The sequence below is a fragment of the Paenibacillus sp. FSL R5-0475 genome (genome assembly GCF_038004585.1).
Taxonomy (GTDB): domain Bacteria; phylum Bacillota; class Bacilli; order Paenibacillales; family Paenibacillaceae; genus Paenibacillus_AQ.
The window spans coordinates 2,708,705-2,766,375 of the sequence record NZ_JBBORK010000001.1 but is presented as its reverse complement, the minus strand read 5'-3'; the positions used below and the strand labels follow the sequence as shown (position 1 = coordinate 2,766,375).

Sequence of the window (57,671 nt, the reverse complement as noted above, 5' to 3'; positions counted from 1 at the left end):
CATCACGGAATGTTTCCTTGCTGGAAGAAGCAGCAGCCTTTCTGGTGGGAAATGCCTTCCGGTGATCGCTTGCTGACCTGGAGTGGGGAGCATTATGTATTCGGTAATGATCTGGGGCTTGTACCTGGTATGGGCGGGAAATATACGATCAAAGATGAATTTGATATGAGTCATGGCGCTACATTCGAGATTGCTGAACAGCGTATACTTCGCTACATTGAGCGTTTGCAAGAGGATGGCTATGCCTTTAACTTCTTCCCGGCTATGTTCTCAGGGCTACCAACGGATAACAATCCACCGAATGCGGAAACGATGACCTTCATTCGTCAATGGAATGCGAAGCACGGCGAAAATATTGAGATTCAGATGGCAACTTTAGATGATTTCTTCGATGAAGTTCGTGCTCATGCACAGCAGCATGCGGAAGATATTCCTGTGTATCGTGGAGATTGGCCAGACTGGTGGACGGATGGCGTAGGTTCAACACCGAAGCATGTACAAGTATTCCGTGAAGCACAACGTGTATATCAAAAGGTTAGAAGGCTGGATCCGAACTGTGAAATCGTTACATCGGAGACGATGAAGGAGATGGAATATCAGTTAACGATGTTTGCTGAGCATACATGGGGCTATCATTCATCCATTTCCGAGCCTTGGAATCCGTTCGTTCAGGAATTAGGCTTGCGGAAAGAAGCTTTTGCTGCCAATGCAAGTACGATTGCGCATCGTGCGTTGTATGACATTCTTGAGGCGAAGGGCGATGCATTACTTGCTCCTGGGCGCCCTATGAAGTTTAAAATTCATAATCCATATCATTTCGTACAAGAAGATTATGCGCATCTCATTCTCGAAGGATGGTATCACGATGAGATCAAGAATGGCTTCGAGGTGCGTGATATTACGACGAATGAGGTCATTCCAGCACAGCTTCGTCTGGCATCTCGAGGTGTGATCGTAACGATTCCGGTAACATTGCAGCCAAGTGAAGAGAGAGTACTTCAGATCTTCGCCGTGAAACCAAGTATCGGAACCGCTTTTATGAACGATTATTTAGCATCCGATCGCGTGATGGATCTGGATGTTACGCATGATGTGAAGAATTTCCGCATGACATCTTCCTATGTAGAAACTCCATTTGTACACATCACGTGGAAAAAGGGCGAAGGGATCACCTCGTGGGTCGATAAAACGACAGGAAAAGAGCTACTTCGAGCTGATCGCCAGCACGCAGCTTTTACGCCAGTCTATGATGTTACACCTGCAACGAAGGTTGGAGAAATGACCGAGGTGCGTCGTCTGATGGGCCGTAATCGGAAGGGACCGGATGCGATCGTTTCAACGGGCGAGTTAATTAGTGCGGAGCTCATTACGCAAGGTCCGGTGTATGGCATTATTCAATTGACCTATAAGGTGGATGGCTGTGAGCATTATTCCTTGTTCTTAACAGTATACGCGGATCGTCCACGTGTGGATGTGGCCGTACGTATGCATAAAGAGAGCGTATGGAAGCCTGAAAACTTATATGTTTCACTTCCTTTTGGTGGCTCATTATCAACGGATAAGTATGACTTATGGGTGGATAAGATGGATGCGTTGACACGGATGCGGAAGGATCAACTACCAGGCAGCTTAGCAGATTACACAGCGGTTGGAGAAGGAGCTGTATATGTTTCCGAATCGCAAGGCGTTGTGATCGCGATGCCAGATACGCCATTAATTCAGCTAGGTTCGCTAGAACATGGGTATCGATTGCTTAACGGTGATGAGAAGCTAGAGCAGGATCCAGCTCATTTGTACGCTTGGGTGATGAATAACTATTGGGAAACTAATTTCTCTGCGACATTGGGTGGTTTCTATGAATTTAGATATTTCATCACTTGGGGCGAGAACTATAGCAAACCGGATGCTTCCATGGATGCATGCCGTGGAATGAATGCTGGCATTCTAGCTTGGCGTCAACACTAGCTCAACAAAACTGGAGGTATATATCGAATGAAATATAAAAACCCTTCGTTATCTATTGCTGAGCGTGTTGCAGATTTGTTGGCCGAAATGACGCTGGAGGAGAAGCTTGGACAGCTTCTCCAGCCTTTTGGCTGGAAGACATATGTAAAAGGCGACGGAGATGTTCAGCTCACGGATACATTTAAAGACGCAATTGCGAATGGTGGAGTCGGTTCACTATATGGTGTGCTTCGAGCAGATCCATGGACAGAGGTTACACTTGAAACAGGCTTGTCCCTGCGTGAAGGGGCCGAGGTTACTAATCTTATTCAGCGATATGCAATGGAGCATACGCGACTGGGCATTCCAATTCTATTTGGTGAGGAATGCTCCCATGGACATATGGCCATAGGGAACACGGTGTTCCCTGTACCACTGACCATAGGAAGTAGCTGGAATACAGAGTTGTTCCGACAGGTTTGTCAAGCTGTAGCGGTAGAGACTCGTGCACAAGGGGGAGCAGCTACCTATTCTCCTGTATTGGACGTGACACGTGATCCGCGATGGGGGCGGACAGAGGAATGCTTTGGTGAAGATCCTTATTTGATTAGTGAAATGGCAATAGCTGCGGTGAAAGGGTTGCAAGGGGATTCGTTAAATACGGATCATACCATTCTTGCAACCTTGAAGCATTTTGTAGCTTATGGTAGTCCAGATGGTGGGCGTAATGCGGATACCGTACGTATGGGCATGCGTGAGCTGATGGAGAAGGATTTACTTCCTTTTCAGCGTGCGGTTGCGGCAGGAGCCAAATCCATTATGACGGCCTATAACGAAATTGATGGGGTACCTTGTACGTCTAGTAAAGAGCTGTTGACGCATATTTTACGTGACAAGTGGGGCTTTGACGGCTTCGTCATCACGGATTGTGGAGCGATGAGCCAGCTCAGACATGGTCATCAAATCTGTGAGACGGAAGAGGAAGCGGCCAGCCTAGCATTGAAAGCGGGCGTAGATATGGAGATGTCCGGTGAGACCTTTGGCCAATATCTACAATCTGCTCTTGATCAGCAATTGATCGCGGTGTCAGATCTAGATCTTGCGGTGGAGCGAATCTTGCGCTTGAAATTTGAATTAGGATTATTCGAACGTCCTTATGTGAATCCAGCGTTGGCAGAGCAGGTTATTGGTCAATCCTCTCATCGAGAATTGGCTCGGCAAGCTGCACGCGAAGGCATTGTGTTACTGAAGAATAAGGAACAGGCATTACCGTTATCTCCATCCCGTGGCAAGATCGCCGTGATTGGACCGAACGCGAACAATATGTATAACCAGTTAGGCGATTATACGTCACCGCAGGAGCGGGAGCAGATTGTTACCGTGTTGGATGGCGTTCGCGCGAAGTGTTCAGGCTTTAGTGAGGTTGTGTATGCACCAGGCTGTCGAGTGAAGGACCCATCTCGGGAAGGATTCGAAGCGGCGATCGCAGCTGCGGCTTCAGCAGAGACAATTATTGCTGTTGTAGGCGGATCGAGTGCACGTGATTTTGGAGAAGGTACGATTGATTTGAAGACTGGGGCTGCGGTCATTACCGATACGTTTATGCTAAGTGATATGGATTGTGGAGAAGGCTTTGATCGTGCCCAACTGAATTTATGTGGAGTACAGCTCGAGCTGTTGCAGGAGCTTCACAGTTTAGGCAAGAAGCTGATTGTTGTGTATATCAATGGTCGCCCAATTGTTGAGCCATGGATTGATGAGCATGCTGATGCGATTGTGGAGGCATGGTACCCAGGGCAAGAGGGCGGTCATGCGATTGCGGATATCCTGTTTGGTGACTACAACCCATCAGGAAGATTAACGCTATCCATTCCGAAGCATCTGGGACAATTACCTGTGTACTATAATAAGAAGCGTTCGCGTGGGCATCGATATTTAGAGACGGATTTCCATCCGCAGTATGTATTTGGGTATGGGCTTAGCTACACGAGCTTTCACTATGACAATATACAATTGAATCAACCAAGTATTTCTGTTGATGGTACGTGTACGGTTTCAGTGGATGTGATGAATACGGGTGATATGGCTGGACACGAGGTCGTGCAATTGTACATCAAGGACTGTGTTAGTTCGATATCACGCCCGGATAAGGAGCTGAAGGGCTTTTGTAAAATTTATTTGGAGCCTGGGGAGAAGCGTACCGTTCACTTTACTATTTCATCACAGGAGCTGCAATTTGTCTCAGCAGATTTAACGTGGATCGTCGAGCCGGGTCGATTTGAACTTTATACGGGCTCGAATGTAGAGCAAACATTGTCCATCGATTTACAGGTTGTACAATGAGTGCGATGAAGCGGACGAACGATCAGGGGGATTATTAATGATTAGAATACAACGGTTCATTCGAGAGTTATCTGAACGACAGTGGCTCGAATCGATCCCCATTAAAGACTGGGATGTACAATCAACAGAATATATTTTACCGGGTAAATATTCGGAGGAACGCGCTTTTGTAGGAAGCGAAGCCTTTGATTTATTCCCAAGCAAACAAGGTACAACGTATATGCTGCGTACGACGTTATCCATTCCGAACGAATGGGCTGATGACGCAGTAGGGTTATATTTTACCTCTGGATCAGGTGGGGAAGGGCTGCTTCGTATTAACGGACAGTCCTTTCAAGGGTTGGATCGAAATCACCCATTTGTAAAATTACCTGATCGGGTTGGCAAACAAATCGAAGTGGAGATTGAACTGTTTGATGCTGTACCGGAGCCTGTGGATCCCTTAAATCAGCAAGCAACCATTCATGCACCCATTCGCAAGATTCATAGCACGCTAGTCTATGTGAACACAACAGTGCAGTCGTTGATGTATTCTGTGAGCGTCATTATGAATGCTGCGGAATTGCTACCAGCGTCAGATTTTCGTCGTACTCGCGTGATGGAAGCTCTATATACAGCTATGGATGCATTTACTTTGCTATCACAAGAGAAGATTGCAGGCGGTGCCGCAGCTTCAATTGAACACCACCTTGTCGAACAAATAAGACAGATCGGTGGCAATAGCGAAGGTGTCATCCATATGGTAGGACAATCTCATATTGATATTGCATGGCTGTGGCCATGTCGTGAGACAGTGCGTAAGACGAGTCGGACGTTCTCAACTGTAAATGCTTTAATGGATGAATTTCCTGAATATCGGTATGCACAGAGTCAGCCGTTGCTCTTCGAGTATTTGAAGTTGAATGATCCAGTGTTATATGAGCGTGTAAAAGAACGAATAAGTGAAGGCCGCTGGGAGCTTGTCGGTGGCATGTGGGTGGAGCCGGATCTCAATATACCAAGTGGTGAATCATTGATGCGGCAAATGCTCTACGGTCAACGATTTTATCAGCAGGAATTTGGAAAGCGATCCTTTATAGAATGGTTACCGGATACCTTTGGCTACTGTGCATCATTACCGCAAATTTTGAAGCATGGTGGCATGCGTTACTTCATGACGACGAAGCTGAATTGGAATGATACGAACCCATTTCCGTATGACTTGTTTTATTGGGTAGGCATTGATGGAACGCCAATGCTATCGTATTGCAACCATGGGGTAAACGAGGATACGCAGCCGAAGGATGTTCATGAACATTGGCAATCTTATAAAGAGAAAGTTAAGCATCCGGAACAAATGTTATTGTATGGGCATGGGGATGGCGGTGGTGGTGTCACGCGTGAGATGCTCGAATATATTCATCGCTCGGATCTCATGATCGGTCAGCCCTCATCTCAATTTAGTAGCGCGGAGGCATTCTTCACGGGTATTTCCGAAGCAAATCCAAATTTACCGAGCTGGCACGGTGACCTGTATCTTGAACTACATCGAGGTACGTATACGACACATGGGCGTAACAAACGTAATAATCGGAAGGCTGAGGTTCTGTATCGTGAAGCAGAGTTATGGTCTACGTTGGCCCGATCATCGCTGAGCTCAGAACAAGCAAAGACGTTACAGCATGATTTACATGAGGGATGGAAGTTGATTTTATTAAATCAGTTCCACGACATTATTCCGGGTTCTGCCATTACAGAAACGTATGAGACATCGATGAGAGAGTATGAGGAAGTATTCCAGCGCGGGAAGACAAGCTTAGAGATCGGGATGGCAGCCATTGCATCTCATGTTCAGATCGAAGGGACGATGGAAGGAACACCGTTCCTTGTATTGAATAGTATGGGCTGGAGCCGTGATTGTGTATTAGAGCTGACTACCCAGGATCTTATCGATCAAGGTGTTACGAATATTGAATGGAATCGCTTAACGATCGTGACTACGGATGGTGAATCATTGGATTATGAAGTTAGTAGCCATGGAACGACCAAGATCCTTCGAATTCGCGTACCGAATGTTCCAGCAATGGGCTACAATACGATTCTAGTACGTGAAAATGAAGTAGCTGTAGTGCCAGAATCGCCGAAAGTATTACCAAAGCTACTTGATGAGTGGGAGACAGCCTACTATCGTATACGCTTCAATGAACAAGGAGAAATCATAAGCTTATACGATAAACAAGCGAATCGTGAAATCGTGAAGGCGGGAGAGCGGGCGAATCAGTTCCATTTCTTCCATGATCGTCCGACGCTATGGGATGCGTGGGACATTGATCCGCGCTATGAGCAACAGTCTGCTGGAAAGGCATTTCTGTTAGAGAAGAAGCTAATCAGTTCAGGAGCTGTTGCTGATGTTATAGGCTTCCGTTGGCGTATAGGACAATCCACGATTGAGCAGGAGATGGTCCTATATCATCATCATGCTCGCATTGAGTTTAGAACAAAGGTGGATTGGCAGGAAGCTCATAAGCTGCTGAAGGTGGGCTTCCCACTCGATGTTGTAACAAGTCGAGCCACTTATGAAATACCGTTCGGTGCTTTAGAGCGGAATACACATCGCAATACAAGCTGGGATCAAGCGCAATATGAAGTATGTGGTCATCGCTTCGCTGATGTGTCTGAGCATAGCTATGGTGTCAGTGTGCTGAATGATTGTAAGTATGGTTATGATACCCAAGGAAGTACGATTCGTCTTTCCTTGCTACGTGCGCCAAGATGGCCGGATATATCGGCAGATCAGGGATATCATGAGTTCACCTATGCACTGTATCCACATGCCGGCGATTGGCGTCAAGGACACACACTTCGAGCAGCAGCAGAGCTGAATCATCCACCTGCTTATATTGCAGTATCCACCGTAGATGCTACAGAGCTACAGAGCACGAATGTATGGGATCGATGTTGTTCATTGCTTCCTTTTACAAGTGAGCATGTTGTCTTGGAGACGGTCAAATGGGCTGAGGATGACGATGGCATCATTCTTCGTATGTACGAATCCGCTGGAGGTCGTGAGACGATCGATCTTAAGTGGCCGTATCCACATCAAGCGGTGTATGTATCGAATGCCTTGGAAGAAGAAGTCCTGTTAATGGACAGCTGGCAACTGACCTTTACGCCTTATGAAATAAAAACGATCAAAATTAAGATTGGATAGACGTCAAAATTGGACGAATCCTGCATCTGAAAGACATAGGAAGACGACTGCGGTTCGTTCTCTTCCTATGTCCATTTTGGAATGATATTGACGCTAGGCATCCATCAATCTATGCTCGGAGGTTGAATTAGCATGATCATGGCAACATCAGTACTAAACAATTCGACAGCATGGAAAAGACCTACAATAATTACGAAGCCTACCTATACTTCGGGCACGAAAGATCCGGTGATATGTCTCAATACATGTCTTGAGAATCAATGGTATTTCAGTATGAATCCACTCTCAACTGAACATATTGAGGCACAAAACCTCGATTCTTATGATTGGCATGAAATCATTGTTCCTGGTGAAGTTGCTATGCAAGGCTATAATATCGAAAATGACACACCATACTACTACACAACTTCTTTTATGATTCCAGAAGATTATGATGGAAAGCATGTAATCCTAAGGTTCCATGGTATATATTCCAAAGCTAAGGTATGGATAAACGGTTTGTATAACCGTGATCATCAGGGTGGATTTACGACATGGGATTGTGATATTACGGATCAGATCCGCGCTGGGCAAGCTACTACTATCGTCGTTGAATTCATCGATGACAAATGGGACCCTTCAATTGGTAGCAAATACGCTCATCATAATATTGGTGGGATTCTAAGATCGATAGAGCTTATTGCAGTACCTAAGACGCATCTTACTAGATTTCATTATGACATTGAATTTGACGCCGCTTACAATAATGCGTTTTTGCAGGTATCACTAGGTGCCGCACTCCATCAAGCTAAAGCTGTTTATGTTCAACTTGAGCTAACAGACCAACAACAAGCCCTCGTACCACTTGAAGAGCATTCTATCGTTTTTGAGCCTGAGCAACAACACCTCGATATATCCTTCAACATTCAACACCCAAAGAAATGGAATGCTGAGCAGCCCTATCTATACACCCTACATGCCAAGTTATTTGACGATGAGCATCAATTGATCGAGCAAGCTGAAGTACAGGTTGGATTCCGACAAATCTGCTTCGCAGGAAAGAACGGGACAGATCCGAAAGAAATCTACATTAATGGAGAACGAATTAAATTAAGAGGCACATGCCGCCATAGTATCCATCCAAAGCTCGGAAGAACAACAACACCAGAAATGGATATACAGGATGTCATATTGCTACGAGAGCAAAATGTTAACTACGTACGAACCTCCCACTATCCACCATCGGAGGAGTTTCTTGCGGCGTGCGATGAGCTTGGCATGTATGTAGAGGAAGAAACAGCCGTTAACTTCCAGTATGCAAATGGACCTGGACCATGGCGGGATGACGAACCATGGTATATGAATCAATTAGCAGAAATGATAGAACGTGATCGTTCTTATCCTAGCGTCATAATATGGTCATTAGCTAATGAGAGTGGCTGGCGCGCTAATGAGGAAGGGGATAAATTCAGAAGACAGCTGCAGTACGTTCAGCAAGAGGAGACGACTCGGCCAACTAAATTCAGTTATCCGTTCTTAGTTGAGGATGGCAGTACAACCGATATTTACAGCGCACATTATATTGATTATACAAATGATATGGATTACCACTTAGTTACTTATGGGGTGTCTGAGAAAGATATCGTAATTAACTATTCTTCTCCTGTTATTCACGATGAATATGCACATATCGCTTGCTATAACATCGAGGAACTTGAACGAGACAATAACGTACGCAACTTCTGGGGAGAGAGTGTATATAAGATATGGGAGAAGATTGTCAATACGCATGGTGCGCTTGGTGGTGCATTGTGGGCTAATATTGATGATATATTCTTCCTGCCTGATGGTGTCCCCGAACGACATCAACAGCATTCAATTGGTACTGCCGCAGGATACGGAGAATGGGGGAATATGAGTGATGTCTGGCGCAGACATAAGCCTGAATATTGGATGACTAAGAAAGCCTACTCCCCAATTCGGATTAAGGAAGGCACCGTTGGGAATCCAGGATATGCCCCACTCATCATCTCAATTAGTAACTGGTTCAATCACACTAACCTGAATGAAGTGAACATTTGCTACAGCATTCACGTGGATGGGCAAATTATTGCCCAACCGTCTTTCTATGGACCTGATATTAAGCCATACTCAAGTGGGCAACTCGAACTCCCAGCACGAGATTGGAGCGATCGAGAGCGCATACATTTACAGTTTCAAACATCGGATGGGATAGTCGTAGATGAATATCTGCTCCCAATTGCAACAAGAAAGTTCATATTCTGTGATGCCCAGTATGAAGCATTAAAGGTCGAAGAAACGGATGAGCAATATCTCATTCGTAACAACATGGTTTCTTTCACATATTGCAAAGAATCAGCGATGCTCTCTCAAGCAACTTTCCAAAACCGAGTCATACTTACAGGTGGCCCGCATTTGAATTTGACTGGTGTCGAGCTTGGTAATTGGATTCCAGGTTCCATTCATGTAGAAACTTGCGATAATGACCAGCAGATTGTAGTCACAACTACTGGTCATTACACACTAGGCATAAAAGTTTTATTTGTTCAGAAGCTGTTCGCAAGTGGTAAATTTGAAATTCGCTATACGGTGGACAATGTTGAACTTGAGCTTGAGATACAAGAACTTGGTCTAGCAATCGATATGCCTGAGCACATCGATTATGTGGAATGGCAGAAATCAGGACGATTCAGTGTTTATCCTGAGAATCATATAGGGAGACTTACCGGCCGTGCCAACCGGGTTCGTAAAGCTAGTGATGAACAACCAGATGTTTACGGAGAGCAACCTGCGTGGGAATGGAAAGACGATATGCGCAACTATTATTTGGAACGTAAAGACGATTCTACTAAAGGAATAGTTACTAATGATTTCCAAACGATGCGAGAGTATATTCACTTCTATGCTGTTGGCCTAGCAGATACGGACGCCACTCTACGCGTAGAATCCAACGGAAACGAGGCTGCTCGAATAGCTTATATGTATCAACCGCCTACATTAGTTAGTTATGCGGATACCGATTCATTAACCTATAAGGGTGAATGGCAGCACCTACAAGATTCAAAAGCTATCATAGGTATGGTGTGGCATTCGAATACTCCGGGATCTACCATTGAATTCTCATTTTACGGTACAGGCGTTCAGTTCATGTATAAGAAACATAAAACTGGTGGAACGATGCATGTTCACGTAGATGATCAGCCCAAGCATATCATTGGTACACATAGTGATATTGGTATGCCACTGTACCAACAACGATTTACTTGCAGAGAACTTCCACTCGCGTACCATAAGATTACCATTGGAGTCCCCTTCGATTACGAGGGAGCGGAAGTTGTCATCGAGGCATTCGAAATTCTGAATGATACCATTCCTGCAAAAATCATAGCACAGCTTATTATCAATCAAGCCTGGTATTACCCAGCGTTAGGCTGGGGGAACTATTGCGGAGAACCAATCCGTATTGAATCAGGTTATTCGCAAATGACTACGTTCAGAATGACTAATAATCCTCAAATGATTATAGAGTACGGTAAATAACGTATGATAGTATGGAAGGTCGGCTACTCAAATAATGGGTAGCCGACCTTCCATTTTTTATGAGAATAATTGATCAATACCTTTGAACGTATTCTCTATAACATGCTCAGATGTATAAATAGATAGATGATGTGGTAGTAGTCCCTGTTCGAGCGCAGGTCTAAATACATCAAAACTTTTCGCGATTTGTCCGCCAAGCACGAGTCGCTGTGCTCCAAAGCCCACGATATAGGGATCAAGCATCTCAGCTAGACACGAACCAAATTCTTCGAATACTTGTTGATAGGCGAGGTTTCCCTGTCTTGCCAGATCAGCGAGCTCCTTCACATCCATGCCTTCTATCCAAAATCCACGTTCCTGTGCGGCATGTAGAATACCAGGACGGGAGAACACTTCATCGATCATTGTATGGCGATAAGGCTTATCATAGAGCTCTCCATTACGAGGAACTCCCTCACCCTCAATTCGGATTTTTCCTTGATCAATGAAAGCAGAGCCCAGCCCTGTGCCGAGTGTTAAAGAGATAAAACGTTCTTGTGGAAATAAGGTACTGATCCCTAGCGCGAAAAGCTTAGCATCATTCTCGAAACGAATAGGTGCATGAACGAGTGCTGCTGCCCATGGCTGATCATTATTTGCTTCCAACAAGCTACGAATAATCTTCTTGAGATTCATACGTAAAGCGATTCAAACTTGCATAAACCTTGGATATAGGAGATTCCTTGCTCATAATCAAATGGCCCGGGAAATGCAATTCCGATATGCCACACTGCAGCAGATAAATCGTTCGATAATGTTGTTCCAAACATATATTGGTATTGCATGATCGTCATGAATTGCTGGAGCGTAGTGCTGGCATCCTCACTTTGCAAGCGAAAGGACTTGGAATTGAGAAGCTTGAATGGAGCAGCCATTCATGACGAGACTGGACTTGATAAAGGTCCCGCCAACGTCGAGTGCGATAACGAATTTAGTCTTCAAGGAAGCTCACATCTCAAGATTTGGATACCCCAGTTTTTATGAGCGTACAAGGCTGGCTACCTAAATTCCCAACTCGATAGGCACCGAATGCAGCAGGCAGGATATAGGACTCCGCATACCGGAATTCGACTGAGACGGATTCATTGTCGCAGGATATAATTCTCACCTTCTCACCTTCTACGAGATTGAACATGACCATTTGGTGATCCGTATGATCTTCCCATTTATCAGTTGAATGTAATCGGTGTACATAGAAAAGTAGATCCTCTCGTTGACCAAGTTCCACCATTTCGTTGCGACCTTGGGATTGTAATAGTACGGGCTTAGCGATTAAATTCTCCTGCACCCACGCTGTTTTCTTATAGAAATCAATATTCGGAAAGGCGTGATCAATATTAATCGGACGAGGTTTACCATCCATTCCTTTGCGCAAGAAATCATAGATTTTAAACGTAAACCACCATGTTGTTGATGAAATCTCGAGGACAAGATTATTTTTTCCTGATGCATGCATTGTACCTGTTGGAATGAGGAATAGGTCGCCTTTTTCAGCTTCAAACTCGTTTACATAGTCTTTTAATGGGATAGGAATAGCCGTTTCCTGCGCTGTCTTCACCGCTTGATAGAAATTTTCTTCGGTGCAAGTATCCGTTAATCCCAAATAGACATGGGATGTTCCTTGCTGCTCCATAAATTCATTAAATTCACTTCGAATATACGATTGCTTAGGATGGACTTGGCAAGATAAATTGTCACCCTCTATCGTATCCAATTAGTCGAAGCGAATCGGGAAGTAATCTCCGAATAATTGAACGTTGCGTTCGCCGAGAATGGCAAGATACTCATAATGCATCACAATAAGGAAGGGGATTTCGATGTACTCACCTTGATATTCCAGAATAATAGAGTTCTTCGGTGCGATCGCTACATATATAGTAACATGCCTGTTGTTTAACCATTCTTAAAGCTTTCAATAAACTTGGAAGCTAATGATGATAAGTATTTATCTTTGATCCAGACGGCGGCGACCCGCGTGCGAAGCGACTCACTACTGATTTCTTTATAGATCAAATTACGATTGCTCGTTAATTCGAAAGCGGATTTGGGGATAATTCCGATGCCGAGACCAGCATTTGCCCAGAGCAGTGTTGTTCGCGCATCATCATTCATACAGAAAATTAGCGGATCAAAACCATTCTCAAGACAGGTTTCCCGGATAAGCTGCTCAAAACGGCGGTAGATAATGAGCGGCTTATCTTTTAACTCACCGATCTCAACGAAGTTTTCATCTGTTTTCCAGTCATACTCTGGAGTCATTACGGCAATCATAGGCTCAGCTTGTGTGTAAAGACATTCTAAATTTGTAGCATTAAAGGGTGTCCGGACAATGCCAATCTCGACAATGCCCTTGTTCAAAAGGTCGATGATTCTGAAGGTATTCCCTTCATGGATTTCAAATTTAACGCCTTGATACGTTTTGTGAAACTCACATAGTCGATCTTGGAGCAGGGTCGCTCCTGAGGAAGAGACAGTGCCAATGGCAAGAGTTCCTTTTAAGCCTTTGACAAAATCATTGAGCTCCCGGGCAGTGGAATCAGCCAGCTCCAGAATTTGTTGAGCCCGGTCACGCAAAATGGCTCCTGCTTCGGTAAGTTGTACACTGCGCGGACCTCGATCTACAAGCTTGACGCCTAGTTCTTCCTCAAGCAGCTTAAGCTGCTGACTGAGCGGAGGCTGAGCCATTTGCAGCTTTCTGGCTGCAGAAGTAATCTGCCCTTCCTCAGCGATAGCCATAAAATATTTAAGCTGTCTAATATCCATAAAAAAAATCCTCCGAACTTGGGATATGTTAATCGTATGGGAGCGATACGAATCAAATATTATTAATATGTGAGTAGATATGCCATAATCATAACTGTTATTATACATATTTCAAGTGCTTAAATACTTCTTATGTTGGGTGTGGATGACGTTGTTTAAAATTGCAGTCTATTTAAAACCGTACAAAAAAGAAGCCATCATCGGTCCAATCTTCAAGCTGATGGAAGCGATTCTGGAGCTGATTTTGCCTACCATTGTCGCGTTAATCATCAATAACGGGGTAGGAAATCATGACAGTGCTTATGTATACCGTATGGGTGGCCTGATGGTGCTGATGTCTCTGCTTGGCTTCGGTTGCTCCATGGTGTGCCAATACTATGCAGCACGAGCATCTCAGGGATTCGGCACGACGCTTCGTAATAAAATGTTCAAACATATTACATCTTTATCGTACGCTGAGCTGGATACGTTCGGTACGCCTACGCTGATTAACAGAATTACCAATGACGTAAACCAGCTGCAGATTGCAGTGGCTATGCTGATTCGCCTGGTTATTCGTGCGCCGTTTATCTGCATCGGGGCTATCATAATGTCCATGATTTTGGATTTTAGATTATCGCTGATTTTAATAGCGGCAACGCCGATTTTTGGCATTATATTATATTTTATTATCACTCGAAGTGCACCTTTGTATCGAAAATACCAGCAGAAGCTGGATGCCCTTGCGCTCGTTCTTAGTGAGAATTTGTCGGGGATACGAGTCATTCGTGCTTTTGCGAAGAGACGTACGGAAAAAGAACGTTTTGATGCCTCATCTGAGGATTTAACCACTACAGCGATCCGGGTCTCGCGGATTTCCGCTTTACTTGGACCTATGACGACACTTGTAGTAAACGCGGCGATCATAGCTATTTTATGGGTAGGTGGAATTCACATTGATGGGGGGCGATTGTCTCAAGGTGAGATCATTGCCTTTATCAATTACGTCACTCAAATCTTGCTGGCACTTATAGTGGTCTCCAACTTGGTCATTATTTTTACAAAAGCCTCATCTTCTGCCAATCGTGTGAATGAAGTGCTGAGTGTCAAAGCATCCGTGTCCGAGGACGGGAATGTTGTGATGACTGAACCTAATCATACCGCTCCTGCCATATCATTCGATCATGTATCGTTTGGTTATAATACAACAGGAGAATTGGCATTAGAGGATATTTCGGTAGTCATTAACCGCGGAGAAACTGTAGGGCTGATTGGCAGTACGGGTTCTGGTAAATCTACTTTCGTGAACTTAATTCCACGTTTTTATGATGCAGTGCAAGGTGAAGTTAAAGTGGATGGAGTGAATGTCAGAGATTATAAGCTGCATCAGCTTCGTGAGAAAATAGGGATTGTGCCGCAAAAAGCAGTGTTGTTTACTGGAACAATCGCTGAGAATATTCGTTGGGGTAAGGAAGACGCAAACGAGGAAGAAATCATGCAAGCAGCCTTTGTTGCTCAGGCGGAAGAGTTTATTCGTAAATTGCCAGAAGGATTGAATACGCAGGTATCACGTGGCGGACTTAATTTATCCGGGGGGCAAAAGCAGCGCTTGACGATAGCTCGCGCAGTGGTAGGTAAGCCGTCGATTCTAATTCTGGATGACTCCTCCAGTGCGCTGGATTTCGCTACTGATGCGGCTCTACGTAAAGCGCTCAATGAGAGCAGCCAGCAAATGACCGTCCTCGTTGTCTCGCAGAGGGTGAGCACTGTAAGGCAAGCGGATAAAATTATGGTATTTGAGGAAGGGCGGATCGCCGGTGTCGGAACCCATGAGGAGCTGATGCGTGGTTGTGAAGTGTACAAAGAAATCTGCCTGTCCCAGCTATCGAGTGAGGAGTCGGGCCAATGAACAAAAACAACATTTGGAAAAGACTAATTGTATATACAGGACATTATAGAAAAATTGCTATTGGGGCAGTTATATGCGCGTTACTCAGTGTGATCGCCAGTCTAATCGGACCACTACTTATCGGTAAAGCCATTGATTTTATGATCGGACCGGGAGAGGTGGATTTTGACGCCGTACTTAGACTGCTTTTGATTCTGGCAGCGGTATATATTGTCGGCAGCTTTTTCGGATGGCTCCTTACCTATCTGACGAATCGAATCGCCTACCGGACTGTGTATGACTTACGGCGGGAGCTTTTTGATAAATTAAATATTTTGCCTTTAAAATTTCACGACAACCACCCGCAAGGTGACAGTATCAGCCGGTTTGTTAACGATATGGATGCCGTCTCTGATGGACTGCTGCAAGGTTTCTCCACACTGCTTACAGGGATCATCACCATTGTTGGGGCAATTGTGCTTATGTTGTACATCAGTCCTCTGATGACCTTAGTAGTTCTTCTGTCAGCACCCGCCACCTTTTTTGTGGCCAGATTTATTACGATGCGATCTCAAAAGATGTTTAAAGAGCAGGCGAAGATTCTCGGTGGTCTCAATGGCTATGTGGAGGAAATGATCGGCGGGCAAAAAGTAGTCACCGCTTATCATTATGAAGAACGTGCAATGTCTCAGTTTGAAGAACAAAATGAGACATTATATCAGACCGGTGTGAAGTCACAATTTTATGGCTCCTTATCCAATCCGACAACGCGGCTAGTAAATAACGTTACGTTCTCAGTTATAGCTATGATCGGTAGTGTTATGGTAATTCGGGGTCATTTCACGGTAGGGGATCTGTCCAGTTTCTTGATCTTCTCCAACTTGTTCGCTAAGCCGTTTAATGAAATAACAGGTGTGATTACACAGCTTCAATCGGCAACTGCCTCTGCGCAGCGGATCTTCGCCATTCTCGATCTAACACCAGAACCCGCTGATTCTAAGGGCGCCAAAATCATGAGTACAAGTCAAGGAACCATTACCTTCGAAAAAGTATCCTTTGCATATAATCCAGAACGTCCCTTGATTAACGATTTCAGCCTTGAAGTGAAGCCCGGTACCCGAGTTGCGATTGTAGGTCAGACTGGAGCAGGGAAGACGACGCTGGTAAACCTGCTCATGCGTTTCTACGATGTGGACCGTGGGTCCATCAAGATTGATGGTGTGGATATTAAGACCATTACGCGTGACAGTCTGCGACGTAATTTTGGGATGGTGCTGCAGGATACTTGGCTCTTTGGGGGCACGATCAGAGATAATATTGCTTACGGAAAACCTAGGGCTACAGAGGAGGAAATCATCGCTGCTGCTAAAGCTGCTAATGCTCATAGCTTCATTAAACGTCTGCCAGAAGGGTATGATACGAAGATCAGTGGCTCAGGGGATAATCTCTCCCAAGGACAGAAGCAGCTACTTACCATTGCACGAGTAATGCTTGTAGATCCGCCTATGCTCATCTTAGACGAGGCTACAAGCAGTATTGATACCTTAACTGAGGTACGGATTCAGAAGGCTTTTCTGACTATGATCGCTGGTCGGACCAGCTTTGTGATTGCCCACCGATTGTCAACGATTCGGGAGTCGGATCTCATTCTTTTCATGAAGGATGGAGACATTGTGGAGAGTGGTACGCATGATCAACTCCTAGCCAGCGGTGGATATTACGCCAGATTATATAACAGTCAGTTCGCCTCAGCGTAGACTTTGTGAAGAAAGAGAAGTATTCAACCCTATTTGGGGTGAGGATGCTTCTTTTTTGTCAGTAGCATGGCATTTACTGTCCCGTAAATGAAACCTCAGGTGGTTCCCTTCGTATCCTTAAATATGCAAATATTAGGGAGGGAATTCATTACAATGTCAATGTTTAAACGAATGCTCGCGAGTGCCGGAATTGGAGCGGCTAAAGTAGATCTCATGCTCCATCAAGATTTCGTGAACGCAGGTGATACGATCAGTGGTACCGTTCGAATTCAAGGTGGCCGAGTGGATCAGGAGGTCGATGACGTCTACGCATTCGTTAAGACGCGTTACTTGAAAGAGCTGAACGATAAGAAGATGGAAGTGGAAGCGACGGTATCCAAATTCCTGTTAGCAAGTAAATTTAAAGTAGTGGCGGAGCAGGTCTATGAATTTCCTGTCTCATTCCAGCTTCCGGCGATAACGCCAGTGACGTTAGGTAGATCGCCGGTTTGGATTCAAACCGGACTTGATATTAAAGAGGCAATTGATCCGAAGGATCAGGATTATCTTCAAGTAGGCCCTCATCCATATTGTGCTATTATTTTGGATGCGATGAATCAGCTCGGGTTCCATATTCGTGAAGTGACTTGTGAATATGCACCGCGTTACGGTAGGATCAATGGGTTAGATTTTGTTCAAGAATTTGAATTCGTTCCCCCCTCACAGTTCCGGAATCAACTAGACGAATTAGAAATCGTTTTCTTTCCAAATGAGGATGGCATTGAGTTGCTCCTACAGATTGATCGTAAGGCGCGTGGTTTAGCTGGTTTGTTCGCCGATGCGCTTGATACAGATGAGAGCTTTGTGAAAATACGCTTTGATCACAATCAACTTGCTTACGGAGTTGACTATGTAGCTGATCAACTGCTCGCAACGATCCATAAATACGTATAAACAGGATTATAAAAGAGAGGGGAGAACCCCTCTCTTTTTTCGTTTTTATAAAGAAAAATTTATTTATATGAAGGAATGAACTAAATGGACAGGATAAACGTACTATAGTAAAACTATCCTAACAACTTATGAAACGGTAGGCATTGATTGCATGATGAAAGTTACTAATACGAATACGAACGGAGAGGGAGTGCCAAGATGTTGACAATAAAGCATTTTACCAAGAGCTATAAGGGCGGTAAGAAGGCAGTGAATGACTTGAACTTAGTGGTCGAGAAAGGTGATATTTATGGCTTTATCGGTCATAACGGCGCGGGGAAAACAACGACGATTCGGGCAGTAGTAGGTGTTCTTGATTTTGAAGAGGGGGATATCGAAATAGGTGGACATTCCATCAAAAAAGATCCTTTAGCCTGCAAAGCGATCACTGCGTATATTCCAGATAATCCAGATCTATATGATCATCTGACCGGCATTCAATACTTGAATTTTATTGGTGATCTTTTTAGTGTATCGAAAGCTGATCGGGAGTTGTTGATTAAGAAATATGGCGATGAATTTGAGATTACATCTCATTTGGGGGATTTAATCTCCTCGTATTCTCATGGTATGAAGCAGAAGCTCGCGATCATCTCAGCACTGATACATAAACCGAAGCTGTTAGTTCTGGATGAGCCCTTTGTGGGACTTGATCCAAAAGCGGCACACACGCTTAAAAAAATCATGACGGAGATTTGCAGTCAGGGAAGTGCGATCTTTTTTTCAACGCATGTACTGGATGTAGCGGAGAAGCTCTGTAATAAGATTGCCATTATCAAAGCGGGAGAATTGATTACGCATGGGAAAACAGAAGAGGTGAAGGGTGACAGCAGCCTTGAAGATGTATTTTTGGAGTTGATTAAGCATGATTAATATCTGGAGATTGACGAAGATTCAGCTGATCTCTTCCTTTGGGTTAAATAAAGCTTTGCACACACGTGATGTGAAAGAAAGACAAAAAATGCTGTGGCTGACCATCGGGATCCTAATTGGAATTGTTATGATGGCTGTGGTTTCATTTGGTTATAGCTATATGATAGCAGAGACCCTTGAACAGATTGGTCGGCCAGAGCTGCTCCTTGCGATAATGATGGCAGTTACTTGCTTAATCGGATTTTTTACAACGATCTATAAGGCTAGTGGTGTATTATTTGGCTCCAAAGACTACGATCTCGTAATGTCGCTGCCAATCAAAACGAGTCATATTGTAGCAAGTCGGGTGGCTCAGCTTTATGTGTTAAACCTATTCTTCTCTTTGATGGTGATGGTACCTGCAGGCATTGTTTATGCTATAAAGGTGAATCCCGGCGTACTATATTATTTGTATTTTTTGATGACACTGTTGTTTATTCCATTAGTGCCGATCATAGCTGCAACGATTATAGGTGCTCTGATCAGCTGGGTTTCCTCAAGATTTAAAGGAAGTCGTATAATAACGCTCATCCTAACTTTTGTTGTAATTATTGCTATAATTGTTGGTTCAGGTCAAATAAATGGTAACAATCCACAATTACTTGCGGATATGAGCGCTCAAATTGCTGATCAAATATACAACTTGTATCCTTTGACGCTTATGTATGTAAATGCGGTTTGCTCGTTTCAGTTTGATTCCTTAGTATTGTTTATTGGGTTTTCGCTGATTTCTTTTATGCTGTTTACCATCGTGCTTGGTAGCAAATATAAAGCGATCCACACAGGTCTTACGACTTCTTTTTCAAAAAATAAATATCAAATGAAATCACTTGCAGTATCCTCACCGCTTTATACATTGTATAAAAAAGAGCTGCGTCGCTATTTTAGTTCTTCTATCTATGTACTTAACACGAGTATAGGCATGGTAATGTTACTTGTATTGGCGATCGCCTTACTGTTCGTTAGTGCAGAGCAACTAGGACAACTCGTTGAGATACCAGAGCTTTCAAATTATCTGAATCGAATGGCTCCACTGTTTGTTTCCGTTTTTGTAACTTTAAGCTGTACGACATCCAGTTCTATTTCGCTCGAAGGTAATAATATTTGGATTTTAAAAAGCGCACCTGTGCCGACAATAACGATATTGCTAAGTAAAATTGCAGTGAATCTTACGATTACTGTGCCGATTGCGGCTGTAAGTAGTGTGCTCCTTATGATATCCCTAGGTACGGGATGGGTGGAAAGCTTGCTATTATTGGTTATTCCGGTCCTTTATGCTTGTCTTACTGCAATGACTGGTGTACTCGTTAATTTGAAGTTACCTAAACTGGAGTGGACAAATGAAGTATCGGTAGTCAAACAAAGCGCATCCGTCTTAGTGGCGATGTTGATAGGGTTTATAAGTTTACTGATTCCTTTTGGTATGAGTCTGCTGCTATCTGATCTGAATGGCAATCTCGTATTGTTAGGGATTGGATTACTAATAATAGTGGTTTGTGGTGCGATGTATCGATATATTCAATCCAAAGGGGAGCTTTTATTTCGGGCTCTTTAAATCATAGGGGGATCCTAAAAGTCGTAACGGCTAGTGGGATGCCCTATTTTTTTGCGCTCTACCAATATTTTAGCAGTGTTTATAGCTTCTATCCTTGGTATAATTCGAAGATTATATCCGAGGAGGATCATCTCGTGAACAATAGATTTGGTAGATTTGTAATTACGATACTTGTAGTAGTGCTTGTAGCTGGAGTATTTATTCAACATATATCGGCTGATGATGAGGCGCCTTTTAAGGATATAGATACTAGTTATGCTAAAAATGAAATTATAGATTTGTATCACCGCAACATATTAACCGGCACAACGGCGACAAGCTTCTCACCTACTAAATCGATTACTAGAGCGGAATTCATTACGGTTCTTGACCGTCTGCTAAAGCTTGATCCGGCAGTCAGTCCAGTATCTCCTTATACAGATGTAGCTAAAAAAGCTTGGTATTACGGCTGGATACAGGCAGCTGTTCAGCTTGAGCTGGCTAACGGCACATCGGCAACTACTTTCACGCCAGCAAAAGCAGTTACCAGGCAGGAAGCGGCTGTATGGATGGCCAAAGCTTTAAAGCAAACAAACCATACTCATGCTCTAACTTCGTTCAATGATCGAAATGAAATTGCTAGCTGGGCAAGATCAGCTGTTGCTACTGTAAATGATCTAGGTTTGATGAAGGGGGATAATCGCAAGAATTTCCGCCCCTCTGATCCTATAACTAGACAGGAAACGGCCGTCCTCATTGACCGAGTGCTGCAAAATGAGAGTTGGGCAGCAGAACTCGATGATGAGCCGGAGGATCGAATCGTTATAGGCTGGCAATATGGGCAGACGACAGCACAATATGAGAATACGGTTCTGAAATCCAACGTTAACACCTTATCACCACGGTGGTATTATGTAGGAAAAACAGGTGCAGTAACGGATTCAACGGATGCTTCGCTGATCACATGGGCAAAGAAGAATAATAAGAAAATATGGGCGATGGTAGGCAATCGATCGGATCAAGAAGTGACCCATCAAATGTTGTCGAGTGTAACCTCAAGGAATACGGCAGTAAATCAATTAGTAGCTTTAGTGAGCAAATATAGATTAGATGGACTAAACATTGATTTTGAAAATGTAGCGCCTGACGATCGTGAGTATTTGACCTCGTTCATTACATTATTAGCTGAGAAAATGCATGCTCTTAACGCGAAGCTATCAATAGACGTCTCTCCTGATCTTGGAACAGATTGGACAGATGCTTTTGACTACGCTGCACTAGGTAAGCAAGTGAACTATATGGTGATGATGGGTTATGACGAACATTATGACGGGAGTAAGCTTCCAGGGTCCAATGCTTCTATTCCTTTTGATCAACATGCAGTGGATACTGTACTAAAGGACGTACCCAGCCATAAGGTTATATTGGCACTGCCTTTATATAATCGGGACTGGACATTGAATCAGAATGGTACGGTTTCATCTTCAAAGTATATCTCGCTTCCGGAGCAAAATCAGATTATTAGTAGCTATGGAATGAAACCTGTATGGAATGAGACTTTAGGACAATATGTTGCCAACTATTCGAAGCAGTCCATAAAGCACACGATCTGGATTGAGGATGGCCGTTCTTTAATAGCGAAATACGATTTAAGCGTTAAGAACAATCTAGCCGGAATCGCTTATTGGTATATAGGTGGGGAAAGCGCAGATATATGGTCTAGCGTAAGTAATGCAGAGAAATTTTACGATTATACCTTTTAAAAAGAAAGACTGGATGCATATAGCTATCTTGCTATGGCATTCAGTCTTTTTATTTAGTTATCACAGCGCAACGACCGCGCGTTACGGTGAAAGCTCTTGGCACGCAACATATACACTAAATATATATATTTGAGGAATTATAAGTCATAATCATCCATATAAAAGTTACATTTTTCACTAGTATGAAATAATTAATAAATGCTATATTCTTCTTGAGCAATTATACATATGGAGGAATTCAAAGGATGCCATCAATTACAGAAACAATTCAACTGATCGAATCAAAAGAATTTCAAAGAACATTAGAAAGTCTGTATGGTGATGTTCCATCTATCATTAACGATCAAAAGCAAAGATATAAGACCTTGGTTCAGGAATATGTAAAAAAATTTGCAGAGGGCGAAGTGTTTCTCTTTAGCTCACCAGGGCGCAGTGAAATTAGTGGCAATCATACAGATCATAATCTAGGTAAAGTAATTGCTGCCAGTATAAACATGGATTGTATTGGAGCGGCTGCGAAAAATGATCAAAATATTATTCGTATAAAAAGCATTACCTATAACGAAGACTTCAATATTGATTTGAATTCGAGTGGGAATAGCCTTAACCTTTCAGGAACATATACCTTAGTTAAAGGGATTTTGGACGGTTTTGAACGTTACGGTTATAAATTAGGCGGTTTTGATGTTTGTATCACAAGTGATGTCATAAGTGCAGCAGGTGTAAGCTCATCAGCTTCTTTTGAGATGTTGATATGTTCTATTATTAATTTCTTCTACAACAATAACGAGATGGATGTCGTTACCTGTGCCAAGATAGGCCAATATGCAGAGAATTCAGAGTGGAACAAACAATCGGGTTTGCTCGACCAAATTGCTTGTGGATATGGGGGACTAATTTCGATTGATTTTAAAAACATCGAGGCTCCGCTGATCACTACATTAAATTTTTCATCCATTGACAAAGCTTATGAGTTATTTATTGTCCCCACAGGTGCAAACCATGCAGATTTAAGTGAAGAATACTCCTCAATTCCAACAGAAATGAAGGCTGTTGCCCGAGAACTTGGGAAAAATGTGCTTCGTGATTTAGAAAAGCAAGATATATTGGACAACCTGGACAAACTTAGAGAGAGTGTTGGAGATAGAGCTGTATTGAGAGCACTGCATTTCTATGAGGAAAACATTCGAGTTGATCAACAAGTAGAAGCTTTGACAGACGATAATGCAAACAGCTTCATAAGACTCGTAAATGAATCTGGAAACTCATCCTGGAAATGGCTGCAAAATTGCTATTCTAACTCTACTCCTACTGAACAGGGTGTGACACTATATTTGGCATTAACTGAGCTGTTTATCAAGGAGAAGGGGGCAGGAGCCTGCAGGGTACATGGAGGCGGTTTTGCAGGAGTTATAATGGCTTTATTGCCAAAAGAATATACGGATTCCTATAAAGCATATATGCACTCATTTGGTGTTGAGCAGATTTATCCTGTCCGCATTCGTAAGCATGGTGCTATTAATTTAAATCTATTATAGGCGTTTATCAGTCGGCACCTAGTTAGCGTATATCTATATACTTGGTGCCGATTTTTTTTCTGATGATGTTCTAGTTTACGAAATATGAGAATATTAACTGAGTGTTTTAGTCATTATAAAATCTATTTGTTCTTCATCACCCATATAAAAAGAGTGAGTCCCTGTTTGAACGAAATTCATTTTTTCATAGAATTTAATTGCATTCTCATTTTTTTCCCAAACGCCTAACCAAATCTTCTCTTTATTCTGATCTTTTGCTATGTCTAAAGCCTTATTCATCAGGTATTTACCTAGTCCCCGTTTATGAAATTTCCCCCTGATATAAATCCTCTCGATTTCAAGCGAATCATTACCCATTTTTTCTGATTGGGCATCATTAAAGTTTAGCTTTAAATACCCAGCAACTTCCTTATTCAAAAAAATAAAATAGAATTCCGAACAATTATTTAATAATTCTTTTCCTAATTGTTTCAAATTAAAAGCACGATCTAAGTAAGCTTTCATAATTGCAGGTGAGTTTTGATTCTGAAATGTATCGTTAAATGTTTCAACACTGATTTCTTGGAGCAACCCTAAATCTTCAAACGTACACTTTTTTATATTTATGGTCATTTTTATTTGTCCTCCGTTTACTAAGTCAATAATCTCTTTTGTTTCCTTTTTTGACTAACTCCCAGTCTTTTTCTACATTTTTTCTGACTCTCTGCAGCAAAGTAAACATAGTTTCTACTTCACTCTCAGAGAATCCAGATAATGCGACCTTATTGGAATAATCGTTTTCCCTTTTTATGTATGGGTACAAAGTAACCCCTTTCTCCGTTGGAAATAGTTTTTTTATTTTTTTATTTTGATTGTCTTCTTTCTTTTCAATAAATCCATTAATTTCTAATTTCTTAATTGCACGTGAAGCTGTTGTTCGATCTACTTTTATCATCTCAGCTAACTTTTCTTGAATTATTCCTGGGTTTTCACATATTCGAACAAGGTACAAATATTGCCCTTTTGTAAGGTCATGTTCTGCAAATTCTATATTGCTTATTGAATCTAATGCCCTAGCTATCATTCCAATTTCACGTAGGATTTCCTTCATAAATAACTCCTTAGCGCGTGTTTTGTTGTAAATGCAATAAATAATATATATTAATTTATCTCATAATTGTTGCATTTGCAATAAAAAATAAATAAATAAAATAGCGAGGTGAGTAAAGTGAAGCGTGACTTCTATGTATTAGAAATTAATAAAACTAACTCTTGGTATTTTACGATTTGAAGCCCTTATAAAAAGACTGGATAGCAAGATGGTTATGTTGCCATCCAGTCTTTTTATTGGGTTATTACCGCACAAATGGTAGTCTCTCGTTATTGAACAGTGTCCGGTAACATCAGCAAATAACTCGATCTGGCCAAAGTCTGCATTTCGTATTTCATTAATTCAGTTTCGAGTGACGTATTTTTTGAAGTTTTTTACTTTAATAACTTTAACACTTTTTGATAAAAGCTTCTTGTCGCTGACGATCCAGGTGTGATCTTTGGAGTTTTTTCTACGAATTGCAGCGAAGTTATACTTATTACCTGCGTAAATCTTAAAGCCACGAGCTGCGCAATCAGCACAAAATTTAACGCATTCACCTCTGTTCCGATTTGGAAAAGAAATCTGATCGAACACCTTGCGTTTAATGAGTAGGGTCGCACCTTGAACATTGGTTACATATTTATTCTCCATTCGGAGGTAACGAAGCAAAAGTAACTTCTTATCATTCAAATACATATAGTGAGCCCGTTTTCCAACGATATCTGCTTTAGTCTTATGGAGTATTTGCATGCTATCAGTTAAATAGTTGGAAGCGTAATAATCGTCATCATCAAATTTTGCAATATAACTATAATTCGCTAATTGCACACCAAAATTCAAACAATAACCGAGAGAATGATGTTCCGGTACTTTAAAAACCCACACATTCTTATGTTTTTTTGCAGCAGCTGTATAGTCATCTATCTTCAAACTATCATTATTTATGATTACGATAAGTTCTTTAAGATTAAAATTTTGTCGTCGATAGTTATCAAACAGTGTATTTATACAGTCAGCTCGTTTCGTACAGGTCAGAATAGATACAGCAGATATAGTGGAATCTGTAGCCCGTTTCATAATTTGATCTTTGGACTGCGTCCAACAAATGCTTTGTAATTTTTAATATTACGGATGATCTTATGGTTTGCTATTAATGTGCTATCACTGATGATCCATGTGTGCTTTAAAGAGTTTTTTCTACGGATGGCTACGAAGTTATTCTTACTCGCAGAATAAACCTTATAACCTTTCTTTCTGCTTCTGCTGCAAAAAAGATCATCTTCACCCACGTTTTTATTAGGGAATTTCACATGATCGAATACTTTACGTTTGAAGACGAGTGTAGCGCCTGGGAGATGGGTAACTGTTCGATGTTCGTCATGCGCGAAACGAAGGATTAAAGTCTTTGAACCACTTAAATACATATAATGAGCCCGCTTTCCAAGAATATCAGCATTTGTTCTATTTAATGTCTGAATACTTTCTGTCAAATAATGAGGGGCATAATAATCGTCGTCATCGAATTTGGCGATGGTATGATATTTGCATTTTGTGACGGCATAGTTTAAGCATGAACCCAGAGTTTGATGTTCTGGCTTACGAAATATCTTTATGTTTTTGTATTTTTTAGCTAAGTGTTGGTAGGGGGAAAGTGGAATTGCATTGTTATTGATAATAATGATGAGTTCTTTTTGGGCATATCGTTGTCTGTTGAAATTTTGGAGTAGGTTGTTTAAATAATTTTGACGATTTGTACAGGTAATAATAGAAACACCTTTCATCTAACCAACCCCTCAGATGCTTTTTTTGGAAAAAGTCTCATAATACGATATGTCCAAGTTAGAATAGAGTAACGGCATATTAACCTCAGGGATGCAAAAATGGATTTTTATAAAGAACACAAGATCACAGTCATGACTGTGTTATCGAGATCTAGCTCAGCTTGAAGCAACAATACAGTATCTCTCCCTAGTAAAGGCCATTTCCAAAATTCAGGTGAAAAGTAGGAAGACTCAGGACAAATGATCACTATAATGGAAATAAGAGACATACTTAGATACAATCTATAGGATATAAATAAGAATCAGTCTGAATAAGAAAGCGATTAGAGGAGGCCATCTCGTGGGAAGATCATTCGCAAATTTGCATATCAAGTCGAACAACCTTGATAAGACTGTCGAAGCATTAAGAGAGCTAAGCGAAGGGCATGCCACAGTATTAGGCAAGCCAAATACTGTGGCTCAAAAGTTCAATGTTGTCATGTACGTAAGCAAAAGCAACGAGTACTGGATCAGCGTGCTCCATGATTATTTTGTATGGGGTACGGTGAAGGAGATCGGCAAAACGCTGTCTCGGCTTATCGAGGAGCCAGTGATGACCGCCGGATATATAAATGAGGAAATATTCGAGTTGTCTTTGTTCGAGAATGGAGATATTGAGGCCGAAAGAATCTTTTGTGAACAGTGGACGAGGGATGAATATGAACAACTTAAAGAAGAGCGTCTTAACGATGACTATTTGCAGAAAGCGTTGGATATCCGCAATGAGGATTTTGACGACTTCATTAGCATTACGAGTCCGGCACAAGCCGTAGATAAGCTGTCAGAACTCGTAAGAATGTCATTATGGAGCGATTGGGAGTGGATCCCGCACGAAGAAACTCTCAAAGAACGATTTGCGAAATATGAATTTTGAAAATACATGAGCAAATGGCTAAGGTCATCTGAGATGACACTTTAGAACATGGCGGTGAGAGAAAAGAAATGGATAGATTAAAGAACAGCGGATTTTATAAACTTAGATTCTTCATAAGGCCGGAAGAGTTTGAAAGCGTTTTGAAGCTTTTTGAACATAAGCAAGCGCAATTTTATCTAACCAATTATGCCCAGACAGAGCATGACCAGAATCAGGTGTATGAGGCGTATCAGTCATTTTATCATTATTTTACGGCAGAGGAAAAAAGGAATGATGGTCACCCATTCTTTGTTTATTCCATTTCTGTTGCGTCTGATAATGAAGGCTCCGGATTTTTTGCGAGAAATGAAGGTGTCCATTTTCCCTATTACGGACAATGGGCAGAGGATGAATTGCCGTGTATCTTGCTTTCATTTCCTAAAGGCTTTCAAATGGATTTGGAAGATGAAAACGGGAAGTATTATATCTATGAGGATATCAGGGATCATAAGCCGTTAACATATAAGTTTTTCGATGAAATAAAAGACTCTATTAATAAAATGACAAAGCCGCTTCGCTTCTCGACGCATGACGCAGATGCTATGAAGGAGCAAAAGCCTTCTGTGCGTATAAGCCATGGTGCGATTCAAGATTTGAGCAAATCGTGGATTTTCAATAAATATGGACTTGTGATGGGTGGCAAATAGGAGGATTCAGCAATGCGGAAAATATGGAAAAAAAGGATTCTGATCAATAATCCTGCCCTGCTGGACCGGGATCTGATCGAGCGGGATTTGCAAGACGGTAACCAAGTGATTATTCAATTTTCTCACCCGGATTTTTATGGCTCCATATTGGAAGAAGTGGATGAGCTTTGCGCGCGCTGGAATGAGGATTTCGGAGTACGTTTCTACGCCCACTATTCGCTGTCTTTTGATTGTCATACTCTCTTGCGGATTCCTCATGTGAAAATGCTGCACCTCGATAGTCTCACCCAGGCACATAACACTGAAGCATTGGCGAAGCTGGATCACCTGCGCAGTTTGAGCATAGGCATATACGAGCTGGAGAATTCGGAAATTCTGGGGATTGATACGTTGCACTCTCTAAATAAATTAAACATTATCTCGGATAAAAAGACTCTCAACCTGCAATATTTTAGAGAGTTCTCTGATCTGGAGGAATTGCATGTAGGGGGTAAGGTTAAAAACCTTGATGCTATAGGTTATCTGGAGAACTTGAATTATCTCGCGCTGCATTCGATCAGCAAACTGCCGTTACATTGTATTAACCGGCTGAGGAAGCTGGAGCACCTTCGCATTTTGCTTGGAGGCCGGGAGCACATTCATGAAATTGAAGAGAATACAATCGAGAACCTGGAGATTACTAGAGTCCGCGGCTTCCATGACCTGACCAATATTACAGCCTTTCAAGCGCTGAAGAGACTTGTTATTGAGGATCAAATCCAACTGAAGGAAATCAGCTTTAACCAGGATATGAAGGCACTGGAGGAACTTTCTATTAGGAATTGTAAAGGCTTAACCCGTTTGACGGGAATGGAGCAACTACCTTTGCTGCACACGCTTCGTATTCTCAAGACGGCAATCGATTTTGATTCCTTTATCCATCAGAAACTTCCGAATTCTTTATCTTCAGTGGAGTTTTCAACTTTCAAAAGTAAAGCAGACCGGGAAATACAACAAACTTTAGCAAAATTGGGTTTTCAATAAAAGGTAGGATCGTTCAGTTAACAGGAGGAGTATTTATGTACATAGTATCTCAGCCAAAACCGCTATCTGACGGCCAAAACCAAGCACTTGCGAAGGAAGACGTTACTGTTTATCCACAGGGCTACATCCGGTTTTTGCGGCGATTCGGTGAAGGGACTTACAGAGGGTGGTTGAATGTTCAGCTTCCCGATGCGGAGGTGCTTAAACCTTTTGCCGAGTACGGATTATGGGAGCATGACGAAAACAGCCCCATTAGTGAGCAACAGATCGGCGAGTGTATCGTTATAGGTACAACGGTGGACGGTGATTTTCTGGCAGTACATCCCCAGACAGCTAGGCTGCTCTGGCTACCTCGGCATGCGGAGCACGTAAAGGCGATTTCCCTGCAGGCACGGGAGCAGGAAGACGAAGGGATGTACGCCTTGGTGCTGGATGAAATATATCGTCAGGTGTATGGCATCAGCCAAGGGGAGAGCATCTACTATGAACCGTGGACGGGCACTCGGAGCCATCTCTTTTTGCGTTTGCCACAAGGACAGGATCAGCTTACGCTGCCTGAACTGGCCGACTTATGCCAAAACGAATTTCCGCCGGATTTGTCCATTGAGAATGCCTATGCTTGTTTCCTGTTCTACCGGCAGCTGGGCGGCTATGTACGATTGAATTATGCCTACCAGCAAGAGGTGGCTGTCTTCTATGAACAGGATGCGGGGCAGGCGTTTGAAGTTATGGAGCAGTGGCTCTTGTCGAAAGGCTGCGAAGCGATCTCAGAAAATAACAGATGATCCGGATACTCCTTAAGTGTGGGAGAGGGAGGTATGTATGAAACTAGTTTTTACTTTGGATACACATGGAACGTGTGTGGGTCAATTGAGAGATGAGCTGCTGCCCTTAGAGGAATTAGCAAATACATGGAAGTTTCCCTATGATATCTTTTTTGTATTGCGTGTTTTACCTGAAAGTTATGGTCGAACAACATCCAGACGTTTTGATAGCAGGGATCATACCCTCGAATTAGATATCAGCATAAGTTATGAACAGTACCAACGGATGTCCAAGCATGAGCAACGTGAGGTATTAGGCAGTCACCTTTGTAACTATTTGTCAGAGTCAGTCGCTAAATATAATAAGCATGCAGATAAGGAAACTCAAAATCAACTACTGGATCTCGTGAAAAAATGGATGCTTGAAAACAATTGGCTAAATGGAAAGCTAAATCAAGCACGGAAACTACTTTCGCAAGACATGGGTCTTTATGAAGTCAGCCAAAAATTGCAGATGCCATTAGAAGAGATTGAGTATATCCTTCTCCGTATGAATGACTATGAGCCAACTGACGTTCATCCTGATAACATTGTAGCAGGAAAAGCGCCGCCATATCATTTGTAGAAGATTGGATAGATATCCAAAACTTACAATAAACCCATGTATAAGGAGAGGGGATCGAACTTATGTATGAGCGTTTGGCAGAAAAACTGAAAACGACCTCCGCTTTAAAATGGTTTCCTGGCCATGGTGCGGAAGAAAGCTGGATAGCAGAAGCTGAAGAGGAATTAGGATTCTGCCTGCCGCCATCTTATCGCTGGTGGCTGGTTCATTACGGTAATGCCCGGTTGGGAGACGGCAATATTCTAGCGATCGCAGCTCCGGAACATAGAGAGTATTACGACGGCGACCTTCTTTACATACATAGACTGAATAAAGCCGAGAAATGGTGGGTAGGTCGGTTTCCCCACAGACTGGACTTGTTCGTGCCGGATAGCGACGAGCTTTATTTTTTTGATACGTCTACTAGAGATAAACAGGGGGAATTTCCGATCATGTGTTATGATCTCATGAATGATTTGATCGACAAGTATGCTTCAACGTTTGCGGAATTTCTAGAACGGCTGATTGACGAGCGTTCTTAAATAACCTGAGCTGATCGACTAATGGAAAGGAGGACCATTATCATGAAGCCGATGCAAGAAATAGAGACGCTGGCGATAGAAATCGCCGCTGCTGCCAGAAAGTCATTTCGTGCTCTTTTTGAAAATGGCGAACATTATTATTACTGTACGCTACATACTACTGGCGAGGGACATGCGCCTAGCATCTCTGCCTGGTCGTGGGAAGCTTTGGAGATGGAATCGACCAGACAAGGAGACGAAAGTGACACACCGGGATCGACGATTGCTGAACTCATCAAATGGTCCTATGCCGATTCACCCTATTGTTGTTTCGGGGATGAGAACTTCGATCACGTTAAACAACGATTCATCGAGCGTCCTTTCATTGCGGATCTTGAGAATGACGAATGGAATCGCGAGTTTGATTTGAGGCTGAAGGCCATGGAGCTGGCAATGAAAATGCTTGATGATGAAGGCATGTTTGCCATGAATCAGCTGCGAGAGTCAGTATGTGTCCTTGTCGAAGTCATGCCGCCGGATGAGATCAATACCGAAATCGCCCTACGTTTGAATCGGGCGGAATCACCGGTTATGCAAGCATGGTTGACGGAAGCGGCGGAGTAGAAACGTTAGTCTCCCGTACTTAGGAATCTTGCCACTTTAGTCGCGAGTAGTTCAATCAGTTGCTGCCACCAGTGAAAGCCGGCAGTCTTCACAACTAACTAGCCCACTCCTAGTAAGGTGTAATTAGTATATATTTTGCGACTGATCGGAAATCTAAAGCTGATTCTGAAGCCTGAATCTTGTGCTCTGATAGTTAGTAAAAAACGGGAGCGTATTAATCCGCGAATTAAATTGTTCAGTCTTGTCGTATTACCTGAATTAATTGCGGCAGTGACACGTGTTGCAAATGGAATATCAGTCGCCAACCTGAGGTATAAGGGAAGAATAGCTTGTACTACTACGAGATGTTCTCCCACTTTATACTTACTTTGAGCGGGGTCAAGAAAAAAACCGTTGACGTATAGTCGATCCCGCATAGGTGTACGAAAGCCGAAACTGTACCCTGATCCCAATTCTGCAATTGGGGCATGGCTTACCTTTTGAAACAGTCTTTCCATCTGCACAAAATCAATCGTATTCACCGCTTGTACCCATGCAGCTGAGTATGCTGGATTGCGCACGATTTCGCGATAGAAGGGCAGCACATTTCGTATCGTTCGTCTTAAAATTGCAGGTGTTATAAATTCGTTTTGCTGTTTGCGAACGGGGAGTTGACGTTTTCTTTTCTTATTCAATATGCTTCCCTCCTTGAAAATTCACTTATCTGCAACATATGCTTTACCGGAAAGGTACGTTTGGACATTTCATCGAAAAAGCACTCCAGGCTTTCGGGATTTAGATTTACTGCTAGAACGATAAGAAAATTACTTAGCAAGAAATGACGCGGCTGCCGGTAGGAACGGTTTAGTCGCGTTTTGTTTGTGTGCTGCAGCTTGCATGGAAATGATCGATATTCTCTCCCGAAATGTAGGTATACAAGGATGAAATCTGTTTTATTTTTCAATGCTCGGATATCCGCTATCATCTTCATTTGCTCCTTGACAACGAAGATTGTAATGCGTGAAGTGCGAGCAGTAATCGTTCCTTGCTACAAGTTGCTGTCTCAAAAATAAGGTTTTTACTTATGAGCCGGCAAACATCATGAAATGAAAAATCATGAAATACGAGGATCCATTCTTGCCGTGCCTTCCATAAGGTAACATACATAGAATGCAATGGAAGAGCGATAAGGAGGGGGACGGCATGGTTTCGAGAAAACGACTTATGGCATTTATTCAGAATGCGGAAAAGGCATGGGAGAAAGTAGTCTTTTCGTATGATCTAAACAGTCCACCGATTCGAATCGATGATTTTGATTACTACAGACTTCCCTTGCGATTCTCGACCCGAATCAAAATTTTTCGGTATTATCGCCAATTTTGGAACAATGTGTACGCAAATCGCATGATCTGCTCCGCAGGTTTTAAAAACATTCGAGGACGTCTTTACTCTCCTGATGCAGATACGGGGGGATTGCCTAGCAGAGTGTTGGGTTTAAAAATTATAAAACAGACAAGCACAAATATAATAGTTGATGCTATTCTAGGTATTCCAGGCGACTCAATCGCTGATGGGGAAACTATTCGTTATTTCATCTTGCGCAACCCATCCACCCAAGTACTTACGATCAATTTACGCATAAGCCGATATGCCGATTACCGTTACGATCCATGCAAAAAAAAGAGTAGGATACTAAGAAGGAAAAAATGAAATAGCGCCTGTTATATAGGGAGATAAATTATTCATTGAAAAAACTGATTGCAGAAAGAAGAGCTAGAGCTTTTATATTGAGATGGATAGTAGCCAAATCGGTAAAATGAATTATTGAACTAACAGAAAACGTTACTTCAATAAAACAGCGACAGCCTAGGACTTTTTTCTCGTCCTGTGCTATCGCTGTTTTAATTTCTAGGTTCAGTGTAATATTTTACTTTCTGCTGACAACTGTATGATTCAGTGTGAACCCCTTGTCATTAACTCCCTATCCCTTTAGCGAGCCGGACGTGATGCCGTTAATGATATATTTTTGCATGAAAATGTAGAACAGAATGAGTGGTGCGACCGCTAGGAGCATCATCGGGAAGAAATTCGTCCAGTCGGTCGAGAATTGCCCAATATTGCGGAACACTTCTAAGAGTAATACACCCTTTGAACGGGATTGCAAGAACAAGAGCGGTGTCATGAAATCATTCCAGACTCCCAGCGTATTCACGATCGCTACAGTGGCAATCACCGGCATAAGCAGCGGGAACACAATCTGCAAGAAAGTTCTCCACACCCCACAGCCGTCTACTTTTGCTGCTTCTTCCAGTTCAAATGGAACGGTAGAACCGATAAAGCTTTTAATTAAAAAGATAGAGAGCGGGAGGCTGTAACAAATTTCTATAAGAATAACACCCGTGTGGGAATTCATAAGTCCAAGCTGGGATACTTGTTTATAAAGTGCCAAGATCCCCATTTGGTACGGTACCATCATCCCAACCATGAATAAAAGGAACACGAGGCGATTGAAGCGGTTCGTATGTCGTACCAAGCTGTAAGCAGCCATCGCAGAAAACATAACAATACCCGCGACGGAGGAAATCGTAATGAGAAGGTTATTTCCTAACACATGGAAGTAGTTCATTGCTTTAAAGGCGCGAACGTAGTTGTCGAATGTGATATTAATTGGAAGGCCCATCGGACTAGAGACTGCATCAGCTGGGGTTTTAAAAGTCGTGATAATCAAATAGTAAATAGGGATCAAAAAAATCGCGGCTATGACGATCAAGAGAATTTCAGTAACGGCAGACCCTTTAGTATATCGATTCATATTACCGCCGCTCCCACATTTTGATTAGTGTAAAGTGAAGAAAGGTGATGAAGCCAACGAGGATCACGAAGACGATTCCGAATGCGGCTCCGTAGCTATAGAAACCTTCACTGAGCCCTTTTTTGATCATGAGTGATACGATCGTTTCAGTAGAATACCCCGGGCCACCTCCAGTCAAGGCATAAACAATATCAAATACCTTCATCCCGTTTATCATCCCCATAACCGTATTGAAGGTGATCGCTGGAAGCAGTAGAGGAAGCGTGATATAACGGAACAATTGCCACCCGTTCGCTCTGTCGATCTTCGCCGCTTCATAATAATCTGTTGAGATGCTCTGTAAGTTGGCCAAATAAATAACCATTGTGTAACCTACCCACTGCCATACGGAGGCGATGATGACTGAGTAGAGCGCAAGACGCGGATCTCCGAGAAAATTGATGCGTTCGAAGCCAAGAGCAACTACAAGTTGATTAATCAAGCCGAAGTCGGAAGGTGAGTACATAAAATTCCAGAGAAAACCGATAACCAATACGCTGAACACCGCAGGAAGGAAGAACGCAGCCCGCAGCAGATTTTTTGTTTTTAATTTTTTATTGAGAAATACCGCTAATGGAATGGCTAGCAAATTCTGTCCGAGCATCGCGAGTACTGCATAGATTAAAGTGTTGCTAATCCCTGTTAAATAGAGGGAATCTTTAAATAGAGAGATATAATTGTTTAGTCCAACATACTTGACAACAACGGGATGCACGTCTGACCAGTTCGTAAAGCTGTATACAGCGGTCTTTAACGTCGGATATATGAAAAAGGTACAATAAATAAGTAAGGCAGGAAGCAGAAGCAGAACATAATTGATTTCTCGTTTGAAAATGTTTGGTTTGTTCATACGCAACAACCTTTAGCTTATAGGATGTACAAGGAGCAAATCGCTTTGCCCCTTGTAATTTATACGACCTATTTAGATTTCTCCAGCAGTTCAACTGCTTTTTTGTCTACCGCTTCTAGCACTTGTCGAGGCGTTTTAGTACCTGCTATGATTTCTTGAATACCTTTTCCTAGATCTGAGAAAGCAGGACCAGCAACGCCCCAATTATTAACAGGGTACATGACATTGCCCGCCTTGAAAGCTTCTTGAGCACCGTTGTACTCTGCTGGCATTTCAAAAGTAACCCCTTTCAAAAAAGAGGAACCTCCTTTATTATCGACCCAGTAAGCATTCTGACCTTCTGGTGTAGATAACAGGTCAAGCACCTTGTACGCTGCATCCTTGACTTTGGACTTCGCATTCAAACCAAACGATACCCCTGGACCACCGACCATCCAACCCGGGCCACCTTTTGTACCCAGGTTCGGGAACATATCAATCTTCATGTCAGGCGCCTTTTGCTTAAAGGTTTCCATATACCAAGGTCCTGCTTGGAACATAGCTGCCTTGCCACTTGTAAACTCGTCAATCGCTTGTTCTTCTTCAAGCCCAAGCATATCTTTGGTGAAGACACCACGTTTCAAGTATTCGGTCCATGTCGTCAAAGCAGGCTCCAGGGCATCGACCATTTTTGAGTTTCCTTTACCAAAATCATCGTTCCATTTTTTTCCTTCGGTTGTGCCGATAAATTCATTAAGTGCTAAACCAAGGAACGACTGGCCTGCTACGTTAGGATTTTTTAGACCGATTGCTTGCGGTTTAATTCCATTTTTCTTAAGTACTTCAGCTACTTGGAAATACTCATCAAGCGTTGTTGGTACTTTTAGGTCATATTTGGCAAATAGATCAACATTATAGTAAACCCCGTTAAACCAACTAGCTTGCGGCAATCCGTACAGTTTATTATCAAATGTCGCGGTGGACGTGCCGGTTTCATAATACTTACTAGCATAACGTTCTGTTAAATCTTCGAAATATCCTGTCTTGACGGTATTTGCGTCGATTACTCCACCGATAATGTCAGGACCTTCGCCTGCTGCAAGCTGGGTCTTGATGACATCTACGTAAGTCTTGTTATCGATGAACTGATACTCCACTTCTATATCGGGAAGTTTATCTTTGAATAATTGCAGAAGTGCCTTTACACTGTCTTCTTTGTTCCAATAGGATAATCTAACCTTCATTTTTTTTACCGGTTCGGGAGCCTTTGATTCTTTCGGCGCCGCCGTATCATTTGGTGTTGCACTTTCCTTTGTGCTGCTGTTGTTCGTACTGTTGGAACTGCAGCCTGTTATGAGGATTGACAAGGCGAGTAAAGCAGTAGTGGGAATTAACCACGTTCTCTTCATACAAAGACCTCCCAAATTTAAAATTTGTTTTGCGGTATAGATTTCATTGTAATGTAAATACCATTTCCATCGAAATAACAGATTTTTGCGAAATCTAACAGAATCCATCTGACAATAGAAACCAAATCATGTGGTTAATGTAACATGGTATGAATTGGAATGCCTAGTGTGCTATGCTTTGGTTTGTAGTGAGTATCCTCTGGAAGCGAGTAAATACCGCCCGATGAACGGTTAGGAGGAAAATATGTATCATATTCTAGTAGTCGATGATCAACAAGCCGAAATCGATGCTATTGAATGGCTTATTCAGAAGCATGCTCTACCCTTTTCTGTTGCTCAGGCCAACGATGGGGAAGTAGCGCTGGAATATATTAGGGGCCATCATGTAGATCTGTTATTCACGGATATTCGCATGCCATTCATGGACGGTTTAGAGTTAATCAAGCAGGCAAAGATAGTCATTCCGGACCTTAAGGTGCTTATTTACAGTGCTTATGGGGAATTTGAATATGCACAAAAAGCGATTCAACTTGGAACGGTTAGTTATATGTTGAAGCCGATCGATGTGAAGGAATTCCTCAAAATATTCCAATCCATAATCGCTATACTAGAGGACGAACGACTTCAGAGAGAGAAGGACGAGTTGCTGATCAAAGGCTTTCATAAAGGAGTGGCGTATGAGAAAGAAAAGCTCCTGTTTGATCTCATTCAAGGTCGTGAGAGTGACGTCCATTACGAGGAACGGGCAGCTTTTGCTGGACTAAATCATCTGGAAAATAAGCGGATGTATATGATTATGATTGGATTGCAAAATCACTTTTTTGATCAACATCATACAGAAGCGTTTGAATTTCTTCAATCGACTAGTAAACATGAGATGTTTTTATTACATATCAATGAATACCAAAGCATCATGCTCGTCGTAATTGATCCCGCTTCAAAGAACAGCGATAACGGGCAAGAGCTTATGACTTATGGAGAAAAGGTTAAAGAATGGCTGGAGACTCGCTTTGACCGGCGATGTTTAATTATTGTCGGTAGTCCGGTAGATAAGCTAGAGGGGCTTCATGACGAGTTCACCCAAATGGAAGAGTTAATGAATTTTCGGTTTTTTATGGATAGAAGTGTCGTTTGTTCCAAAGATGCCGAAAGCATTCATGACCATATAGACGACGAATCGTTAGAGCTTATGCTTAAGGAGATTTATACTTCCATTGCACGAAATGAATATCGTACACTCGAGCATCAAATAGAGTATCTCATTGCGAGTATGCGAAATAGTAAGCGCTTTAGTTCTATGTATGCCAAACTTTTATTTACAGAAATATTGAAAAAAGTAGTAGAGCTTCAAGGCAAAAAAAGCAGCAGTTTACTAAAGGAAGGTTTGGAGCGAATCGCACTTTGCAATTCAATTGCTGAGTTGAGGCAAGTCATTTTATCCGTTTTTCAGGAACATTTGCTGCAAATTAAAACGAATACAGATGATCAATGCCGCAAAGTAATTGAAGATGTACAGATACTCATCCAGATGGAGTACGGAAATGATATTGGGGTTGACTATTTAGCTAATCGTGTCTTTTTATCGCCAAGTTATTTAAGTTTCCTCTTTAAAAAAAGTACAGGTCAAAACCTAATCAAATATATTACAGCTGTACGTATGGAGCGAGCGAAGGAGCTACTGCGAGATTCAACGATTAAAGTTGTTGATATTGCCAGTACAGTTGGATTTGCGAATACTTCCTATTTTAATTTAATGTTTAAGCAGCATAACGGCCTGACTCCTATTCAATATCGGGAGGGTGGCGGAAGAAGATGAGTCTGCTCAAATTTATTCGTAATATCCGCCTGCGTCAGAAATTATTGCTTTCATATGTGATTGTTATCTTCCTGCCAACGATTGTACTGGGCTTGTATGCCTATCAAAGTTCCAAAGCTTCATTGAAAAGCCAGGTTCAGCAAAGCGCGGATAACGAGGCGAGGAAGCTGGCGTTAGAAATTAGTTACCGTCTTCAGAGACAGGATGTATCCATGAAATCGATTGTATTTCATCCTGCGCTTCTTGATTTGATGAGTAATCCAGATCAGGATTTGTACGCTCAATTTAAGACGTTGAATGATAAAATTGAACCTATTTTTTTTAATTTAATGTATATGGTTGGGGATATGACTGAGATTATGTTGTATTCTGAGAATCGGCAATCCGAATTAGGAAACTTCATTACGCCTTCTTCAGCAGTTAAGGATAAGGATTGGTATGAAGCGACAAAGAGCAGCGAGTCAACGAAGTGGTGGTTCGAGGATGGAGAATTGTTTGCCACTCGAGTGATTCGCGATATCGATCTTCAAATCGTGAGCGCTGAACTTTACGTCCGGTTTGATTACAATAAAATCTTCGGTGATTTCATTGGCAAGATGAATGAAGGTAGGGGCATCATTATTACCGATCAAAAGAATCAGCCGGTGTTAACAGAGCATGCCCCGCAGATGGATGATGTTCAGCTTCAATCCCTTTCAAGGAGTGGTACTTCAAAAGCAAGCTTAGGTGGCGAATCCTACCTAGTTATAAACAAAGATATTCCGCAAACCGATTGGGTCCTGCATTATTTGGTTTCCGATGATCAATACAATACAGGCATTCGCAATATTTTAAGCGCCACGGGTATCATTGTACTCATCTGTATGGTTTTCCTCAGTATCATTATCTTCTTGTTCTCAGAGACGCTGTTAAGAGGAATCGAGAAATTAAACACCAAAATGAAGATGGTGGAAGATGGTGATCTTACGGTTGTTGTATCCACGAATTCCAAAGATGAAATCGGGCAGCTTACCGATCGTTTCGGTTCTATGCTTAAACAAATTAATCAACTCATTTCGGAAGTATATCAAACAAAGGTCACGCAAAAGTCAGCCGAACTCAAAGCGTTGCAAGCTCAGATCAATCCCCACTTTCTATATAATTCTTTATCTTTAATTAATTCCAAAGCGCTGCGAATCGATGCTCAAGAAATTAGTGACTTGGTAAATAACCTTTCTAGTTATTACAGAACGACTTTAAATAAAGGGAAGCAAATTATTGCGATTCAAGATGAATGGACTAACGTTCAAGCATACATACATATTCAATTAGCTATGCACAATTCAAGATTTGACGTAGAATTCGATGCCGACGACAAGGTATTTCAATTTGAAATGATTCATTTGATTTTACAGCCGATAGTTGAAAATGCGATTATGCATGGCATCGATCTGAAGCGGGAGGGGCGAGGTAAACTCATCCTGCGGGCAAGTCTTGACGGTGAGGATATTGTTTTTGTCGTGGAGGATAATGGCGTCGGTATGGAACCGTATATGATCGCACGTATTCTTGAACATGAAAGTTCCGGCTATGGGATTAAAAATGTGCAAGAAAGATTACAGCTCTTATTTGGATCTGAGTACGGGATCAATATTCATAGTCAACCTGGGATTGGCACTTCCGTTATCGTACGCATACCGCAGTATCGTCACATCAGAGAAGAAGATTCATGATCACATAAGGGCCAATGCTCATAAAAGCATGGCCCTTTTTTTGTTTACAATCGAAATCTGTTAGATTTCAAAAAATACTCTTATTTAGCAAGACTTCAATTGAGATTATAATGCATAATGTGAGCGCTTTAAATGTGTTCTAAAATTAAATGAATATGAAAGGATGGTTGATCTATGTTCAAACGGACAATGTATACAATGATCTGTTTCATGATTCTAGTAAGTACATTTTTCCAGGGCAATGCGCCTAGTGTCCATGCTGAAAGTAACAACCTGGACGTGTGGGTGGAAAATGCATTGAAAGCCGTATATAGGACCAGCACGATTCCCGCAAATCATGACAACAGCATTGATCTTGTTTCAGCCAAAAACGAATACGAAAGTGAGCAAATTGCTGTAAGAGGCACAAGCGATTTTAAGATTACAGGAATTGAATTTTCCGATCTTGTATCTCCTGGAAATACGATCTCAAACAGCAACTTAAGCTATCATTTTGAAGAATACATGCTTGAGGATACCGTGCAGCCCAATCAATATCGACCGGATTTGGTAGGCACGCAAATCTACCCCTTATCCGAAATTCCCGACCCGCTTTCGAATGATACCTCTATAAATGTAGCAGCAAATTCAACTCAGCCCATCTTAATTACGAATTATGTCCCTGCCGATGCTGTTCCTGGCCTCTATTTCGGTATAGTTACGGTGAAATCAACTTTGGGCGATTATCAAGTACCTATTAACGTTGAAGTTGCTAACGCTGCAATCCCTCCAACCTCTGAGGCTAATTTCGTTAATTATCAATGGTCGATGACGAATGGTTTTATGATTGGAGGTAATCCACCTAAGATTGTAGATGATCCTTTAACTCAGTCTAGTTATGACGTTGGCGAGAACTATTATGGAGTGGAGACGTATAGCGATGAGTGGTTTGAGCTTATGGATAATTTCGCCAAGACCATGACGGACTATCGCCAGAACATGATTTGGGTTCGTACAGACTTATTATTAAATGAAAAGGGTACAAAAATGGTGTCTTTTAAAGACGGGATACCGGAGAATATCGACTGGTCTTTGTTCGATCGATATGTTCAAACCTTTATGGATCGAGGAATTACTCATTTTGCGAACATACACTTGATCCATGCGTTAGAACAAATGCCACAAAGTGAGAGACCAAACAATAATAATCCACAAGATCCGTGGAAAACGTCGGTACCTGAATTCGATTCACTACCTGTTACAGACGCTTATCTTACGAACTACTTGACAGCATTGCACGATCATTTAGAGGAAAAAGGTTGGCTTAATGGTATTACTTGGTATCAGCATACTAAGGACGAACCTAACGGTTCGAGCATTACAAACTATATGACTTATATCGCTAGAAAAATAAAAGAGGTCGTTCCGGATTTCAAGACTTTGGATGCTGATGCGGCCGGTACTCTAATGAACGATACCATCAAACCTTATGTGGATGTGTGGGTCCCGTTAACCCCAGTTTTCGAGGACAAGAAAAGTCTCTATAAAGCGGAGCAGGCGGCAGGCAAAGACTTATGGGTGTATACTTGCGATGCGAATCCGGCTCCGTGGTTGAACAGATTCTGGACGCAGCCCATATTGACTGGCAGACTGTTATTCTGGAATCTTAGTCAAGAAGGTGTACATGGACACTTACATTGGGGATGGAACGTATGGTATGTCCCTCATTATGGAGATTCTACGATCGTATATCCAGACAAGGAACATATGACGGTTAAGAGCTCACTGCGTTACGAGGCCCAAAGAGACGGACTTGAGGAATACGAACTGATGCACCAACTCAAGCAAACCAATCCTGGGCTTGCAAAACGTATAGTAGATAGCGCTGTTAACCCATCTGATCCGAGAAAATATACCCTGGATAATGAATATATCAGCAAGCTTCATGATTATCTGGTTAAAGCGGCGGCCGGAGAAACATTGGGTCAAATTCCTGTGCCAACTAGTCCCTACGATGGGCAGGATGTACCTATGACTTACATGACCGATAACGCGACCGGTGAGATCACTTTTGATGGTGAATGGTTTGCAAAAAGCCGGAAATACGCTTATATGGGCGGTGTTCAAGGCACGTTAAAAGCGGGTGATGAATTGACCTATACTTTTACAGGGGCTGGCATCGATCTTATCGCGGAGAAAAATGAAGGCTCCGGTAAAATTTCCGTATCCATCGACGATTCCGCGCCAGTGATTATAGACCTATATGAAAAAGTTCAACTTGATTCGATATCGGTATATAGCAATCATAACTTGTCAGCAGGCAAGCATACGATCAAGGTAGTGAATCTGGAGAACAAAAACCTATTCGTTGACGGCTTCAGAGTAAGCATGTATGAAGGACAGGAGCTCTATGACGGAACGCTGCAAAGTTTGGAAATGACTAACATGCCGTCGGTTATTTTTAATAAAAACAATATCAATTACCAGGCCATTATTCCGAGCGATGTAGATGTGATCACGATTACGCCAACACTTACGGATGCAAATGGCACCCTGGAAATCAACGGGTTACCTTACCGCAGCGGTGAGAGGCTTACATTCAACATCCCTACTGGCAAAAGTAAGATCCTTATTCGCTCTACCGCAAGTGATGGGGAAACCTCGAGAATGTATACTTTAAACTTTCTCAAAGGCAATGTAAATCAACCGACCACCAATATTGCGAGAAGTTATTCAGCGATTACAGCAACAGCTGATAGGGGAGGCAGCAGTGGCTATGGTGTGGCTAATATGGTTGATGGAAATTACGGTTCCATGTTTGCTAGTATAAGCGGGTATACGAGTATTGTACCATTCCCACATGAGATCAATCTGACTTGGACTCAACAAAAGACCTTTAATACGATGGTCATGGCCACGCCATCAGGCTTATTACAGGGGATAACGGATATTGATATTGAGGCTACATCAGATGGAACGAATTGGACCACCTTTGCAAAGAGGGTACCGATTCAATGGTTTAGCAGCACAGACGACAACAAGATGGAATACGCATATGCGAATATCCCTACAGTTAATGACGCACTGAAGCTGAGAATACGGGTCAATGACGCTAACAATACGTATTGGGGAATATACGCGCTATATGAGCTTGAGCTTTATAATCTTCCAGACAACGGAGAGATTTCCCCTACAGCAGACGGAACGCTTAGTAATTTAACAATCCCTAATGTTCCTACTTTTACATTTGACAATAGTACGATGACCTACTCAGTAATGATCCCGAATGATCTAAACTCCATCGAGATAACGCCAACACTTTCGGACGGAGCGGGTACCTTGCAGGTCAACGGAAAGACTGTCGCCAATAACACAGCGCAGACTTTTGACATTCCAGTCGGGAAAAGCGTAATTCATATCAGATCCACTGCAAGCGACGGGACAACTACAAAGCTCTACACGTTGAATTTTCTCAAAGGAAATGAGGATGGGATAGGTACCAATATTGCCAGAAGTTATTCTGAGATTACAGCAACGGCAGAACGTGAAGGCGAGGACTATAGTGCTAAGAAAATGGTTGACGGTATTATTTATACCATGTTCGCGAGTTCGCGAGGCTACAATAACGAACATCCGTTTCCGCATGAGATTAATCTTACTTGGGAACAACCGCAAACCTTTAACACCATCGTCATGGCTACGACATCTGGTTTAATTCAGGGTATTTCCAATATCGATGTTCAGGCTTCTACAGACGGAATAAACTTTGAAACCATAGCACAGGGGGTACCCATCCAATGGAAAAGCAGCAAAGATGACGGCGTTATGGAGCATACCTTTGCCAATATTCCTGAAGTACGAGATGCGCTTAAGCTCAGAATAAAGATCAACGATGCGAACTATATGACATGGGGTATGTACGCTATGTATGAGCTTGAGCTCTATAATCTCGCGGAGAACGGAGAAATTGGCGAGAGCAGTAATACGATTACGGCGAGCGCGGGGGACAACGGAACGATCAGTCCAAACGGCGCCGTTGTAGTCAATGAGGGTGATGATCAAACCTTTACCTTCAATCCGAACAATGGATACGAAGTTGACGAGGTATTGTTAGACGGTACCGCCGTGTCGGTGACCGGAAGCGTGTATACGGTTACTAACATAACCGCCGACCATACGATCAATGTTACGTTTAAGCAAAAAGAGACAGGTGGCGAGAACAGTAACACGATCACGGCGAGTGCGGGGGAAAATGGAACGATTAGTCCGAACGGCGCCGTTGTAGTCAATGAGGGTAATGATCAAACCTTTACATTTAATCCGAATAATGGATACGAAGTCGACGAGGTACTGTTAGACGGTACCGCCGTGTCGGTGACCGAAAACGTGTATACGGTTACTAACATAACTGCCGATCATATGATCAATGTTACATTTAAGCAAAAGGTGACAGGTGGCGAAAATAGTAATCCTCCGACGAGTGGTGAGAATAGTAGTATTCCTTCTAACGGTGGTACAGTCAATGGGAATACCGATGCTCATACACTTGTAGTGAAATCGGAGGACCTTACCACTCCAGCCACCAACGGAGTCGTGACGATTGTTGCCAAAGATAAAGAGAAAATTGTACTTCCTGCCAATGCAGCCGAACTGCTTGGACTACATCCATTAGTCATTCAAACGGGTTCATTCACATTGGAGGTCCCTGCTGAATTACTTAAACAGTTGACGGATAAATACTCCGCAGAAGCTAAACGAGACAGTACGATAGAGTTAATCATGACTCTCTTATCCGAATCTGATGCTAACAACCTTCTAGCGATAAGGCAGTCTTCCACGCATGCAAATATTAAAATTTCCGGCAATGTGATCAATTTTAGCTTATCGATTGTCGGAAAAGATGGTAAAGTGACAAGCTTGAACAGCTTCGATAAACCGATGACGATTCGATTTAAAGCGGATCCTTCCTTAAATCCGAATCTGACTGGCATTTACTATTTGGCAGACAACGGTACGCTGGAATATGTGCGAGGCACGTTTATAAACGGAGAATGGGTGGCCGATATTCACCATTTCAGTAAATATGCGGTGCTCGAATTCAAGAAATTATTTACCGATGTTAAGTCCACTCACTGGGCGGCCGATGCGATCAAACAGCTAGCAGCGAAGCAATTTATTGAAGGCACTAGCGCGGCAATGTTCGAGCCAGAGCGTTCTATAACACGGGCCGAATTTACGGCGATGCTTGTCAAAGCGTTGAACCTGACATCAGTGGGCGAATCGAAATTTACGGATGTATCGAAGGGTGCCTGGTACGAGGGAGCTGTTTCCATGGCGGTCAAAGCAGGCATTATTAAAGGAATTAGCACAACGTCTTTCAATCCCGATGCTAGCATCAAACGCGAAGAAATAGTCACTATGCTGATGCGGGCGTATGTTATCTTGAAAGAGGTCGAGTTGAACGGAAAAACGGCTTCTTCCTTTACCGACGAATCCGCTGTGGCAACCTGGGCGCTTGAGTCAGTAAGAGCGGCGGCGGCACTTCATTTAATTAACGGTCGAGAAGCAAACAAATTCGTTCCGAGCGGGATCACTTCCCGTGCAGAAGCAGCAGCTTTGCTCAATAGAGTTATACACTAGCCGGGTAAACCCCCAATTTCTATATTGGGGGTTTACAATTAATAATTTTACTTTGATGTGACGCGGAGAACCGAAGGAGGCAACCCGATGAACGATATGGAAATCAAGGAACTTCAGCAAGCAGATGTGGCGGAACTGAAAGAAGGCGTCCACGGTTACAGCAGCGAGACGAATTGGGTGAAGCCGGAAAATCCAATTACGCTGGAAAGGTTGGAATGGTTCAAGGATCAGAAATTGGCCCTAATGATGCATTGGGGACCTTATTCGCAGATTGAGGTTGAGTCCTGGATTCTCAGCGACGAAGATGGTGATTGGGCGCGTAAAGATGTCGATTGGACGAGCGACTACGAAGAGATGAAGCGCGAATATTTCGGACTCAACCGCACGTTCAATCCGTTCCGCTTCCAGCCGGAGCTATGGGCGGAAATCGCTGCCGAAGGCGGGTTCAAATATTTGATTTTCACGACCAAGCATCACGACGGATATTGCATGTGGGACACACATACGACGAATTACCGAATTACTGGCTCCGAAACGCCGTTTCATGCACATCGCTATGCCGACGTTTGCAAGCATGTGTTTGACGCTTTCCGCAGCAAGGGGCTTGCGATCGCCGCATATTTCTCGAAGGCGGATTGGCAATCGCCGTATTACTGGGCGCCAGGAATGGAACGGGGCAGCAATACGTGGAGAGGGCCTTCGTACTCCCCCGAGGAATATCCGTGGCTGTGGGAGCAATTCGTCGATTTCACCCATGAGCAAATCATGGAGCTGATGAGCCGTTACGGCCGGATCGATATTTTGTGGCTGGATGCGGGCTGGGTTAAAGATAGTGATCAGGTAAAGCAGGACATTCGATTGGGCGAGGTTGTCGAGCGCGCCCGTCAAACGCAGCCGTGGCTGTTATCCGCGGATCGTACAGTCGGAGGGCCTTACGAAAATTACGTGACGCCGGAGCAAACGATTCCGGAGCGTCCGCTGAACGTACCGTGGGAAAGCTGCATTACGATCGGCACACAGTGGGCTTTCAAATACGATGACCAGTATAAATCGGGGAGAGAGCTCGTTCGCATTCTGATGGAAGTCGTATCCAAAGGCGGCAATTTGGCGCTTAACGTAGGTCCTCAACCCGACGGACGATTGCCGGCTGGGGCGGTTAAGAGTATTAATGAGCTGGGCGGATGGATGAAGGTTTACGGTGAAGCGGTATACGGCACACGCGTGTGCGGACCGTATTTTGCCGGTTCCTGCGCGTTCACCTCGAAAGGAAATACCGTATACTGTACGTACTTGTATGAAAGCGCAGATCAAGCCGTAGCTAAGCTCGTTCATATTCCTTATAAGGAGCCCGTTTCAGGCATCGAGCTTGTCGGAAGCGACGCTTTGCTGCAGGTTGAGCGTACGCCGGAAGGAATCTCGATCACACTTCCGGATTGCGAATTGAACGGGCAGGCTCCGATCGCCCATGTTTTCCGCATGCAGAAGGGCGAGGAGGCAAAGTGAACGATAAGATTCTTAGCTTTAAGTTATTATACGATGGGGTCTGTGGGCAATAATGCGAGCGCAGAGGTGAGAAGAAGTAGCCGGATGACAAATACATGTTCGAACGCTAACCCGCGTAAATCGCGGGTTTTTTCCTTTGTCAGCGTATATTCTTGCCAGAAATCATTGTCAAGAATAAGTACCGTTAGCTGATTCTAGAAATAGGCTTATGCTAAGGAAGAGGATACCGACCATGGACTGGGGCTAGACTTAAGTTGGAAATTATTCTCACCTTTTTATTGCATCTTCCTCGCCTTTTTGCTATATTTGATATTAACAAATTGTTATTATCAAAAAGTTACTAACAATAAACTGAATGGTGAAGATTAGGGGATTTAATGAAAGGGAGCGGATGAAAGTGGATAAAACATGGGGTGGTTGGAATCTGTTTGAAATCGTCTGGCTAGTTTTATTTACCTCTATTGCTGTTGCGTTTACGGTTATTTCTAAAGATTCCTTATTCGGATTTACGGTCTTTATGACCGGGGTGCTGTGTGTGGTGCTCGCGGCGAAAGGAAACCTGATGAGTTATGTTTTCGGAATGTACAATACCGTTGGTTACGCGTACTTGGCTTATATAAACGGTTTGTTTGGAGAGGTCATGCTGAATTTGATATTCTTTGTACCTATGAATGTCATTGGCTTCTATATGTGGAAAAACAACCGCCAAGACGGCAAGCTATCCATGCGACAGATGGATCTTAAGTGGCTGTTCCTTGTTGGAGCGGTATGCGTAATAGGCTGCCTGTTACTGGGAATCGGGCTATCGTTCATCCCAGGGCAGAACTCGCCTTATATAGATGCTATTACAACGGTATTATCCATTGTGGCTACCTTTTTAATGGTCAGAAGATTTAAGGAACAATGGTTGGTCTACATTGTTTTGAATATGTTTACGGTGCTGCTGTGGGTAATTCGGATGCTGGAAGGCAGTAGCGAAGGGGTGCTAATGATCGTCATGTGGAGTGCATATCTGATTAATGCGGCATACGGCTATTACAATTGGAATAAAGGGGCTAAGGAGGTATCGGTATGAAGACGCTTGGATTAACGCTAGGGAAGTTTGCCCCGTTGCATAAAGGACATCAATTCATGATCGAGACGGCGTTGCAAGAGGTCGACGAATTGATTGTGGTAATCTACGAAACGACGGTGACCCCGATTCCGCTTCATATCCGGGCGAACTGGATCCGCAAGCTCTATCCGACGGTCCGGGTAATCGAAGCTTGGGACGGTCCAGACGGGTATTCGAACGATCGGGAGCATGAGATTCGAGAGGAGCAGTATATTTTAGGGCTGTTGAAGGGCGAGCAAGTGACGCATTTTTACTCTAGTGAGTTTTACGGTGAGCATATGAGTGTCGCATTAGGCGCGGCGGACCGGCGGGTGGATGAAGCCCGTGAGCGGGTGCCGATTTCGGCCACGATGGTACGAGCCGACCCTTATAAATATCGCAGATTTGTAAGTGATGTAGTGTATAGGGGGTTAATCACGAAAGTGGTTTTTGTGGGAGCGATGTCGACTGGCAAATCTACAATCACCGAAGCGCTGGCGCGGCGGTATCGCACAACCTTTGCGAGCGAATATGGGCGTGATTACTGGACCGAGCATCAAGTAGATCGTAGAATCAGCCTAGAAGCGTTTGATGAGATCGCTTTGGGCCATATCGAACGTGAGGAGCAGGCGCTGCTGGAAGCTAACCGATATCTCTTTGTCGATACCAATGCAATTACCACATATATGTTTGCTTTGGATTACCACGGCCAGGCTCCTGAGTGCTTAGCCCGGATCGCATTAGAAAACGCGCAGCGCTACGATCTGTTTTTCCTGTGTGACGATGATATTCCTTATGAGAATACATGGGACCGTAGCGGGGATCAGAAGCGGCATGTTTTTCATAAGCAAATCATTGCCGATTTGAAAGAGCGGCGGATTCCCTATATCACGTTGCGAGGAAACCTAGAGGAACGAATGCACAAAGTAAGTGAGGTCTTGGCAAAGTTCGAGCCCTACCGGAACTATTTCGGAGAGTTGAATGGCTAGAATAAAGAACAAAGGAGGCAAGGATACATGAATATGTTGGATCGCGATGGACTTACGGAACGTCAATTTTTAGAGCAGTACCATGCCGGGGATTTCGAGCGGCCTTCGGTGGCGGCGGACATGGTCATTTTCACCGTTACGAACACGGAGGCGGACAGCTACCGCAAGCTTCCGGAAAAAGAGCTGCGAATTCTGCTCATTCAGCGGGGAGGTCACCCGTTCCTGGGCAATTGGGCACTTCCAGGCGGTTTCGTCCGGCCGGACGAGACGACAGAGCAGGCGGCGGTGAGGGAGCTGAGTGAGGAAACCGGTGTGGATGACGTTTATTTGGAGCAGTTGTACACCTTCAGCGATGTTGGAAGGGACCCTCGTACCTGGGTGATGAGCTGCAGCTACATGGCCTTAATCAACAGTGATCAGGTACAGCTGAAAGCAGGAGATGACGCTGTCCATGCTGCCTGGTTCAAGGTAACCTATCGGCTTCTGCGCGAGCGGAAAGAGATTATTGAGGATGGGTATGTGAAAACGAAGGAATACGAGCTCAAGCTAAGCAGCGATGAAGAAGAGTTTACGGCAGTTGTGGGTCGGACGATGACATCAAAGTCGGCCTCTACGTCAACCGCATACTCCATAGTATCAAATGACGGATTGGCTTTTGATCATGCGAAGATTATAGCTTGCGCTATTGAGAGACTGCGGGGAAAAGTGAATTACACCGATATTGCGCTAAACTTGATGCCGGATCTCTTCACTTTGACGGATCTACAGCAGGTTTATGAGGTGATCTTAGACAAAGAGCTGCTGAAAGCCGCATTCCGGCGTAAAGTAGCGGATCTCGTAGCGGAGACCGATCATTATACTGAAAATGCTGGACACCGTCCTTCCCGCTTATATCGGAAAAATATGGAGGAATATCAATGATATACAATATCGAGCAGTTAAGAAAAGCTTATATCGCGGGCAAAACGTTCAAGTTTGTGTTCTTCTGGGGCCATACACCGCCAAAGCACGACGGCGTCGACAAAAGCTGCTTCAGCCAATGGTGGATGAGTCCTTTCGTGGTAGAGGGGATCGAGTATTCCTGTGTCGAGCAGTTTATGATGTCCGAGAAAGCAAGACTGTTTGGAGATGACGAAATGTTGGACGCGATCCTTAAAGCTAAGCATCCCAAGGAGATGAAAGCCTACGGTCGTGCAGTAAGAAACTTCGAAAATGACACTTGGGATAAAGAATGCTATAACATTGTCAAAAGAGGAAATATAGCCAAATTTTCGCAGAATCCGAAGCTTGGCGAATACCTCAAGTCAACGAAAAACCGTATTCTCGTCGAAGCTAGCCCACAGGATCGCATTTGGGGAATAGGCATGAGCCAGTCCAATCCGGATGCGGAGAATCCCGTAAAATGGCGGGGTAGGAACCTACTTGGATTCGTGCTGACCGAAGTGAGGGACGAATTGCTACGGGATTAACTTCATCCTATATTTAAATGAAAAGATAACGATATCCCTTTGGATTTCGTTATCTTTTTTGTTCACCCTCTAAAAGCCGAAGCTTCATCACCCCAGGTGTACAGCCATAAGTATTTCGGAAGATTCGGATAAAATAATTCGTCTCCATTCCCAGTTGAATCGCAATATCCTGAACGAGAATATCAGCATTCTCTGTCATTAACTGTATCGCACGTTCTAGTCGCAGATTCTGTAGATATTTATGTGGAGTTACGGCATATTCCTGTACGAATAGACGCTGGAAATGCTGAACGGAATACCCTACAGCAGCTGCTAGATTGGAGATAAGGAGTGGCTCAGTATAATGTTCGTTAATAAGTTCAACCGCTTTAGCCAACGCTTCATTACGCACAGACTCAAGTTCTAAACGACTGCCTGAGGAGTGTATGGATTCAGAACGACGTAACATCAGAAGTAATCGATATAGGGTTATAGATAGATCCTCCATCCCTTGCTCGTCTTGACGACTAGCCGTCTGATTGTTCACCGTATGCCAGATCTTTCCGATTTCCTCCCAACATTGTTCAAAACGAGAAGGATGATAAGGGAGATAAGGGAGAAGGCCAATCCCCTCCAGCATTCCCTGCGATTGACTCCCTTCGATTCCGATGAAACCTACATGCCATGGTTCATGTGAGGTAGGATAATATTCGTGTCCTCGATCCGGTGGGAAGGCGAAAGCCATTCCAGGTTCTAGTATGATTTCAGTACCGCTCTCCAGATCACGAAACAACCCAGTTCCGGTACGAATCAGAAAAATTTGATGAACAGGAAAACCTGTAGGGCGCACATGATGAAATTGTATATGACGACCTACAGAGTAGGGATATAAGGGAAGCGTCTCGGCGTCGCGCGGTAGTTCTATCAGTGAAAAAGGAAGCAGGATGATTCACCTCATATTCATTTTGTACTATCACTTCGAGAGTATATTCCTACTGATCGGGATGAATTTTCTTATATTATAAATAGTATAAATGATGATTCGTGAATTTGATAGCTTAAGCATCTAGCGTCTCATCAGAGAATAGTCCCATTCAAAAAATGGGCAGAATTGAGAGGATGATCTTACATTATGACTAAAAAACACTCTCCGATTAGCAGCAAAGCTCCAGTGATGCTGCACGGTGCCGATTATAATCCTGAGCAATGGCTGAAGTACCCAGAAATTTTACTTGAGGATATTCGTCTGATGAAGCTTGCGAATTGCAATGTGATGTCTGTCGGGATTTTTTCTTGGGTATCCCTAGAGCCTGAAGAAGGTGTGTTCACTTTCGATTGGCTCGATAGTGTTTTGGATTCTTTTGCAGAGAATGGGATTTATGCTTTCCTGGCAACTCCTAGTGGAGCACGACCTGCTTGGATGTCTGAGAAGTACCCTGAAGTTCTAAGAGTGGAACGTAATCGTGTTCACAATTTACATGGCTTCCGTCATAATCATTGCTTCACCTCGCCTGTGTATCGGGAAAAGACTGCGATTTTAAATGCGAAGCTAGCAGAACGTTATAGCCAGCATCCTGCGGTTATCGGTTGGCATATTTCGAATGAGTTCGGTGGCGAATGTCACTGTGATCTTTGTCAGAATGCTTTTAGAGATTGGTTAAAGGTCAAATACAATAACAGTCTGGATGAGGTGAATCATGCTTGGTGGGCTACTTTTTGGAGTCATACCTACACTTCATGGACACAGATTGAATCCCCGGCTCCACATGGAGAGACGCAAGTACATGGCTTGAACCTCGACTGGCGGCGGTTTGTCAGTGAACGGACGATTGACTTCTGTCAGCATGAGATCAATGTTGTTCGTCCTTACAATCCTGCACTGCCTATTACAACGAATATGCATATGATCGATGGCATTGATTACCGCGAACTGGCTAAAATTCTGGATGTTGTCTCATGGGATGCTTATCCAGAATGGCATTATACCGAAGATGGTGACGATGCTAGACTGGCGGCATGGACGGCAATGCACTACGATTTAATGCGTTCTTTTAAAAAGAAACCGTTCCTGCTCATGGAAAGCACGCCATCTCTTACGAACTGGCAATCGGTCAGTAAGCTGAAGCGTCCAGGCATGCACAAGCTGTCTTCGCTTCAAGCGGTAGCACATGGTTCGGATTCTGTGCAATACTTCCAATGGCGTAAAAGCCGGGGCTCTAGTGAGAAGTTCCACGGTGCAGTTGTTGACCATAGCGGCCACTCCGAGACTCGTGTGTTTAAAGACGTTACAGAGGTAGGAAAGACGCTGGCGGGAATGACAGAAGTAGTAGGTACATCAACTCCAGTAAAAACAGCGATTATTTTCGATTGGGACAACCGCTGGGCGATCAAGGATGCGCAAGGCATTCGTAATTCCGGATTGCGTTATGAGGAGACTGTACTACAGCATTATCGTGCCCTTTGGGAGCTAGGCATTCCAGTTGATATGATCGGATCGGGGGATGATCTGTCCGCTTACAAGCTGGTGATCGCACCTATGTTATATCTGATCAGTGAAGAGAATGGAAAGCGTATCGAGAAGTTTGTTGAGCAAGGCGGAACTTTCCTTGCAACCTATTGGTCTGGTGTCGTTAACGAAACGGATTTATGTCATTTGGGTGGATTCCCAGGACCGCTACGTAGAACGCTCGGCATTTGGGCAGAAGAGACCGAAGGGCTGCATAGCCGTGATTTGAATGGTGTTGTAATGCAGGCGAGCAATGCACTTAATCTTAGTGGAGATTATGATGCGCATGAAATTGCTGAGCTGATCCACTTAGAAGGTGCGGAAGCATTAGGCACTTATCGCAGCGATTTCTATGCTGGCCGTCCAGCGCTTACGGTAAATCGTTTCGGTGAAGGAAATGCGTATCATCTCGCTACTCGTGTAAAAGATGCCTCTTTCTACGTTGAATTGTATGCTGCAATCACTGCAAAAGCGGGAATTACTCGTGCGCTTGATAGTGAGCTTCCAACTGGTGTGACAGCGCAGCTTCGTACGGATGGAGAGAGTGATTATATTTTTGTGCAAAACTACAGCGGCAGTCCGCAAGCGGTACAATTAGATGGAGCGGATTATACGGATTTGTGCTCAGGCACTGCTGCTCCGTCAGTGTTAAATCTAGCTGTAAATGATCTCGCAATGTTGAAGCGTAAATCGTTAGTATAAAAAGAAGGCAGGACCTGAGGGATTCAGGTTCTGCCTTTTTACTATCAATCCATAAATCGTCCCATCATAATCGTGTTATAGAATTTTCCGTCAGCAAGAATCTTATCATTTTTTAATATTCCCTCGATCTCAAAGCCAAGCTTCTGATAAAGGGTGATAGCTTTGTCGTTCGTTTCGAGGACATTTAAAGTGATTTTTTGGATACCGTTAGCGTCGGCCCAAGCAATAGATTCTGCTAAAAGATTCTTTCCAATTCCATAACCCCAATAATTCTGCAGCACACATACTCCGAACTCGACTTTATGAGCGCATCTTGCTAATGAATGGCCTTCGCATCTAGAGAACCCAACGATTTGATTATTAACTACCGCGATTAGAAATAAGTTTCTTAGTTTCTCTGAATCAGATAGGATAAGCTGCTGAAACTCTATTTCGTCTATAAAAGCCTCCCCTGGTTCTCTGTCTAAATTCTCGGTCTCACCATCAATTTGTACTCTTAATTTGGACAATGTCATAGCATCCGTAGTGATTGCAGATCTTATGGTGTAATGGATGCCTTTCACGGTAAATGTTCGTTGATCAATAATCATTTGTCCTCCGTTACTACTAGTGATTTTAGAAATATAGCTTCGATACCCTCGATAATACGAGTATAATAACCCACTTCATGGGGTACAAAATGGGTCTTGTCTACATCTTGCTCAATGGTAATTCTATGTCCATGCGGATCGATTTGAAAACCGTTGACTTGTAGACTATGTATTTCTCCCTGCCAAAATCTGCGGAAATCAGAGAACTTTGCTTTGACAATGCCGGTGACCTCTTCTTTTTGTAGCTGAAAATCTTCTAGACGATAGGAATTGTTATAAACAAAGACATGCGCTCGTTCATTATCGATAAGTTTTTCTTTTTTCATACTGTAAGGAATTGTTCCTAGCGGGATCAGGTCTTTTAAGGATAAATCCAGTCCGAGCTCTTCATGAACCTCGCGTGTTCCATCTTCTACAGTTTCGTTTGCTAGCAAATGTCCGGCGGCCGTGATGTCCAGTAGTCCCGCATAATCTTGTTTCTGTTCACTCCGAAGTTGTAAATAGATATAGGGTATTTCCTGATCTTTGCTAATAAACCAGCAGTGGAAAGTCTCATGCCAATGTCCTAACCGATGTACCTCTTCACGTGGAGCCGTACCTGTTCGGTTGCCTGCTTCATCAAAAATGGTAAGTATCTCATTATGCATAGAAAAGCTCCTTTGTGATGATTTCTTCTTTCTAAAGCCTATCATAAAAACGTTCGAATTACCCTAAATGTTAGGGAGGTTCTTATTGACAACAGCTAGAATGAAATGTATATTTTTGGATGTTAATCAAAGGAGGAGTTAAATGAATTTAGTAACCATGAAGCAGAAGGATTTGGACACTTTTAGTGATGAAAGATTAGGATGGGCCTGTATGGAGCCTACCTTTCAGCAGATTCGCGCAAAATCACCATCGATCAAATCCGAAGTGATCTCAAAGCTCACAGATGGACAGAAAGCACTTTGTATGTTCAGAGTAATGCATGATCACAGCCGTAATTCCGAAGGGGAGTATTATGCTTGGATTTCTTACATGCAAGACCTGCCGGGGTATTGGACAGGGGTGATGGGAGGCATACGATTTTTTGGCGATGATCCGATGATTCTTTTGCTTCAGGAAACAAAGGCATTTCTCGAAGAAAGAAACAATCGATTAGGAATACAGTGGGTTGATGCTACCATCACGGATCTCGATCGAGATCCTGAGTTGTTGAATGAGATGAGTGGTTTATTTGAACGATTTAAGAACATAGCCGAAGATAGCCACAGGTTGATTGGCGAGTATATTCGGGCACATCCGGGAGAATTTGTGGAGATAGAAGGCTAATAATTATGAAAAAAAGTAAATTATTTTTATTGTTTCTTATAGTAATAAATCTGCTTCTTTATGGAGTTCCCTTATATCACAGTTATAATTCATTTCAAAATCTTGTACTGGATCGAATCGATGATACTCAAATCACCTCCATTAGAGTTCTTAAGAGTTCTAATGAACAAGAAATTAAAGTGGATGACCCGAAAGAAATTGAAAAGATCATACATGAGTTTTCTGACGTGAAATTAAAAAGAAGTGATGCATCAGAACGATTTGCGGAGACCTATTGGATAAGAATATATGTAAATAAAGATCAGCGCTTTGGAATGACACTCTATGGCACAGATTACTTGTATTTCAGCGATCGATCTAGTAATAGTAAGTATCACTCTGGAAATTTTAAGATTACTAGTAAATTTGATGGGGAATCCATTACAAGCTTGTTTAAGTAAAAATAACCCGCTGCCACAGGCAGCGGGTTAAATATTTCAGGTTATTTATCTAGCCATCCATCCGCCGTCAACATTAAGAATATGACCATTCAAATAGTCGGATGCTGCGGAAGCTAAGAATACAGCAGGACCTTTAAGATCATCAGGTGTTCCCCAACGTGCAGCTGGAATACGATCTAAGATAGCATCCGAGCGGCTTTGGTCAGCACGGATCGGAGCTGTATTTTCAGTCGCCATGTAGCCTGGTGCAATCGCATTGATGTTCAGACCGGAGCCTGCCCATTCATTGGCAAAAGCTTTAGTAAGACCTGCAACCCCGTGCTTACTCGCGGTGTAGCCAGGGACATTGATTCCGCCTTGATAGGAGAGCATAGAGGCGATGTTAATGATTTTGCCGGATCCTCTTTCCAGGAAGTGGCGGCCAGCGATCTGAGACAGAAGGAACACTGTGTTCAAGTTCAGGTTAATAACATCGAACCAGTCTTTTTCACTATGGTCTTTTGCAGGAGTACGGCGGATCATTCCTGCACAGTTCACGAGAATGTCAACATGACCAGTCAGTTCAAGTGCTTGGTCAAATGTGTTTTGCAGGTTGCTATGATCACTTAAGTCAGATTCGATGCTAACTGCTTTTACACCAAAAGCTTTTGCAGCGTTTACGGTTTCTTGACTTGTATTAAGCGATACGGATGCAATATCCGCACCTGCTTCTGCGAAGGCAAGG

At 43.0% G+C, this 57,671-nt stretch carries 45 protein-coding genes (2 of these 45 running past the window's edge); 30 read left to right on the top strand and 15 right to left on the bottom strand.

All coding sequences use genetic code 11. The features are described 5' to 3' along the window. From MKX41_RS12410 to MKX41_RS12395, 4 genes are all read left to right on the top strand, one after another. Window positions 1-1,965: the 3' portion of a glycoside hydrolase family 38 N-terminal domain-containing protein gene (locus tag MKX41_RS12410; protein ID WP_339265537.1), read on the top strand. Its footprint begins 480 nt before the window's first position; 1,965 of the gene's 2,445 nt are visible here — the last part of the coding sequence; its start codon lies beyond the left edge, outside the window; its stop codon occupies window positions 1,963-1,965. Window positions 1,966-1,992: 27 nt separating this feature from the next. Further along, complete coding sequence (locus MKX41_RS12405; protein WP_339796663.1) at window positions 1,993-4,287, top strand: glycoside hydrolase family 3 N-terminal domain-containing protein; 2,295 nt, start codon at window positions 1,993-1,995, stop codon at window positions 4,285-4,287. A gap of 37 nt (window positions 4,288-4,324) precedes the next feature. After that, window positions 4,325-7,477 (top strand): alpha-mannosidase, encoded by a 3,153-nt coding sequence (locus tag MKX41_RS12400; RefSeq protein WP_340970770.1) that lies wholly within the window; start codon window positions 4,325-4,327, stop codon window positions 7,475-7,477. A gap of 132 nt (window positions 7,478-7,609) precedes the next feature. Then, window positions 7,610-11,017 carry a glycoside hydrolase family 2 protein gene (locus MKX41_RS12395; protein WP_340970768.1) on the top strand — a complete coding sequence of 1,136 codons (3,408 nt, stop codon included), beginning with the start codon at window positions 7,610-7,612 and terminating at the stop codon, window positions 11,015-11,017. Between the two features lie 57 nt (window positions 11,018-11,074). On the opposite strand, the gene MKX41_RS12390 is transcribed toward MKX41_RS12395, so the two are convergent. From MKX41_RS12390 to MKX41_RS12380, 3 genes are all read right to left on the bottom strand, one after another. Continuing rightward, window positions 11,075-11,665, bottom strand: a complete 591-nt coding sequence (locus MKX41_RS12390; RefSeq protein WP_340970766.1) for an ROK family protein — start codon at window positions 11,663-11,665, stop codon at window positions 11,075-11,077. A 346-nt stretch (window positions 11,666-12,011) separates the two neighbouring features. After that, a complete protein-coding gene (locus MKX41_RS12385) occupies window positions 12,012-12,770 on the bottom strand; it encodes a class I mannose-6-phosphate isomerase (RefSeq protein WP_340970765.1) in 759 nt (252 codons plus the stop codon). A 179-nt stretch (window positions 12,771-12,949) separates the two neighbouring features. Then, window positions 12,950-13,819 carry a LysR family transcriptional regulator gene (locus MKX41_RS12380; protein WP_076286242.1) on the bottom strand — a complete coding sequence of 290 codons (870 nt, stop codon included), beginning with the start codon at window positions 13,817-13,819 and terminating at the stop codon, window positions 12,950-12,952. Between the two features lie 151 nt (window positions 13,820-13,970). Between MKX41_RS12380 and MKX41_RS12375 the strand changes: the two genes are divergently transcribed. The 7 genes from MKX41_RS12375 (at window position 13,971) to MKX41_RS12345 (ending at window position 24,162) form a co-directional block, all read left to right on the top strand. Next, window positions 13,971-15,707 (top strand): ABC transporter ATP-binding protein, encoded by a 1,737-nt coding sequence (locus tag MKX41_RS12375; RefSeq protein ID WP_340970763.1) that lies wholly within the window; start codon window positions 13,971-13,973, stop codon window positions 15,705-15,707. Then, entirely contained in the window at window positions 15,704-17,443 is a 1,740-nt protein-coding gene (locus MKX41_RS12370; RefSeq protein ID WP_340970762.1) for an ABC transporter ATP-binding protein, read from the top strand. Before MKX41_RS12375 ends, MKX41_RS12370 begins: the two co-directional genes overlap by 4 nt. Window positions 17,444-17,596: 153 nt before the next feature. Beyond that, the gene (locus MKX41_RS12365) at window positions 17,597-18,376 is read left to right on the top strand and encodes a sporulation protein (RefSeq protein ID WP_340970760.1); all 780 of its coding nucleotides are present in this window, start codon (window positions 17,597-17,599) and stop codon (window positions 18,374-18,376) included. Window positions 18,377-18,574: 198 nt separating this feature from the next. Beyond that, the gene (locus MKX41_RS12360) at window positions 18,575-19,288 is read left to right on the top strand and encodes an ABC transporter ATP-binding protein (protein WP_042189353.1); all 714 of its coding nucleotides are present in this window, start codon (window positions 18,575-18,577) and stop codon (window positions 19,286-19,288) included. Continuing rightward, the gene (locus tag MKX41_RS12355) at window positions 19,281-20,882 is read left to right on the top strand and encodes a hypothetical protein (protein ID WP_340970757.1); all 1,602 of its coding nucleotides are present in this window, start codon (window positions 19,281-19,283) and stop codon (window positions 20,880-20,882) included. The genes MKX41_RS12360 and MKX41_RS12355 overlap by 8 nt, the downstream gene beginning before the upstream one ends. Window positions 20,883-21,016: 134 nt before the next feature. Continuing rightward, window positions 21,017-22,624, top strand: a complete 1,608-nt coding sequence (locus tag MKX41_RS12350; protein WP_340970755.1) for an S-layer homology domain-containing protein — start codon at window positions 21,017-21,019, stop codon at window positions 22,622-22,624. 245 nt (window positions 22,625-22,869) lie between these two features. Beyond that, the gene (locus tag MKX41_RS12345) at window positions 22,870-24,162 is read left to right on the top strand and encodes a galactokinase (RefSeq protein ID WP_340970753.1); all 1,293 of its coding nucleotides are present in this window, start codon (window positions 22,870-22,872) and stop codon (window positions 24,160-24,162) included. 93 nt (window positions 24,163-24,255) lie between these two features. On the opposite strand, the gene MKX41_RS12340 is transcribed toward MKX41_RS12345, so the two are convergent. From MKX41_RS12340 to MKX41_RS12325, 4 genes are all read right to left on the bottom strand, one after another. Then, a complete protein-coding gene (locus MKX41_RS12340; RefSeq protein ID WP_339265505.1) occupies window positions 24,256-24,774 on the bottom strand; it encodes a GNAT family N-acetyltransferase in 519 nt (172 codons plus the stop codon). A gap of 25 nt (window positions 24,775-24,799) precedes the next feature. Continuing rightward, window positions 24,800-25,252 (bottom strand): MarR family winged helix-turn-helix transcriptional regulator, encoded by a 453-nt coding sequence (locus MKX41_RS12335; protein WP_339242038.1) that lies wholly within the window; start codon window positions 25,250-25,252, stop codon window positions 24,800-24,802. A 342-nt stretch (window positions 25,253-25,594) separates the two neighbouring features. Then, window positions 25,595-26,311: a glycosyltransferase gene (locus tag MKX41_RS12330; RefSeq protein ID WP_340970750.1), complete on the bottom strand. Its 717-nt coding sequence runs from the start codon at window positions 26,309-26,311 to the stop codon at window positions 25,595-25,597. Continuing rightward, window positions 26,308-27,015 carry a glycosyltransferase gene (locus tag MKX41_RS12325; protein ID WP_339265501.1) on the bottom strand — a complete coding sequence of 236 codons (708 nt, stop codon included), beginning with the start codon at window positions 27,013-27,015 and terminating at the stop codon, window positions 26,308-26,310. The genes MKX41_RS12330 and MKX41_RS12325 overlap by 4 nt, the downstream gene beginning before the upstream one ends. A gap of 340 nt (window positions 27,016-27,355) precedes the next feature. Between MKX41_RS12325 and MKX41_RS12320 the strand changes: the two genes are divergently transcribed. The 7 genes from MKX41_RS12320 to MKX41_RS12290 all read left to right on the top strand — a co-directional run bounded on the left by MKX41_RS12320 (window position 27,356) and on the right by MKX41_RS12290 (window position 32,150). Then, a complete protein-coding gene (locus MKX41_RS12320) occupies window positions 27,356-27,928 on the top strand; it encodes a hypothetical protein (protein ID WP_340970746.1) in 573 nt (190 codons plus the stop codon). Window positions 27,929-27,996: 68 nt separating this feature from the next. Continuing rightward, complete coding sequence (locus tag MKX41_RS12315) at window positions 27,997-28,614, top strand: hypothetical protein (protein WP_340970743.1); 618 nt, start codon at window positions 27,997-27,999, stop codon at window positions 28,612-28,614. Window positions 28,615-28,626: 12 nt separating this feature from the next. Further along, entirely contained in the window at window positions 28,627-29,637 is a 1,011-nt protein-coding gene (locus tag MKX41_RS12310; protein WP_340970740.1) for a hypothetical protein, read from the top strand. Between the two features lie 35 nt (window positions 29,638-29,672). Then, entirely contained in the window at window positions 29,673-30,422 is a 750-nt protein-coding gene (locus tag MKX41_RS12305; RefSeq protein ID WP_340970738.1) for a hypothetical protein, read from the top strand. A 37-nt stretch (window positions 30,423-30,459) separates the two neighbouring features. Beyond that, complete coding sequence (locus tag MKX41_RS12300; RefSeq protein ID WP_076300596.1) at window positions 30,460-31,026, top strand: hypothetical protein; 567 nt, start codon at window positions 30,460-30,462, stop codon at window positions 31,024-31,026. A gap of 62 nt (window positions 31,027-31,088) precedes the next feature. Next, complete coding sequence (locus tag MKX41_RS12295) at window positions 31,089-31,547, top strand: SMI1/KNR4 family protein (RefSeq protein ID WP_340970737.1); 459 nt, start codon at window positions 31,089-31,091, stop codon at window positions 31,545-31,547. Between the two features lie 21 nt (window positions 31,548-31,568). Next, complete coding sequence (locus MKX41_RS12290) at window positions 31,569-32,150, top strand: DUF4303 domain-containing protein (RefSeq protein ID WP_340970736.1); 582 nt, start codon at window positions 31,569-31,571, stop codon at window positions 32,148-32,150. A 98-nt stretch (window positions 32,151-32,248) separates the two neighbouring features. Here the strand turns inward: MKX41_RS12290 and MKX41_RS12285 are convergent, their stop codons facing one another. Beyond that, window positions 32,249-32,824 (bottom strand): hypothetical protein, encoded by a 576-nt coding sequence (locus MKX41_RS12285; RefSeq protein WP_076286227.1) that lies wholly within the window; start codon window positions 32,822-32,824, stop codon window positions 32,249-32,251. A 508-nt stretch (window positions 32,825-33,332) separates the two neighbouring features. Here MKX41_RS12285 and MKX41_RS12280 point away from each other — a divergent pair. Further along, on the top strand, window positions 33,333-33,839 hold the full coding sequence (locus MKX41_RS12280; RefSeq protein WP_340970733.1) for a DL-endopeptidase inhibitor IseA family protein: 507 nt from the start codon (window positions 33,333-33,335) through the stop codon (window positions 33,837-33,839). 271 nt (window positions 33,840-34,110) lie between these two features. On the opposite strand, the gene MKX41_RS12275 is transcribed toward MKX41_RS12280, so the two are convergent. The 3 genes from MKX41_RS12275 to MKX41_RS12265 all read right to left on the bottom strand — a co-directional run bounded on the left by MKX41_RS12275 (window position 34,111) and on the right by MKX41_RS12265 (window position 37,218). Continuing rightward, a complete protein-coding gene (locus MKX41_RS12275; protein WP_149646055.1) occupies window positions 34,111-34,941 on the bottom strand; it encodes a carbohydrate ABC transporter permease in 831 nt (276 codons plus the stop codon). A gap of 1 nt (window position 34,942) precedes the next feature. Then, window positions 34,943-35,830 carry a carbohydrate ABC transporter permease gene (locus MKX41_RS12270; protein ID WP_340970730.1) on the bottom strand — a complete coding sequence of 296 codons (888 nt, stop codon included), beginning with the start codon at window positions 35,828-35,830 and terminating at the stop codon, window positions 34,943-34,945. A gap of 68 nt (window positions 35,831-35,898) precedes the next feature. Then, window positions 35,899-37,218, bottom strand: a complete 1,320-nt coding sequence (locus MKX41_RS12265; RefSeq protein WP_340970728.1) for an ABC transporter substrate-binding protein — start codon at window positions 37,216-37,218, stop codon at window positions 35,899-35,901. 244 nt (window positions 37,219-37,462) lie between these two features. On the opposite strand from MKX41_RS12265, the gene MKX41_RS12260 reads away from it, so the two are divergent. The 8 genes from MKX41_RS12260 to MKX41_RS12225 all read left to right on the top strand — a co-directional run bounded on the left by MKX41_RS12260 (window position 37,463) and on the right by MKX41_RS12225 (window position 51,419). After that, a complete protein-coding gene (locus MKX41_RS12260; RefSeq protein WP_339796605.1) occupies window positions 37,463-39,034 on the top strand; it encodes a response regulator transcription factor in 1,572 nt (523 codons plus the stop codon). After that, a complete protein-coding gene (locus MKX41_RS12255) occupies window positions 39,031-40,746 on the top strand; it encodes a cache domain-containing sensor histidine kinase (protein ID WP_076300602.1) in 1,716 nt (571 codons plus the stop codon). Before MKX41_RS12260 ends, MKX41_RS12255 begins: the two co-directional genes overlap by 4 nt. 174 nt (window positions 40,747-40,920) lie before the next feature. Then, entirely contained in the window at window positions 40,921-46,365 is a 5,445-nt protein-coding gene (locus MKX41_RS12250; protein WP_340970725.1) for a glycoside hydrolase domain-containing protein, read from the top strand. Window positions 46,366-46,461: 96 nt separating this feature from the next. Continuing rightward, a complete protein-coding gene (locus MKX41_RS12245) occupies window positions 46,462-47,868 on the top strand; it encodes an alpha-L-fucosidase (RefSeq protein WP_076300652.1) in 1,407 nt (468 codons plus the stop codon). A 397-nt stretch (window positions 47,869-48,265) separates the two neighbouring features. Next, entirely contained in the window at window positions 48,266-48,943 is a 678-nt protein-coding gene (gene pnuC, locus MKX41_RS12240; RefSeq protein ID WP_340970722.1) for a nicotinamide riboside transporter PnuC, read from the top strand. Further along, on the top strand, window positions 48,940-49,950 hold the full coding sequence (locus MKX41_RS12235) for an AAA family ATPase (protein WP_340970720.1): 1,011 nt from the start codon (window positions 48,940-48,942) through the stop codon (window positions 49,948-49,950). Before pnuC ends, MKX41_RS12235 begins: the two co-directional genes overlap by 4 nt. A 27-nt stretch (window positions 49,951-49,977) precedes the next feature. Next, window positions 49,978-50,871: an NUDIX hydrolase gene (locus tag MKX41_RS12230; protein ID WP_340970718.1), complete on the top strand. Its 894-nt coding sequence runs from the start codon at window positions 49,978-49,980 to the stop codon at window positions 50,869-50,871. After that, on the top strand, window positions 50,868-51,419 hold the full coding sequence (locus MKX41_RS12225) for an NADAR family protein (RefSeq protein ID WP_340970716.1): 552 nt from the start codon (window positions 50,868-50,870) through the stop codon (window positions 51,417-51,419). Before MKX41_RS12230 ends, MKX41_RS12225 begins: the two co-directional genes overlap by 4 nt. A gap of 49 nt (window positions 51,420-51,468) precedes the next feature. Here the strand turns inward: MKX41_RS12225 and MKX41_RS12220 are convergent, their stop codons facing one another. Next, window positions 51,469-52,323, bottom strand: a complete 855-nt coding sequence (locus tag MKX41_RS12220; protein WP_340974901.1) for an AraC family transcriptional regulator — start codon at window positions 52,321-52,323, stop codon at window positions 51,469-51,471. Between the two features lie 207 nt (window positions 52,324-52,530). On the opposite strand from MKX41_RS12220, the gene MKX41_RS12215 reads away from it, so the two are divergent. Next, window positions 52,531-54,606 carry a beta-galactosidase gene (locus MKX41_RS12215; RefSeq protein WP_340970715.1) on the top strand — a complete coding sequence of 692 codons (2,076 nt, stop codon included), beginning with the start codon at window positions 52,531-52,533 and terminating at the stop codon, window positions 54,604-54,606. 44 nt (window positions 54,607-54,650) lie between these two features. Here the strand turns inward: MKX41_RS12215 and MKX41_RS12210 are convergent, their stop codons facing one another. Then, window positions 54,651-55,196, bottom strand: a complete 546-nt coding sequence (locus tag MKX41_RS12210; RefSeq protein ID WP_340970713.1) for a GNAT family N-acetyltransferase — start codon at window positions 55,194-55,196, stop codon at window positions 54,651-54,653. Next, a complete protein-coding gene (locus tag MKX41_RS12205; RefSeq protein ID WP_340970711.1) occupies window positions 55,193-55,843 on the bottom strand; it encodes an NUDIX hydrolase in 651 nt (216 codons plus the stop codon). The genes MKX41_RS12210 and MKX41_RS12205 overlap by 4 nt, the downstream gene beginning before the upstream one ends. 142 nt (window positions 55,844-55,985) lie before the next feature. Between MKX41_RS12205 and MKX41_RS12200 the strand changes: the two genes are divergently transcribed. Together MKX41_RS12200 and MKX41_RS12195 are read left to right on the top strand one after the other, a co-directional pair. Beyond that, on the top strand, window positions 55,986-56,507 hold the full coding sequence (locus MKX41_RS12200) for a hypothetical protein (protein ID WP_042189307.1): 522 nt from the start codon (window positions 55,986-55,988) through the stop codon (window positions 56,505-56,507). Window positions 56,508-56,512: 5 nt separating this feature from the next. After that, window positions 56,513-56,947, top strand: coding sequence for a DUF5301 domain-containing protein (locus tag MKX41_RS12195; protein ID WP_340970707.1), 435 nt, complete (start codon window positions 56,513-56,515; stop codon window positions 56,945-56,947). 45 nt (window positions 56,948-56,992) lie between these two features. Here MKX41_RS12195 and kduD read toward each other — a convergent pair whose 3' ends face one another. Then, window positions 56,993-57,671: the 3' portion of a 2-dehydro-3-deoxy-D-gluconate 5-dehydrogenase KduD gene (gene kduD, locus MKX41_RS12190; protein ID WP_042189303.1), read on the bottom strand. The gene runs 80 nt beyond the window's last position; only the last 679 of its 759 coding nucleotides appear in the window; its start codon lies beyond the right edge, outside the window; it ends in the stop codon at window positions 56,993-56,995.

Bases quoted from the DNA above. Each gene is read 5' to 3' on its own strand.
- MKX41_RS12255 (WP_076300602.1), top strand. From the start codon at position 39,031: ATGAGTCTGCTCAAATTTATTCGTAATATCCGCCTGCGTCAGAAATTA.
- MKX41_RS12290 (WP_340970736.1), top strand. From the start codon at position 31,569: ATGGAAAGGAGGACCATTATCATGAAGCCGATGCAAGAAATAGAGACG.
- MKX41_RS12400 (WP_340970770.1), top strand. From the start codon at position 4,325: ATGATTAGAATACAACGGTTCATTCGAGAGTTATCTGAACGACAGTGG.
- MKX41_RS12330 (WP_340970750.1), bottom strand. From the start codon at position 26,311: ATGAAACGGGCTACAGATTCCACTATATCTGCTGTATCTATTCTGACC.
- MKX41_RS12225 (WP_340970716.1), top strand. From the start codon at position 50,868: ATGATATACAATATCGAGCAGTTAAGAAAAGCTTATATCGCGGGCAAA.
- MKX41_RS12280 (WP_340970733.1), top strand. From the start codon at position 33,333: ATGGTTTCGAGAAAACGACTTATGGCATTTATTCAGAATGCGGAAAAG.
- MKX41_RS12295 (WP_340970737.1), top strand. From the start codon at position 31,089: ATGTATGAGCGTTTGGCAGAAAAACTGAAAACGACCTCCGCTTTAAAA.
- MKX41_RS12335 (WP_339242038.1), bottom strand. From the start codon at position 25,252: ATGAAGGAAATCCTACGTGAAATTGGAATGATAGCTAGGGCATTAGAT.
- MKX41_RS12345 (WP_340970753.1), top strand. From the start codon at position 22,870: ATGCCATCAATTACAGAAACAATTCAACTGATCGAATCAAAAGAATTT.
- MKX41_RS12215 (WP_340970715.1), top strand. From the start codon at position 52,531: ATGACTAAAAAACACTCTCCGATTAGCAGCAAAGCTCCAGTGATGCTG.
- MKX41_RS12315 (WP_340970743.1), top strand. From the start codon at position 27,997: ATGGATAGATTAAAGAACAGCGGATTTTATAAACTTAGATTCTTCATA.
- MKX41_RS12260 (WP_339796605.1), top strand. From the start codon at position 37,463: ATGTATCATATTCTAGTAGTCGATGATCAACAAGCCGAAATCGATGCT.
- MKX41_RS12210 (WP_340970713.1), bottom strand. From the start codon at position 55,196: ATGATTATTGATCAACGAACATTTACCGTGAAAGGCATCCATTACACC.
- MKX41_RS12340 (WP_339265505.1), bottom strand. From the start codon at position 24,774: ATGACCATAAATATAAAAAAGTGTACGTTTGAAGATTTAGGGTTGCTC.
- MKX41_RS12325 (WP_339265501.1), bottom strand. From the start codon at position 27,015: ATGAAAGGTGTTTCTATTATTACCTGTACAAATCGTCAAAATTATTTA.
- MKX41_RS12275 (WP_149646055.1), bottom strand. From the start codon at position 34,941: ATGAATCGATATACTAAAGGGTCTGCCGTTACTGAAATTCTCTTGATC.
- MKX41_RS12195 (WP_340970707.1), top strand. From the start codon at position 56,513: ATGAAAAAAAGTAAATTATTTTTATTGTTTCTTATAGTAATAAATCTG.
- MKX41_RS12365 (WP_340970760.1), top strand. From the start codon at position 17,597: ATGTCAATGTTTAAACGAATGCTCGCGAGTGCCGGAATTGGAGCGGCT.
- MKX41_RS12380 (WP_076286242.1), bottom strand. From the start codon at position 13,819: ATGGATATTAGACAGCTTAAATATTTTATGGCTATCGCTGAGGAAGGG.
- MKX41_RS12200 (WP_042189307.1), top strand. From the start codon at position 55,986: ATGAATTTAGTAACCATGAAGCAGAAGGATTTGGACACTTTTAGTGAT.
- MKX41_RS12305 (WP_340970738.1), top strand. From the start codon at position 29,673: ATGTACATAGTATCTCAGCCAAAACCGCTATCTGACGGCCAAAACCAA.
- MKX41_RS12360 (WP_042189353.1), top strand. From the start codon at position 18,575: ATGTTGACAATAAAGCATTTTACCAAGAGCTATAAGGGCGGTAAGAAG.
- MKX41_RS12270 (WP_340970730.1), bottom strand. From the start codon at position 35,830: ATGAACAAACCAAACATTTTCAAACGAGAAATCAATTATGTTCTGCTT.
- MKX41_RS12355 (WP_340970757.1), top strand. From the start codon at position 19,281: ATGATTAATATCTGGAGATTGACGAAGATTCAGCTGATCTCTTCCTTT.
- MKX41_RS12265 (WP_340970728.1), bottom strand. From the start codon at position 37,218: ATGAAGAGAACGTGGTTAATTCCCACTACTGCTTTACTCGCCTTGTCA.
- MKX41_RS12300 (WP_076300596.1), top strand. From the start codon at position 30,460: ATGAAACTAGTTTTTACTTTGGATACACATGGAACGTGTGTGGGTCAA.
- MKX41_RS12370 (WP_340970762.1), top strand. From the start codon at position 15,704: ATGAACAAAAACAACATTTGGAAAAGACTAATTGTATATACAGGACAT.
- MKX41_RS12395 (WP_340970768.1), top strand. From the start codon at position 7,610: ATGATCATGGCAACATCAGTACTAAACAATTCGACAGCATGGAAAAGA.
- MKX41_RS12245 (WP_076300652.1), top strand. From the start codon at position 46,462: ATGGAAATCAAGGAACTTCAGCAAGCAGATGTGGCGGAACTGAAAGAA.
- MKX41_RS12310 (WP_340970740.1), top strand. From the start codon at position 28,627: ATGCGGAAAATATGGAAAAAAAGGATTCTGATCAATAATCCTGCCCTG.
- MKX41_RS12205 (WP_340970711.1), bottom strand. From the start codon at position 55,843: ATGCATAATGAGATACTTACCATTTTTGATGAAGCAGGCAACCGAACA.
- MKX41_RS12235 (WP_340970720.1), top strand. From the start codon at position 48,940: ATGAAGACGCTTGGATTAACGCTAGGGAAGTTTGCCCCGTTGCATAAA.
- MKX41_RS12250 (WP_340970725.1), top strand. From the start codon at position 40,921: ATGTTCAAACGGACAATGTATACAATGATCTGTTTCATGATTCTAGTA.
- MKX41_RS12230 (WP_340970718.1), top strand. From the start codon at position 49,978: ATGAATATGTTGGATCGCGATGGACTTACGGAACGTCAATTTTTAGAG.
- MKX41_RS12405 (WP_339796663.1), top strand. From the start codon at position 1,993: ATGAAATATAAAAACCCTTCGTTATCTATTGCTGAGCGTGTTGCAGAT.